This window comes from Azospirillum sp. INR13 (assembly GCF_015390205.1).
Taxonomy (GTDB): Bacteria; Pseudomonadota; Alphaproteobacteria; order Azospirillales; family Azospirillaceae; genus Azospirillum.
The window spans coordinates 54,314-111,984 of sequence record NZ_VUOI01000049.1 but is presented as its reverse complement, the minus strand read 5'-3'; the positions used below and the strand labels follow the sequence as shown (position 1 = coordinate 111,984).

General features: G+C 62.8%; 48 protein-coding genes and 4 pseudogenes (2 of these 52 running past the window's edge). 29 read left to right on the top strand and 23 right to left on the bottom strand.

The window, feature by feature from the left end; all coding sequences use genetic code 11:
* A protein-coding gene (locus tag F1643_RS21300) for an IS66 family transposase (protein ID WP_194910808.1) crosses the window boundary here: on the top strand, nt 1-1,305 show its 3' portion. Its footprint begins 318 nt before the window's first position; 1,305 of the gene's 1,623 nt are visible here — the last part of the coding sequence; the start codon falls outside the window, past its left edge; it ends in the stop codon at nt 1,303-1,305.
* 9 nt (nt 1,306-1,314) lie between these two features.
* On the opposite strand, the gene F1643_RS21295 is transcribed toward F1643_RS21300, so the two are convergent.
* From F1643_RS21295 to mobH, 3 genes are read right to left on the bottom strand one after another with little or no spacing between them, the layout of a single operon-like run.
* Nucleotides 1,315-1,806 carry a hypothetical protein gene (locus tag F1643_RS21295; protein WP_194915292.1) on the bottom strand — a complete coding sequence of 164 codons (492 nt, stop codon included), beginning with the start codon at nt 1,804-1,806 and terminating at the stop codon, nt 1,315-1,317.
* Between the two features lie 8 nt (nt 1,807-1,814).
* On the bottom strand, nt 1,815-3,593 hold the full coding sequence (gene traD / locus F1643_RS21290; protein ID WP_149226327.1) for a conjugative transfer system coupling protein TraD: 1,779 nt from the start codon (nt 3,591-3,593) through the stop codon (nt 1,815-1,817).
* Between the two features lie 10 nt (nt 3,594-3,603).
* Nucleotides 3,604-6,462 (bottom strand): MobH family relaxase, encoded by a 2,859-nt coding sequence (mobH, locus tag F1643_RS21285; RefSeq protein WP_194915291.1) that lies wholly within the window; start codon nt 6,460-6,462, stop codon nt 3,604-3,606.
* Between the two features lie 229 nt (nt 6,463-6,691).
* On the opposite strand from mobH, the gene F1643_RS21280 reads away from it, so the two are divergent.
* On the top strand, nt 6,692-7,243 hold the full coding sequence (locus tag F1643_RS21280) for a hypothetical protein (RefSeq protein WP_194915290.1): 552 nt from the start codon (nt 6,692-6,694) through the stop codon (nt 7,241-7,243).
* 92 nt (nt 7,244-7,335) lie between these two features.
* Here F1643_RS21280 and F1643_RS21275 read toward each other — a convergent pair whose 3' ends face one another.
* Nucleotides 7,336-8,712, bottom strand: coding sequence for a replication initiation protein (locus F1643_RS21275; protein WP_194915289.1), 1,377 nt, complete (start codon nt 8,710-8,712; stop codon nt 7,336-7,338).
* Between the two features lie 1,692 nt (nt 8,713-10,404).
* On the opposite strand from F1643_RS21275, the gene F1643_RS25190 reads away from it, so the two are divergent.
* A complete protein-coding gene (locus F1643_RS25190) occupies nt 10,405-10,956 on the top strand; it encodes a helix-turn-helix domain-containing protein (RefSeq protein WP_194915288.1) in 552 nt (183 codons plus the stop codon).
* A gap of 970 nt (nt 10,957-11,926) precedes the next feature.
* Here F1643_RS25190 and F1643_RS21265 read toward each other — a convergent pair.
* On the bottom strand, nt 11,927-12,595 hold the full coding sequence (locus F1643_RS21265; protein WP_370540742.1) for a hypothetical protein: 669 nt from the start codon (nt 12,593-12,595) through the stop codon (nt 11,927-11,929).
* 121 nt (nt 12,596-12,716) lie between these two features.
* Here F1643_RS21265 and F1643_RS21260 point away from each other — a divergent pair.
* The 10 genes and pseudogenes from F1643_RS21260 (at nt 12,717) to F1643_RS21215 (ending at nt 20,892) form a co-directional block, all read left to right on the top strand.
* Nucleotides 12,717-13,799: pseudogene (locus tag F1643_RS21260) on the top strand (IS5 family transposase).
* Nucleotides 13,796-14,122, top strand: a complete 327-nt coding sequence (locus tag F1643_RS21255) for a hypothetical protein (protein WP_194915286.1) — start codon at nt 13,796-13,798, stop codon at nt 14,120-14,122. Before F1643_RS21260 ends, F1643_RS21255 begins: the two are co-directional and overlap by 4 nt.
* A gap of 18 nt (nt 14,123-14,140) precedes the next feature.
* Nucleotides 14,141-14,575 carry a hypothetical protein gene (locus F1643_RS21250; protein ID WP_194915284.1) on the top strand — a complete coding sequence of 145 codons (435 nt, stop codon included), beginning with the start codon at nt 14,141-14,143 and terminating at the stop codon, nt 14,573-14,575.
* A 330-nt stretch (nt 14,576-14,905) separates the two neighbouring features.
* Nucleotides 14,906-15,741, top strand: a pseudogene (locus F1643_RS21245) (IS5 family transposase).
* 117 nt (nt 15,742-15,858) lie between these two features.
* A complete protein-coding gene (locus tag F1643_RS21240) occupies nt 15,859-17,001 on the top strand; it encodes a hypothetical protein (RefSeq protein ID WP_194915283.1) in 1,143 nt (380 codons plus the stop codon).
* 173 nt (nt 17,002-17,174) lie between these two features.
* Entirely contained in the window at nt 17,175-17,777 is a 603-nt protein-coding gene (locus F1643_RS21235; protein WP_194915282.1) for a DUF411 domain-containing protein, read from the top strand.
* A gap of 402 nt (nt 17,778-18,179) precedes the next feature.
* Nucleotides 18,180-19,256 (top strand): IS5 family transposase, encoded by a 1,077-nt coding sequence (locus tag F1643_RS21230; protein WP_194913242.1) that lies wholly within the window; start codon nt 18,180-18,182, stop codon nt 19,254-19,256.
* Nucleotides 19,257-19,277: 21 nt separating this feature from the next.
* Complete coding sequence (locus F1643_RS21225; protein ID WP_194915280.1) at nt 19,278-19,520, top strand: hypothetical protein; 243 nt, start codon at nt 19,278-19,280, stop codon at nt 19,518-19,520.
* A 41-nt stretch (nt 19,521-19,561) separates the two neighbouring features.
* Entirely contained in the window at nt 19,562-20,200 is a 639-nt protein-coding gene (locus tag F1643_RS21220) for an HNH endonuclease family protein (protein WP_194915279.1), read from the top strand.
* 233 nt (nt 20,201-20,433) lie between these two features.
* Entirely contained in the window at nt 20,434-20,892 is a 459-nt protein-coding gene (locus tag F1643_RS21215) for a hypothetical protein (protein WP_194915278.1), read from the top strand.
* Between the two features lie 678 nt (nt 20,893-21,570).
* Here F1643_RS21215 and F1643_RS21210 read toward each other — a convergent pair.
* The 3 genes from F1643_RS21210 to F1643_RS21200 all read right to left on the bottom strand — a co-directional run bounded on the left by F1643_RS21210 (nt 21,571) and on the right by F1643_RS21200 (nt 24,544).
* A protein-coding gene (locus F1643_RS21210) for an IS3 family transposase (RefSeq protein ID WP_098735552.1) occupies nt 21,571-22,745 on the bottom strand; the annotation gives its coding sequence in 2 pieces (ribosomal slippage) (nt 21,571-22,457 and nt 22,457-22,745; 1,176 coding nt in all).
* Between the two features lie 80 nt (nt 22,746-22,825).
* On the bottom strand, nt 22,826-23,302 hold the full coding sequence (locus F1643_RS21205) for a helix-turn-helix domain-containing protein (protein ID WP_194915277.1): 477 nt from the start codon (nt 23,300-23,302) through the stop codon (nt 22,826-22,828).
* 171 nt (nt 23,303-23,473) lie between these two features.
* Nucleotides 23,474-24,544 (bottom strand): IS630 family transposase, encoded by a 1,071-nt coding sequence (locus F1643_RS21200; protein ID WP_194915276.1) that lies wholly within the window; start codon nt 24,542-24,544, stop codon nt 23,474-23,476.
* A 591-nt stretch (nt 24,545-25,135) separates the two neighbouring features.
* Here F1643_RS21200 and F1643_RS21195 point away from each other — a divergent pair.
* The gene (locus tag F1643_RS21195) at nt 25,136-25,381 is read left to right on the top strand and encodes a DUF4167 domain-containing protein (RefSeq protein ID WP_194915275.1); all 246 of its coding nucleotides are present in this window, start codon (nt 25,136-25,138) and stop codon (nt 25,379-25,381) included.
* 392 nt (nt 25,382-25,773) lie between these two features.
* On the opposite strand, the gene F1643_RS21190 is transcribed toward F1643_RS21195, so the two are convergent.
* The 10 genes from F1643_RS21190 to F1643_RS25185 form a co-directional block, all read right to left on the bottom strand.
* Entirely contained in the window at nt 25,774-26,361 is a 588-nt protein-coding gene (locus tag F1643_RS21190; RefSeq protein WP_194915274.1) for a DUF1643 domain-containing protein, read from the bottom strand.
* An 85-nt stretch (nt 26,362-26,446) separates the two neighbouring features.
* Nucleotides 26,447-27,745, bottom strand: a complete 1,299-nt coding sequence (locus F1643_RS21185; protein ID WP_194915273.1) for a helicase HerA domain-containing protein — start codon at nt 27,743-27,745, stop codon at nt 26,447-26,449.
* Nucleotides 27,746-28,186: 441 nt separating this feature from the next.
* Nucleotides 28,187-29,071, bottom strand: coding sequence for a ParB/RepB/Spo0J family partition protein (locus tag F1643_RS21180; protein ID WP_194915272.1), 885 nt, complete (start codon nt 29,069-29,071; stop codon nt 28,187-28,189).
* Nucleotides 29,064-30,146: an AAA family ATPase gene (locus F1643_RS21175; protein ID WP_194915271.1), complete on the bottom strand. Its 1,083-nt coding sequence runs from the start codon at nt 30,144-30,146 to the stop codon at nt 29,064-29,066. The genes F1643_RS21180 and F1643_RS21175 overlap by 8 nt, the downstream gene beginning before the upstream one ends.
* Before the next feature lie 738 nt (nt 30,147-30,884).
* On the bottom strand, nt 30,885-31,562 hold the full coding sequence (locus F1643_RS21170) for a hypothetical protein (protein ID WP_194915269.1): 678 nt from the start codon (nt 31,560-31,562) through the stop codon (nt 30,885-30,887).
* A gap of 4 nt (nt 31,563-31,566) precedes the next feature.
* Nucleotides 31,567-32,741, bottom strand: a protein-coding gene (locus tag F1643_RS21165) for an IS3 family transposase (RefSeq protein ID WP_194915268.1) whose coding sequence is annotated in 2 segments (ribosomal slippage) — nt 31,567-32,453 and nt 32,453-32,741 — 1,176 coding nt in all. Because the reading frame shifts where the segments join, the coding sequence is not laid out codon by codon here.
* A gap of 750 nt (nt 32,742-33,491) precedes the next feature.
* Entirely contained in the window at nt 33,492-33,920 is a 429-nt protein-coding gene (locus F1643_RS21160) for a hypothetical protein (protein WP_194915267.1), read from the bottom strand.
* The gene (locus F1643_RS21155; protein ID WP_194915266.1) at nt 33,898-35,145 is read right to left on the bottom strand and encodes an IS4 family transposase; all 1,248 of its coding nucleotides are present in this window, start codon (nt 35,143-35,145) and stop codon (nt 33,898-33,900) included. Before F1643_RS21155 ends, F1643_RS21160 begins: the two co-directional genes overlap by 23 nt.
* 241 nt (nt 35,146-35,386) lie before the next feature.
* Nucleotides 35,387-35,644 carry a ribbon-helix-helix domain-containing protein gene (locus F1643_RS21150; RefSeq protein ID WP_194915265.1) on the bottom strand — a complete coding sequence of 86 codons (258 nt, stop codon included), beginning with the start codon at nt 35,642-35,644 and terminating at the stop codon, nt 35,387-35,389.
* A 54-nt stretch (nt 35,645-35,698) separates the two neighbouring features.
* Complete coding sequence (locus F1643_RS25185) at nt 35,699-36,274, bottom strand: FlhC family transcriptional regulator (protein WP_194915264.1); 576 nt, start codon at nt 36,272-36,274, stop codon at nt 35,699-35,701.
* Between the two features lie 1,318 nt (nt 36,275-37,592).
* On the opposite strand from F1643_RS25185, the gene F1643_RS21140 reads away from it, so the two are divergent.
* The 3 genes from F1643_RS21140 to istB all read left to right on the top strand — a co-directional run bounded on the left by F1643_RS21140 (nt 37,593) and on the right by istB (nt 40,543).
* Nucleotides 37,593-38,228, top strand: a complete 636-nt coding sequence (locus F1643_RS21140) for a transposase (RefSeq protein ID WP_206692607.1) — start codon at nt 37,593-37,595, stop codon at nt 38,226-38,228.
* Between the two features lie 76 nt (nt 38,229-38,304).
* Entirely contained in the window at nt 38,305-39,825 is a 1,521-nt protein-coding gene (istA, locus tag F1643_RS21135) for an IS21 family transposase (protein WP_194915263.1), read from the top strand.
* Nucleotides 39,812-40,543: an IS21-like element helper ATPase IstB gene (istB, locus tag F1643_RS21130; RefSeq protein WP_194915262.1), complete on the top strand. Its 732-nt coding sequence runs from the start codon at nt 39,812-39,814 to the stop codon at nt 40,541-40,543. The genes istA (F1643_RS21135) and istB overlap by 14 nt, the downstream gene beginning before the upstream one ends.
* A 200-nt stretch (nt 40,544-40,743) precedes the next feature.
* Here the strand turns inward: istB and istA (F1643_RS21125) are convergent.
* Nucleotides 40,744-42,257 (bottom strand): annotated as a pseudogene (gene istA / locus F1643_RS21125) (IS21 family transposase).
* Between istA (F1643_RS21125) and F1643_RS21120 the strand changes: the two are divergent.
* The 3 genes from F1643_RS21120 (at nt 42,235) to F1643_RS21110 (ending at nt 43,727) form a co-directional block, all read left to right on the top strand.
* Nucleotides 42,235-42,570, top strand: a complete 336-nt coding sequence (locus tag F1643_RS21120; protein ID WP_194915261.1) for a hypothetical protein — start codon at nt 42,235-42,237, stop codon at nt 42,568-42,570. The pseudogene istA (F1643_RS21125) and the gene F1643_RS21120 overlap by 23 nt on opposite strands.
* A gap of 119 nt (nt 42,571-42,689) precedes the next feature.
* Nucleotides 42,690-42,893, top strand: a complete 204-nt coding sequence (locus F1643_RS21115; RefSeq protein ID WP_194915260.1) for a hypothetical protein — start codon at nt 42,690-42,692, stop codon at nt 42,891-42,893.
* A gap of 12 nt (nt 42,894-42,905) precedes the next feature.
* Nucleotides 42,906-43,727 (top strand): IS5 family transposase, encoded by an 822-nt coding sequence (locus tag F1643_RS21110; RefSeq protein WP_194915258.1) that lies wholly within the window; start codon nt 42,906-42,908, stop codon nt 43,725-43,727.
* A 242-nt stretch (nt 43,728-43,969) separates the two neighbouring features.
* On the opposite strand, the pseudogene F1643_RS21105 reads toward F1643_RS21110, so the two are convergent.
* The 3 genes and pseudogenes from F1643_RS21105 to F1643_RS21095 form a co-directional block, all read right to left on the bottom strand.
* Nucleotides 43,970-44,901 (bottom strand): annotated as a pseudogene (locus F1643_RS21105) (electron transfer flavoprotein subunit alpha/FixB family protein).
* 21 nt (nt 44,902-44,922) lie between these two features.
* A complete protein-coding gene (locus F1643_RS21100) occupies nt 44,923-45,162 on the bottom strand; it encodes a hypothetical protein (protein ID WP_194915257.1) in 240 nt (79 codons plus the stop codon).
* Between the two features lie 34 nt (nt 45,163-45,196).
* Nucleotides 45,197-45,946, bottom strand: coding sequence for an electron transfer flavoprotein subunit beta/FixA family protein (locus tag F1643_RS21095; protein ID WP_194915256.1), 750 nt, complete (start codon nt 45,944-45,946; stop codon nt 45,197-45,199).
* Between the two features lie 359 nt (nt 45,947-46,305).
* Between F1643_RS21095 and F1643_RS21090 the strand changes: the two genes are divergently transcribed.
* The 7 genes from F1643_RS21090 (at nt 46,306) to F1643_RS21055 (ending at nt 55,451) form a co-directional block, all read left to right on the top strand.
* Entirely contained in the window at nt 46,306-47,574 is a 1,269-nt protein-coding gene (locus F1643_RS21090) for an NAD(P)/FAD-dependent oxidoreductase (protein ID WP_255543131.1), read from the top strand.
* Nucleotides 47,575-47,642: 68 nt separating this feature from the next.
* Nucleotides 47,643-48,788 carry an ABC transporter substrate-binding protein gene (locus tag F1643_RS21085; protein ID WP_194915255.1) on the top strand — a complete coding sequence of 382 codons (1,146 nt, stop codon included), beginning with the start codon at nt 47,643-47,645 and terminating at the stop codon, nt 48,786-48,788.
* Nucleotides 48,789-48,882: 94 nt separating this feature from the next.
* The gene (locus F1643_RS21080; RefSeq protein ID WP_194915254.1) at nt 48,883-49,758 is read left to right on the top strand and encodes a branched-chain amino acid ABC transporter permease; all 876 of its coding nucleotides are present in this window, start codon (nt 48,883-48,885) and stop codon (nt 49,756-49,758) included.
* Between the two features lie 41 nt (nt 49,759-49,799).
* Entirely contained in the window at nt 49,800-50,726 is a 927-nt protein-coding gene (locus tag F1643_RS21075; protein WP_194915253.1) for a branched-chain amino acid ABC transporter permease, read from the top strand.
* The gene (locus F1643_RS25180) at nt 50,705-52,843 is read left to right on the top strand and encodes an ATP-binding cassette domain-containing protein (RefSeq protein WP_206692606.1); all 2,139 of its coding nucleotides are present in this window, start codon (nt 50,705-50,707) and stop codon (nt 52,841-52,843) included. Before F1643_RS21075 ends, F1643_RS25180 begins: the two co-directional genes overlap by 22 nt.
* 48 nt (nt 52,844-52,891) lie before the next feature.
* Complete coding sequence (locus tag F1643_RS21060) at nt 52,892-53,776, top strand: aldolase/citrate lyase family protein (protein WP_206692605.1); 885 nt, start codon at nt 52,892-52,894, stop codon at nt 53,774-53,776.
* A 106-nt stretch (nt 53,777-53,882) separates the two neighbouring features.
* Complete coding sequence (locus F1643_RS21055; protein ID WP_194915251.1) at nt 53,883-55,451, top strand: long-chain fatty acid--CoA ligase; 1,569 nt, start codon at nt 53,883-53,885, stop codon at nt 55,449-55,451.
* Nucleotides 55,452-55,540: 89 nt separating this feature from the next.
* On the opposite strand, the gene F1643_RS21050 is transcribed toward F1643_RS21055, so the two are convergent.
* A complete protein-coding gene (locus F1643_RS21050; RefSeq protein WP_194915249.1) occupies nt 55,541-55,861 on the bottom strand; it encodes a 2Fe-2S iron-sulfur cluster-binding protein in 321 nt (106 codons plus the stop codon).
* A 173-nt stretch (nt 55,862-56,034) separates the two neighbouring features.
* On the opposite strand from F1643_RS21050, the gene F1643_RS21045 reads away from it, so the two are divergent.
* Nucleotides 56,035-57,321: an aromatic ring-hydroxylating dioxygenase subunit alpha gene (locus F1643_RS21045; RefSeq protein ID WP_194915248.1), complete on the top strand. Its 1,287-nt coding sequence runs from the start codon at nt 56,035-56,037 to the stop codon at nt 57,319-57,321.
* A gap of 2 nt (nt 57,322-57,323) precedes the next feature.
* On the top strand, nt 57,324-57,671 hold the 5' portion of the coding sequence (locus F1643_RS21040) for an aromatic-ring-hydroxylating dioxygenase subunit beta (protein WP_194915247.1). Its footprint extends 141 nt past the window's final position; the window shows 348 of its 489 coding nt (coding positions 1-348); its start codon is at nt 57,324-57,326; its stop codon lies off the right edge, out of view.

Sequence of the window (57,671 nt, the reverse complement as noted above, 5' to 3'; positions counted from 1 at the left end):
GCGGCCTTCACCCGCAAACGGCCATCACGCCAGCCCTTTCCCGACCACCTGCCGCGCGAGCGCGTCGTTGTGCCGGCACCGGCGAACTGCCCGTGCTGCGGCTCGGACAAGCTGTGCAAGCTGGGCGAGACGATCACCGAGACGCTGGAGATGATCCCGCGCCGGTGGAAGGTGATCCAGACGGTGCGCGAGCGGTTCTCCTGCCGGGCCTGCGAGACGATCAGCCAGCCGCCGGCGCCGTTCCACACCACCCCGCGGGGCTGGGCCGGCCCCAACCTGCTGGCCACCCTCCTGTTCGAGAAGTTCGGCCAGCATCAGCCGTTGAACCGGCAGGCCGAGCGCTACGCGCGGGAAGGCGTGCCGCTCAGCCTGTCCACCCTGGCCGACCAGGTGGGCACCGCCGCCGCGGTGCTGAGGCCGCTGCACGACCTGATCGCGGCGCATGTGATGGCGGCCGGGCGGCTGCATGGCGACGATACGCCGGTGCCCGTGCTGGCCAAGGGCAAGACCGACACCGGGCGGCTGTGGGTGTATGTGCGCGATGACCGGCCGTTTGCCGGCCAAGCCCCACCGGCGGCGCTGTTCCACTACTCGCGCGACCGCAAGGGCGAACACCCCGAACGGCATCTGGCCGGCTTTACGGGCTGGCTGCAGGCCGATGCGTTCGCCGGCTACAACCGGCTGTACGAACCCGACCGCCGGCCGGGGCCGATCAGGGCCGCGCTGTGCTGGGCGCATGCCCGGCGCGGCTTCTTCAAGCTGGCCGACATCGCTGCGAACACGAAACGCGGCAAGGATGCCCCGCCGATCTCGCCGCTGGCGCTGGAGGCCGTGACGCGCATCGACGCCATCTTTGATCTCGAGCGCGCCTTGAACGGCAAGCCGGCGGCCGAGCGGCTGGCGGCACGCCAGGAACACGGCGTCACCCTGGTAGCCGCGCTGGAGAACTGGTTGCGGACGGAGCGCGCCCGGCTCTCCCGCCATGCCCCCGTAGCCAAGGCGATGGACTACATGCTGACCCGCTGGGACGCCTTCACCCGGTTTCTCGGCGATGGCCGGCTGTGCCTGACAAACAACGCTGCCGAACGCGGCCTGCGCGGGATCGCCCTCGGGAGGAAAGCGTGGCTGTTCTGCGGCTCCGATCGCGGCGGCCAGCGGGCGGCGATCATGTACGGCCTGATCACCACGGCCAAGCTCAACGACATCGATCCCCAGGCGTGGCTCGCCGACGTGCTGGCACGCATCAACGACATCCCTCAAACCCGCCTGCACGAACTGCTGCCCTGGAACTGGAAGCCGGACTGACCGCGGCGCTCACCGGATGCTTACGGTGCGGTCGCCGGAGCGTAGGGTGTAGCGCGCCACGTCCCGGTGGGCTGCGCCTAGCCAGAGCAGCATCGGAGCCCCCCGACCAGGAGCCCACGTCCGGTCGCCGCTGTCCGTCACAGTAATCCCGGCGAGCACCCGCCCAACTTCTGAAAATGCGGCGTCGGTGAAGGCGAGGAGGCGCAGGTCATCACGCTGAAGCATGGCCGCGTCGTAGGCATCATAGGCCCTGTCCAGAGCACGGTGCAGCAACGGAAGTGGCGCGCCGCCCCGCTTGAGCGGGGGCGCCGTAAAGGCGTCCGTGATGTACTCGGCCATCCGCCGCTGTATCTCCGCGCTGCAAGGCCAATCCATCTCGAGCCGCCGAATGACGGCCATGATGCGCTTGCGGTCAGCGCGGAAGGTCCGAAGCATCTCGCATGGATCATCGGATGACGGGCATGTCAGCCCGATCGTCATGGCGCTTTCCATGGCAATCATCGCGCCAGCTACTCCTTGAGAATCGGCAGGCGGCCCTTGAGCAGGCGTCCGCCTGAGACTTTGGCGACGAACTCCAAGTTCGGGAGCTGACCCAGCAGGGCCGGGGTGAACAACTCCGCTTCCTCCTCCATAAGGCGTTCGCCGGCGTTGCCGCCAAACTGCATGGTCTCGTGACCGCCGGTGCCGATCGAGGACCCTTGCGTGGTCATGACGTATTTCACCCGGACGGTTGGCAGACCGTCGGTGATGTAGGTCTGCGTTTCGTTGTCGGTCACGCGCAGGGAGATCAAGTTGTTGACATTGCCGAGCACCTGGCGGGCCTTGGGTTCGGAGCCCAGCCGTGTCACGAAATCAGCGAAGGTCTGCGTGGCGATAAGCAGCCGGAGTTCGGCGCCGCGGCCTTTGTTCAAGATCTGGATGAGCGGGTCGTTGACCACCTCGGCCGCTTCATCGACGAAGATGTTCACCGGCGTGTTGTTGACACCATAGTTGTAGCGGTCGCCGGCGACACTAGCGAGGTCGGCGAGCAAGATCGACCCGATTGCCGAGCCCACCATCGCGTCGGTCAAGCTGTCCAAGCCGATGTAGCAGACTTGTCCCAGATTGATGACGCTCGCCATATCCACAATCGGTCGCTCATCAAAGTCATTGTTGCGGTTTGGCGAAAGCAAACCGCCCATGTGCCCGGATGTAAGCTGCCCAAGAAGAGGCAAAAGAGAGGCAATCATTTTCCCGAAATGGGTCCTGTCGTGTTCGAACATACTGAGCAGACCTTCTAGGTCTGTATTCGGCGCTCGGTGGTGTACCTTCTCGCGATAATACCGGATCAAAGCCAGCGCTTTGCCGTCCTTTCCCTTTGCGTTGCTCAGAAATGGCTTTGCCTCATCTTCCCACATCTCGATCTGCTTCTCGCACCAGATCGAAACAGATCTGATGACCAGATCGTCCAGCCCACCTTCCAGATGGGACCGTATATTGACCAGGTTCGGCTGGCGCCCGGTAAGCACCAACCCCTGGACGACATTGTTGAGCGCCATTTGAGCATAGGACTTGAAGGGGTCCGCCGGCCCCTCGCCGGGCAGCAGGTTGGCGATGCGGCTCGCCAGTTCTGTAGCGCGCGAGAAGTTCTTCATCGGGTCGATGCGGGCGCTCTTTTCTGGAAAGCCCGGATGGAACCAGACGAATTTCTCCGGCTTTCCCAACGCCGCGCAGGCCCGCTGCGCGTTCTCGCGCAGTTCCCGATCGCCCTTTGGGTCGATGATGATGACCGATTCACCGCGCAAAATGGCTTGTGTGACGAGCAAGTCGAACAGCCGGGTCTTGCCCGAGCCTGTCGTTCCAACGACCAGCAGGTGTCCCTTCGTATCGTTGATCGGAAGCTGCAGGTCTTCCTCGGACATGGAGACGCCGTGGATCCACGGGGCCCCCATCTGCTCGACCTTCGGCAAGATCTTCGATTTGTCGCGCTTCAGGATCTCGTAGCACAACTGCGTGTGCGGCTGATCCCATTCGAACCCGTTTCCCAGCCAGATGGCTCCGGGCTTCATGTGCGCCTGCAGTTCCTTGATCGACGCGAACTTGAGGCGCTTTCCAGCAAGACGGGCCTTCCTTTGGTGATGGCGCCACGCCTGGTAAGCACGGTGCACGCCCATGCCCCCGCCGAGTGCCGCCATCCAGGCAAAGGGCGAGAGTGGAAGACCAGAAGCAGCGCCAATGGTCAGGCACAGGGATGCACTCGCACCCCATCCCGCAGCTGCGGCCAATTCGAAGTTTGGGCGCCACGGCATTTCATAGGTCTCAACCACCGCTCGGCTCCTGAGTTGTAATCATGTAGTCATTGTCGGTGCGCTGCACTCCCGCGAGGCTTTCGAAAGCGGGTCGGAAATTGCCAACTCCGATCTGCCGCTTTTTAGCAGCGGCCTCAAGCACATGCGCCGGCACTATTCGCCAATCACCGTGATCTGTTATCAAATCAGGGCACGGGCTTGACCGGCACCACGCAAGGAACTCCTTTGCTATTAGCGTGCGCTTGTCTTCGATACTCTGCGTGTACCCTTTTTTTTGTTCTGCCTTGTGAAAGAGCGGCGGCTTATCTTGGCTTCGCTCGACGACGGGTTTGCTGCCGGCTTCTATGTCCGGCGATCCGCGCGTCGTCTGCATTGGACGCGGAGCGTTCTGTTCGTCCTTGCTGCCGTGCAGCGACGATAGAGCCGCCGATTCAGGCTGTGGCTCAATCACAGAACGGCTTCCATCGCCGGCAACGGCCTCCACCAGTGCAGCAGTGTCTTTTCGGGTCCCCGCGCCTACGAAACCGCCGCGGTTGTTGTTTGCCGGTCCCCCCGTCGTCTGCATCGGACGCGGAGCGCTCTTATCCACGCTGCTGCCTTGCTGTGAGGGTTGAGTCGCCGGTGCAGGCTGTTGCTCAATCTCAGGACGGCTCCCATCGCCGGCGACCGCTTCCACCAGTGCAGCAATGTCCTTCCGGATCACGACGCCTTTGATGCCGGCGATCACTCTGATCGATGTCACGGCGTCCGGATGGTCTTTGACGATCCATCCCGCGTCCCTGAGCAGGCTCGCCAGTTCGACAGGTTGGGCATCAGGCTCGCCATCCGTTAGCTCAAATCGCAGGTAAGGGACAAACCCCTCCGGCATCTTCGCCATCAGGTGCTCGTCGACCTGCGCGAGGCTTTCGCCCCAATTCGCGCGTCCGCCGGCGATATCCTCGGCCATCGCGACCAGGAGCCGACCAGCTTTGCCCTTGCCGAACAGTTCGCTTCGCGCTGTGGGCGCGACGGCCGCGGTTTTGGAACTCGTCGCGGGGGGCTTAGCAGGTGGAGGAGGCTCGGCATTGCTTACGGCATCCGCTGCACCGGATCTCGGTTTAAGTGAGGCTTCTTCATCCCCGGTCGTGTGCCAGAAACCATCGTCCTGAGGTGACCTGCGAGTACCGGGCTGGAGTGGTGCCTTGCCGGTTGTCACTTTGGGCGTGCTTTTGGGGGGCGCACCTACCACTGGCTTGCTGACCGTCACGCCAGGGACGTTAGCCTTCCCGCCTGGTGCCTGCACAATGGGTTTGCTCACCGTGCTGTTCGACGCCACAGGTCCTTGGACCGGTTGGATCACGGAAGCCGTGGGCACCGCTGCCTGGGCGGCTGAAGCGGCTGGCGCGGCCAGCGCGTTGTGGACGGCCCCACAGTCGGCACAGGTCCATGCCGCACCGGCTGAAACGGGGTTAGGGTGCACAACACCGCATGAGCCGCAGTGGACGCCAGCAGCCGGCGGGGCCTTGGGTGCAGCCGGCGAAACCTGACCTTGCGTCTGCACGGCCGCGGCTGGCAACGCCGCCGCAGGCGAGCTTGTGGACGATCCTGTCGAACCCGACGGTTGCGGAGGTGCTGGCGCCGGGTCAATCTGCGCGCCAACGTAGGGTGGAGGCTCGGAGAATAGCAGCGAGGGCGCTTGGAGGCGCAGCATCAGCAGCCTCACCGGGTTGCCGTTGTTGGTCAGCGCGTCCGGACAAACCGGCCAGTACCGGTACACCTGGTTTCCAAGCTTCTTGGACACCGCCAGATCACGCTCGACCATTACGTCTGCAAGCGTATCAGGATTTCTCGGAATTCCCTGGATGCGGTCGGTTTGCAGCAGCTCGATGATGTCTTCGACCGCCTTCTTCCAGACCACGAACACGCCGTCCGTCACGCCATCGGAAACCACCCAGACCCGCGCCCCCGGTTCGTTGATCTTCCAAGTGCCGTCGGCTAGAAGGCGCCGCATGGCATCGAGCACAAATTGCTCGACGGGAACGCCGAACCCCGGATCGCGGATCTTCCCATGGCCGGTGGCGACGAGGTCGCGCTCAACACTGGCGGAGTCCGCCTTGGTGACAAGATCGACGAGGAGGTGCTTGAGCTTTTCCGACCCCGATAGATAAAGGTTCAGAGTCTGGTTTATGTCAGAGCCCCCTTCGTTAAGCCAGTGAACCACATGCTTGGGAATCAGACTTTGGGCGATGGAGCCCCCCAGGATGCGGTGTTCATTACCCCGGTTGCGCTTCCAACGCAGGAAGTAGCGTTCAACGCCATGCTTATTGGCCCACTCGCTGATCGTCTCCGAGTAAGGGCTCCACATGAGCGAGCCATCGGCATTGACCACCTCGACATCCGTGACCGGCTTGCCGACGTCATGGAGGAGGCCGGCAAAGAAGATCGCAGCCTGCCAGCGGATTTCCACGCGCTTGCGTTCGAGGGGGGTGCCCTCCGGCATGAAAATGTGTGCGCCGCTGGAGCGGCCTGCGGAGAACGCCACCTCAAGCCCATGCCGGAACGCACCACCAGCCCCTTTGTGATGATGGTGCTCCGAGGATGGCAGAAGGTGAATATACGAGGCGAAGCGCTCGATTACCGGCAGGATGATCCGGTTGTAGTCCTCATCCGGAAATGAAAACGTCTGCCGGATCTTGATGAGCATTTCCGGCTGCCGGCGCATGAGGCGCTCGGTGCTGTAGACTGGGAGCCCCTTCTCGTAGGGAGGATAGCGCGGCACTTCCTCGTCGACGTCAATTTCCGGCTTCGACGCGAGCGGCGCATTGGCGTAGTAGCCGGGGAAGGCCCAGCGACGCGCTTTGTCAGAGAGGTCTGAAATTAACTTCTTCATGGGGATCTCTGTACCAAAGTCGATCTTGGTTTCTCGCCACCGAAAGACGCTGAAAATCGTCGCCTTTCGGCGGCGCGCGCAGATGCCGATCCCCGCTACTCTCCGGGGCGCTCCCAAGGCGATTCAATACTGAGAGGTTCCTTTGCGCCTAACCATCTACGCATCCGTCCTGCTTGCAGGGACAGTGCTCGCAGGTTGTGCGGAAACGACCGCCCAGGCCCCGTTGGTGATGGCGACCGCGCATCAGGTGGCCGAAACCACGCCCCCCCGTTACGAGGCTCGCGTCGGATGGGTCGGCGCACGCCGGGGGGGCGCGGCGGTCAGGGGTGAGGGTTACGAGCACGTCATTGCGATGGACGCGGCCTACACGGTGGCTCCGCTCGGGGCCAACTTGAGCAGTGGCACAGGCGCCGCTGGGTCCGACCTGGACATCAAGAGTGTCCTGGCTCGGTTGAACGCGGTCGACACCGAGGCGAGTGGCGCCAAGACCGCAATCCAGCGTGAACAACTGCCGGCGCCTTCGTCCAAGCCGATTAAGCTCTCAGCGGGCCGCTCAGGCATGGTGCCGCCGGCCAGCCGGTCGATCGACACGCATCGCTCCGCATGGACGAAGTTCTGCTCCGGTCAACGCCTGACCGCGGATGAGTGGACCGTGATCCACAACACAGCCGGGCCGCCCATGAACACTCTGGAAGAGAAGCGCCACAATGGATGCGCGGCGCTGCGCAACGACTTCCTGCCGGCGGCGGAGCGTTCGGCCTCGACGAAGGGCAAAGGCTAAATAGGCGCGCCGCCTACTGGGGAGAGCCACCTGGCCGGCCTCCCCGGTGCCCGATCAGGTTAGGGGAGTTCAGCCTGCGAAACGGTGTCAGCTCAAACCGGATTCGCTTTCATAAACTCGTCCTTGATGAGTGGAACCCAGAGGTGGAAGTCCACACAGTCCAGCGACACAGCCGGCATCGCCGTGCGTGGGTACTTGTCCGCATACTTGCTTCTGGCAAGGGCCAGCCAAAGCTGGCGTTGCCTAGCAACCATCCCGCCCAACGCGAACATGACACGATACACCGGTTGGTCCAGGTCCCGGCTGAACGCTGTTGACCATACAGAGGCGTCGCCCTCCCGGGCCTCCAATACGAGATCTCCGAACAGGCTGTTCAGCCATCGTTCGAACACCCTTGGCGGTCGTTCCGCCTTTATTCGATGCCTGACGCACCAGGTGGCCCACAGGTCGATCAGGTCATCAATCGGTGCTCCAGGGAACTCCTCCCGATATCGGCTCCGCACCCGAATCCCTAGCTTCCCAGCAAATGCCGAAGGGGGAGGCATGCTCGTTTCAGTGGCCCCCGGCAGATCAAACACAAGCTGGCCTGTAGGCTCCTCCAAGAGCGGACCGGTTTCAGCTGGCGGCAATGCGGAAGCCGGGCCTTCGAAAATGAAGCGGATGTGCGTGCGCTTCTTGGTTCGCTCCTGCAAAACCAACTCGTACCGGATGTTGAACGCAGCGTGTTGGTTGATTTCATCCACGGCAACCTTCAACACCCGACGTTCGAAGGCGGCCCATTTGTCGTAGCTCTCGGCGGCAGCATTCAATACCTGCCTTAGATCTCCAGCAGGAACGGTCCAAGACAGGGTCTCGCGGTCAGTGTTGGCGCACAGAAGCTGATAGAGACGGTGGCTGTAACCCGACGTCAGTTTCGCAAGCACCTTGAGCTGAACAAGGAACCGCTCCCCCTTCATCGACAGGAGCTTTTCGACCTCAGGGCTGAAGCGCCAGTAGATGACACCATGGCTCTCCGGAACCTCCGAGAGCGTGATCAAGCTGATGTTCCTGTGCCGAAGGGTGTTATCTCCCGGAGCGAAATACCCGATGGTGATGACCGAGCTTTGCAAGTTCTTCGCTGCGGCCAGAATTCGGCTGTTGCTCTTGTGGCTCTCCCATCCCATCGCCCGCTTAACGTCGGTAGCCAACGCCGAATAGACGCGGGTACCAGGAGCCGCTTCTCCCGTCGCAGCGTCGCTCAACACCGTATCGGAAGCGTGGGCCAACATGGCATCGAGGAGCTTTCGATCCACAACCGACAAATCCGGGTCCAGGACCTCGATCAGCTCGCGGACCTTCAGGAAGCTGGGATCGCCGTGCATCCAGTTGGACACAGCGAGAGGACTCCGCCTCGGGCCGTTGACCGCTGGTGCCGCCTGCTGGACGCGTAGTTCAGCCGAAGTGTCCTCGGCATCCGCGGCCGGCGTCACACGCTTGGTTCCCCTCTCCATAGGCCTTCATGTCTCGATTGTGCCGGTTGGACCATAGTGACGCGACGGAGGCTATGATGGCAACGGGCTTACAGGGGCTAACAAAGTCGAGGTGACGCAGCGGGGGGCATAATGGCGGCACAAGCGCTGCCTTCATAGCCTCCAACACGTCACCGTGACACAGCGGATGCTATAATGGCCGCCCACACGGTGCGAGGGCGGCAAGGGCCTTGCGGCTCCAGTGAAACATGCTCCGGAACGCCATCATGGCCTCCGTTGCGTCACGGTGACGCGTTGGAGGCTTTCCCGGTAGAATGGCCGACGCCAACACAGCCCCAAGCATGTCACGGTGACGCAATGGAGGCCATAATGGCGCGCAGCCACGATCACCAGTCCAGCGGTGACGAGATAGAGGCTATGCTGGCCATGCTGAACGCAGACAGACGCGCCACGATAGCCCCCAGCACGTCACAGTGACGTAATGGGGGTCATGATGGCGGACGTGAGTCGCGCCAACATAGCCTCCGCTTTGTCACAGTGACGTGTTGGAGGCTATGAAGGTATATCCAGCAATGGCGCCACGCCATTATAGACCCGACCACGTCATGGTGACGTGTTGGAGGCCATGATGGCTTAGTGACTGATCACCGGTCCTTACTGCCATCCCTCAGGTTGGCGCTTCGATCTGCCTGACCCCAGCAAACCTCCTCAGTGTAGACCACGTTCCATTGGAACGTCGCTCGGCTTTCTAAAGCTGAATTTCGTCGCCGAGACGATACACACGACACACGCTAAGCGATACGGGGTAAAAACACCGAAAATCGACGTCTTTCTCGGGTGTCGCGGCGCTTGCAAAACGGTGCCTAATATGTTGCGGGCTGGGTTCTCCAGCCGCCGTGATGGGGGTTTTTAGGAAGAGTTGGCCTTGCCGAACCGGCGCGCAGTGTCTGGCTACTGCTCCGCCCGAAGGCGGCAACGGCCCCAGAAGGAGCCGCGAAGTCCAGGATTGGTCCGCTGCGCCGCTATGGCCTCCAATCAGTCATTCACATCGCGATCTGCCGCACGGCGGCCGAACGTGCCGCCATTATGGCCCCCACTTCGTCACCCCGGCGTCGCGTGAGGCAGGATTGTCCGGCGCGCCGCCATCATAGCCTCTTATGCGTCACCACGATGCGGATCTGAGGCTAGCGCCCGCTCCCCGCCCACAATCGGGGCTCCGGAAGCGAGCGGGTGGCTCCTGGCCCTGGGTGACGTAGCATGGGGTATAATGGCGGGATTACTCGCTCCCACTCGGACAGCAGCCGCGATTCCGTGTGAGTCGCTGGGGGTGACGCGGTGTGGAGCATACTGGTGGGCCAGATTCCCGCCATCACGCTCCACGCGGCGTCACGGTGACGGACCGTGGAGCATCATGGCGAGCCGCACTCAGCCGTTATGCCCCCTTCAACGTCACGGTGACGGATTGGAGGCCATAATGGCGGATCCGTCTCACGTCGATCTGTGTGAATCGTAGCATTGCCGTTTAGTCCGAAAGGAAGAAGTCGCCATGAACGTCAAAGTGTAATGCCGGGCTCCCTTGCGGGGCCTTTCGTATCAGACAGAACTCGAAGTTCGGCGATGCCATCCACCCAAGTTTAGAGACTTTGGGAACGATGGTCTATTGCCGCACTTTTATAAAATTGGAGCAACTGCATGGAACACGCTTCCAAGCAGAGGGTGGGGCTTGTGCCCGCACGTTACCTCGACCATCCTGATGTTGGGGTTCTTGAGCTTGGTGTCCTGACGGTCCTGTCCATCCATGCGGACCGCACCGGACTGTCCTGGCCGTCGCAGACGACGATCGCAACCAAGCTCAAGATCAACCGATCGACGGCGAACAGCGTGCTGGCGAAACTCGTTAGCTTGGGCTGGTTGCAAAGGGCCAGCATCCCAATCCGAAGGTCCGGGTCTGCACCTACCAGCTCGCGGGGCACGAGGCCCTGCTGGACGGCTTTTTGGGCAGCCTGCACCATGCTGTCGACGAGGTGCCAACCACTGTTGCCGACGGCGACACAGAACACCCCGAACATCTCCATCAAGAATCTCTCTCTCTTGGGCGCGCGAGCGCGCCGGAGGGAGGTACCGGGGTTGACCGCGACGGCACTGGGAACCCGGCCGGTGCAACGCCTCCGTCTCCAATCGACGACGGCTGGGCGCCATCGCAAGACGACCTGTCGTTTGCCTCCACAACCCGTCCCGATCTGACCTCGGACGACGTGGCAATCGTCGCCCGGAAGTTCGTCGGCCACTACCGTGGCCAGCCCCTGCCCGACCCCTCGTCCATCTTCCGCTGCTGGATCAGGAAGGAAATCAAGCGCCATGACCGTTCCGCCAATCAAGCTCCCTTCCGCGCCGCGTCCGTCCACGACACCGGCCGGCCAGCGGCGAGGCGAGGTAGTGCCATTCCAGCGGCTGCCGGCCAAGCCCGCTTTGACGCCTGGGCTAGAGCGGCTCTTGCGCGCCGAGCAGGTTTCACTCACGTCAGCTGAACCGGCAAATCCGAAGGACGCAGCCCAGCACCGGATCGAATTTCTCGGGACCGCTGAGAAGGCTTGGCGAGCCAGCCCGGTTCCGGCGGCCGAGCGCGCAGCCGCTGAAGAAGCTATGGCGGCGTTCGACGAATACCTGCGTCCTCAGGATTGGGAGACCAATGCCCGCGCCATGCGCGCCGTTGCCGTGCTGCTTTCCTACTATCGGCAGCCTGACCGGGCTCTGGAGATGGAGGAAGATATCGCCGGGCAGTGGGGCGAGGACATTGAGGAGTATCCCCTGTGGGCCGTGGAGGAAGCGTGCCGCATATGGCGTCGCACCCCTGATAATCGACGCGCGCCCTACCCTGGCGAGATCCGTGCGATGTGCGAACGGCTGGTCGTACAGGCCCGTCAGCAGCGCGACCGGCTGCGTCGCTGTCTGGAGATGCCGTCGCTGATTGCCGCACCAAGGCGTTTGACGACTGCAGAGCGCGCCGCTCTGGATGAGCGCCGGCGGGCCGAGCGCGCCGCAGAGATCGCTCGATTTGACGAGATGAAGGCCCGGCTGGTGGCCGAAGGCAAGTGGCCGGGCAGTGTCGCGACCCCAGCTTCGACACCAGCCCCATCGTCCGACTGCGACACGGAAACAGAGGCTGGTAGTACGCAGCCGGACACCACGGGCAGCTTCCAGCGTCTGTCCGCAGCTATTTCGGCTCCGGTTCGCTCTGCCATTCCCACCGCGGCCGAACCCGCTCCTGCAGGGACCATTCCCGGCCGTCCGACAACGACCAGCAACGCTGACGCGCGGGGTCCAGCAGAGCCTGGCTCAATCGGTGGAGGGATTGCGGCGCGTCGCACGCCGGACAGTAGCCCTGGAGCTCGGGCTTTGCCTCCGCGTGCCTTGGCGGCCGTAGCACTGACAGGTCTGGAACGGTCCGCAGCAGCATCGGCACGGCCCGCCGATAGGCAGCATAGATTTCCGGCACCTTTGCCAAGTCCTTTGCCAGGAGCCATCCCTTGGGGGCAAACATACCAAATGGCGCGTTCACAAAGCTCACCAGCAGCATCTGGTTCTGAAAGCACTTCCAGCAGTTTGATGGGGAGGCAACCGCTGACAGCGATAGGGTGTGCGCGGCGGGCTCGTGCAGATGCACCCGACGGCTCAGCAACAACGTCACGAAGTCGCTGATGGGGGTCTGCCGGCCATCGCCCGGATCAATCCATGGCGCCAGGACGCCGTCGCGCAGCGGAACCAGGTGGAATAGCGGCAGATCACGATGGGGCTCGTAGTCGGGCAGGCTGAAGCCGATCAACCACGCGCCACGCACGCCGTCGGCCGCGTAGGCTGCTTGCCGGCGCTGGATCTCGTCCAAGGCACAGCGAGACATCTGGATCTCGATAGCGACCCCCCACCCTCGTGTCGGGTGTCGTACCAGGACATCAGCCCGCCAGCGGCCATCAGGTCCGCGTGCTTCCGTCGTCACGGTCACGGGTATGCGCGGACGGCAGTCGCATCAGGGCGGGATGTTCAGCTACGTGTCTCTGGAGGAGCGGGTTCCGGCCAAGCATCCGTTGCGGGCGATCCGGGCAGTGGTTGATGAGGTGCTGGCCGGCATGGATACGGCGTTGGCCGGACTTTACGCCAGCACCGGGCGGCCGTCGATCCCGCCCGAACAGGTGCTCAAGGCGCTGCTGCTGCAAGCCTTCTACTCGATCCGCTCGGAGCGTCAGCTCGCCGAGCAGATCGACTTCAACCTGCTGTTCCGCTAGTTCGTCGGCCTGGGCGTGGACGATCCGGTCTGGCACCCGACGGTGTTCACCAAGAACCGCGACCGCTTGCTCGCCGGCGACGTGGCCGGCACTTTCCTCGGTGCCGTGGTGGCGCACGCCAAGGTCAAAGGCTTGCTGTCGGACGAGCACTTCTCGGTGGACGGGACGTTGATCGAAGCCTGGGCCAGCGTGAAGAGTTTCCGGCCGAAGGACGGGAGCAACGAGCCGCCGGGGCCCGGACGCAACGGCGAACGGAACTTCCACGGCGAGCGGCGCAGCAACGACACGCACACCAGTCTGACCGATCCTGAAGCCAAGCTGTTCCGCAAGGGGCGCGGCAAGGAGGCCAAGCTCAGCTTCATGGGGCACGTGCTGATGGAGAACCGCAACGGCCTGGTGGTTGGAGCGACGCTCACGCAGGCCAGCGGCACCGCCGAGCGGAGCGCCGCGCTCGACCTGATCGGCGCCATGGACGGCCGGCACCGTATCACGGTGGGCGCCGACAAGGGCTACGATACGGCGGATTTCGTCGCCGACCTACGGTCACTGAAGGCGACGCCGCACGTGGCGCAGAACATCTCCGGGCGGCGTTCGCGCATCGACGCGCGCACCACCCGGCATTCCGGCTACGAGGTGAGCCAACGCTGCCGCAAGCGCATCGAGGAGGTGTTCGGCTGGATCAAGACGGTGGCCGGTCATCGCAAGAGCCGCTTCCGCGGTACCGCCCGGGTGGGCTGGGCCTTTACCTTCGCCACGGCAGCCTACAACCTGATCCGGCTGCCCAAGCTGCTGGCTACGGCGCCATGACGGCGGCGCGACGCTGCAAGGTGCTCGGCAAGTGGCGCCTCATCGAAGCCGACCAGTGGGACCGTGCATATCTCGATCTGGTCGAGCCGGCCTACATCCGCTTCGACGTCGACGGCCGCGGCGAGATGGTGTTCGGCGCCCTTCAAGCCGGCCTGGAGTGCGAGAACGGCGTCAGCACCATCTTCTTCGATTTCGAGGGCAGCGACGAGATGACCCCCATCCGCGGCACCGGCACGGCCGAATTGGCCGAGGATGGGAGCCTTGAGGTTGAAATCAGCATCCACCACGGCGATGAGATCCAGCTTAAGGCTCACCACTGGTAGTTTTTCAGCAGCCTGCTAATGGAGCAGGTGTCCGACTACGGTGCCGTGCAGCGGATCGGGCTTCAGGACATTTCGAACATGCTTGGGTTGCCGGGGAAAGCTGGGTTCGGCCATGGATCGGAAGTCGCCGACATGATGGCGCGTGGAGAGGTCGAAAAGGTGCGGGCGTACTGCGAGACGGACACGCTGAACCTCTACATCGCCTACATCCGCTGGGCACTGCTCACTGGACGAACGGACCCTACGGGCCACAACGCGAGCATCGACAGCTTGGTGGACTGTCTTTCGCGTGAGAGAAGCGCGCGGCCACATCTTGGTGAATTTCTGGACCGCTGGCAGGCCTCGAAGCGACCGTATCCGATGCATGTCCCGGTGCCACGCCAGACCTTCGTCGACCGGCCTCACCTCGAAAGCAGCGACGTTCTCACCGCCACGCCCACTGAAGCGATCTGATTAGCGCGTGCTTGTGATGTCCGAACGCGACGCGTTCGTCATCTGGGTCGTATATCGGGAGTGCGGCGAAAGGACCAGTCTGGTCAAGCTTCGGCAGCATTTCCTGCCATTGTCAGGGGTGAAGAGGCACTGCGGGCGGTGTGCCTGAGTGCATCGGGCATACCATCACCGATGCAAAGCTGGAGTCAAAGTACTGCTTGGACTTTGAAGCAGAGGCGACAGCGATCGGAGTTAAAAGAGAAAATCGTGCCGGTTAAGAGCCCGTCCGAGAAGAAGTTGAATCGGATGAATCAGTTGTGATTCAAAGGAGCCTCCAAGACGGAGGTGAGGATGTGGAGGCCGGAGAAGCGGGAGCGCCATAATCGTAGCATGCTGCGTTACCCGAGCGACCTGAGCGATGAGGAATGGCGGATCGTCGAGCCGCTGATCCCGCCGGCACGACGCGGTGGCCGGCACCGCAGCGTCGACGTCCGGGCGGTGCTGAACGGTGTGCTGTACGTCTTGGAGACGGGTTGCCAGTGGCGCCACCTTCCCAAGGACCTGCCGCCGCGCAGCACGGTACACGGCTATCTGCACCTGTGGGCCTGGGATGGCACGCTGGAGCGCATCCATCATGACCTCTACCAACAGGTCCGCGAACGGGAAGGCCGCGAGGCCAGCCCGACCGCCGCCGTCGTGGACAGCCAGAGCGTCCGCACGGCGGAAAAAGGGGGCCTGCGGCGGACCCGGTCGGCTATGACGCGGGCAAGAAGATCAAAGGCGTCAAGTACCACATCCTCGTCGATACGCTAGGCCTGCTCCTGAACGTCGCCGTCCACCCTGCCGACATCCAGGACCGCGACGGCACAGCCCTGGTCCTCGACAAGGCAACCCGCGCGCTGTTCCCCTTCATCCAGGTGATCTTCGCCGATGGCGGCTACCAAGGAGAGGTCGCGGCCACCAAGGTGAAGGAGGCCGGTAACTGGCAGTTGGAGATCGTCAAACGCTCCGATCAGGCCAAAGGCTTTGTCGTGCTCCCAAAGCGATGGCTGGTTGAGCGAACGCTGTCATGGCTCACCCGCTGCCGACGCCTCGTCCGACATTACGAGCAGTACCTCCGCACCTCCGTTGCTTTCATACGCATCGCTATGATCCGCCTGATGCTCCGGAGGCTTGCTCGGAAATAATCTTTCAGGACAGACTCTAAGCCAAATACCGGAGAGAGGGTGGGCGGTTCTTCCTTTGCGATATGCGCCCTGTACGATATTCTATGTGCGTTCCCCCAATGCACTGAGTTACCAATCATGGTCGAGATGATCTTGGGCCTGCCTCACCTTCGCAAAGGACCGCTCCTGTCCCGCGCTCGCGAACTCGGCGTTCCGGTTCTGGTCAGCGCCAATGCATTCGCAGTGTACCGAAAGGACAAATTAGGCATTCCGTACTTTGACGGCTTTGACGGAAGCAGCTTTGCCAATGCAAGCGGAATGAACCTTCAGCTTGACAGTGGGGGCTTTTCGGCCATGCGCCAATACTCGGGTTGGCCTTGGGGGCCGCAGGAATACATCACCTTCGCCAGCTCCCTGCCGGTAGTGCGGTTCTATAGCATGGACTACTGCGTCGAGCCGGAGGTGGCCGCCTCAGTCACCGAGGTTCATGACCGGATCTCCCGCACAGTGCGCCTCAACGTGCTCTGCCGGAACTTGGCCATCGAGGCGGGCTCCATCGCCCGCTTTGCTCCTGTGGTGCAGGGCTGGCTTGCCTCGGACTACGGGCGCTGCATTGAGCGCATGCCGTGGCTCTCGGAGCACTCCGTCGTCGGAATTGGCTCCTTTTGCCGACGGCAACCGCACGGCCCGAATGGCGTTCTCCAAATCCTCTCGCATCTGGATCGTTGGCTACCGGCCAACTGTCGCGTGCACCTCTTCGGATTGCACGGAGAGGCCATGGAGCTGTGCCGTGAGCACCCGAGGGTCATCTCGGTCGATAGCCAAGCCTGGGGTAAGACGGCCCGGTGGGAAGCCTTCCATATCCGGCGCGGCACTCATGGAGGGCGCCGGGCCGAGAAGGCTCAGATCGCTCTTCCGTTGCCCGGCCTGGAGCCGGAATCGCCCGTCGGGAACCCAGATTTCAAGAAGACGGACGCCTACTGCGCCAACGTCATGGCCGCCTGGATGAACCGTCAGACCCAGCGCCTAAAGAAAGGCGGGTTCGTGTTTCAGGAAGCCCTTCCGATCCCCCCTCCAGTCGCCGCGGCGCCAAAGACCCCTTTCGAGGTCTGCATTGAGCGGGCGAAGGAGGAAATTCGCCAGCTCATCGAGGACGGTGAAATGGAGCACGATCAGATCACTGAGAACCTGATCCTCGCGTGGGCAGCCGACCTCTTGGAGGATGCGGACGCTCCCGACCAGCACCTGGATGCGACCTGTGCTCTTCCCTTGGCTGCCTGACCGTGCCCCATGAGAGCCGGGGCATCGACCCCGTGTGAGCATTTCGCCGGCAACGTCCATGTCCGACGACCCTGCCGAAAGGCGATGAAAAGCAACGTCTATGGAAGGCGAGGGAGACACCTTCACCGGTCTAATCTTCCCGCAACGGAAACGAGCCATTCAACAGGTGCACCATGATCCATGTCGAACGCCGCAGCTTCCTTCGTGGAGCCCTCGCCCTCGCCGCCGCCAGCATCGTCGTTCCGGCCGCCATACAGCCGCTCGCCGCCGCCGGCGTTCCTGAGCTGCGGGTATATCGGGATGCCTCCTGTGGATGCTGCGGCGCCTGGGTGAAGCGGATGGAGGCCGAGGGGTTCCACCCGAGCGTCATCATGGTCGACGATCTCGCGCGCAAGAAGGCTGAACTTAGTCTGCCTGATTCCCTCTGGTCGTGCCATTCGGCGACGATTGACGGTTATGTGATTGAGGGGCACGTTCCGCCCAGTTCCGTGAAACGCTTGCTCACGGAGCGACCCAGCGCCCGAGGAATTGCCGTACCCAATATGCCAATGGGTGCGCCGGGTATCCACCAGGCGCAGACCTTTGCCGACACGCTGATGCGGGTTCCTTACATCGACGAGATGCTGGCCGGAATCGACAGCCCGTCTGGCGATCTGCACCGCTGGCTAATCTCCCTGAAGGATGCGGTGATCCGGTTGTCGCTCAACGGCGCGTCCGTTCTCGATCCAACCACCAATCGGCCGGCGCAGCACTTCGAGAACCGTCACTGCACGTAACGTCCTCTGGAGACACCTCATGCCGCCCGCCAACGACAACAAGCCGAACACCCGGACCAAGATGCTCTTCGGCGTTCTGCTCGGGTTCTGGCTGGGGGTTATCGTCTCGTACGTTCCACGCCTCGTTTGACCGCCCCGATGAAGGAAGCCATCACACCATGTGCACGCTGTCCAGAGACGCCCAAGTCGTCGCTTACCGCCTGTTTGGAATGGGCGCCGTGACGACCGTAACCTTCGAGCCCCCGCACTTTATCAGCTCACGTGCCCTAGCGGCTTTCGATGAGCTGGCCAGAGCCGGGATGATACAGCCGTTCGACCCTAACAGGATGCGGAAAAAGGCTGTGCTGCGGCGGGCTCTCGTGATTCTCTCTGCTGGCACAGGGTGCGGTCGGAGAGGGGATGATGCGCGGATCGGACGAACGCAGCGAGGGTCTTTTCAGCTACGTGAGCTGTGAGGCGCGGGTTCCGGCCAATCACCCGCTGCGGCCGATCCGGGCCATCGTGGATGAAGCGCTGGAGGTGATGTCGCCCGCCTTCGAAGGCCTGTACTCGAAGATCGGGCGGCCGTCGATCCCGCCGGAGAAGCTGCTGCGGGCTCTGCTGCTCCAGGCCTTCTACTCGGTGCGCTCGGAACGCCAGCTGATGGAACAGCTCGATTACAACCTGCTGTTCCGCTGGTTCGTCGGCCTGTCGATGGACGCCCCGGTATGGGACGTTACGGTGTTCACCAAGAACCGTGAGCGTCTGCTGGCCGGGGATGTGGCGGCCACGTTCCTGGCCACCGTGCTGGGTCAGCCGAAGGTCAAGGCGCTGCTGTCGGACGAGCACTTCTCGGTGGACGGCACGCTGATCGAAGCCTGGGCCAGCGTGAAGAGCTTTCGGCCCAAGGACGGCAGCGGCGAGCCGCCGGGGCCGGGGCGCAACGGCGACCGCGACTTTCATGGCGAGAAGCGGTCCAACGAGACCCATGCCTCGACCAGCGATCCCGAGGCGCGGTTGTACCGCAAGGGCAACGGGCAGCCGGCGAAGCTGGCCTTCATGGGCCATGCGTTGATGGAGAACCGTCACGCCCTGGTGGTGAATGTCCGGCTCACCGCGGCCACCGGTCTGGCTGAACGCGAAGCGGCGGTGTCCATGATTGAGGCCATCCCCGGCCGCCACCGCATCACAGTCGGCGCCGACAAGGCTTACGACACCAAGGATTTCGTGGCGAACATGCGCAGCTTGGGCGCCGCTGCGCATGTTGCGCAGAACACGAGCAACCGCCGCTCGGCGATCGACGGCCGGACCACCCGCCACCCCGGCTACGCCGTCAGCCTGAGAGTCCGCAAACGGATCGAGGAGGTGTTCGGCTGGATCAAGGGAGCCGGCTTGCGCAAGACGCGTCATCGCGGCACGGCCCGCGTCGGTTGGATGTTCACCCTGACCGCTACCGCCTACAACCTGATCCGATTGCCCAAGCTGCTGGCGGCGGCATAATCACGCCCGGAATCCGCCTGAATGGCGGTTCCGGGAGCCGCAGAGCGCGAAAAGGCGCTCTATTCTGATGAAAACGGGCGTCAGAACTCCCATTCTCAAGCCGCAGCGGGGGAAAAAGGCCCGAATATGTTCGTTTTTCCGCGCCCTGCTAAGAAGCTGCCGGAGGGCAGCAAAGGTTGGCAGGCGACCCCCCGGATCGGGCGGCCGTGGAGCGAAATCCCGGAGCCTACCGAAGCCGAGCTTTTCCCAATCCTCTCCGCGTGATTACCGCCCCGCCTTTTGTCCCGTCGACACGGACACGCACGATGCCCCGCTTCGCTATCCTCATCGCCGCCGCAATGGTGGCCGCCGCTGCCCAACCGGTAGCGGCCCAGCAACTGCCGCCGGCGGCCGCCGAAATGCGCAAGGGCTATGACCGCAAGGCTTGGGGCGATTGGGAGCCTGTAGAAGGGTGCCTGACGACGCGGCACGCAGTGCTGGCTGCCACGTCGCTGGTTCGGCCGCGGCTCCGAAACTGTAAGGTGGTTGCCGAGCTCTGGCGCGATGCCTGGACTGGTGTGGAAATTACCGATCCCAAGAACACGGACATCGATCACGTCGTCCCTGTTCAGGAAGCGCACGACTCCGGGGGGTATCAGTGGGAGACCGCGGTCCGACACCGGTTCTTCAACGACATGGAGAACCTGGTGGTCACCGGCCGCGATGTAAACCAGCGAAAGGGTGCCTATGGCCCCGAGGCATGGCTCCCTGATGGTGAAACCGAACGCTGCTTCTTCGTTCGGCGCTGGATCTACATCAAGCACAAGTGGCAGCTCAGCGCCGATGAGCGGGAACTCCAGGTCCTGCAGACCGTGCTCCATACGTGCCCGGTCGAACAGCCGGTTACCCGGGGGGGGAGCGTAAACCCGACCGCTCCTATCACAGGGTCAGAACTCTATCGCTGACTCCAGGACATCCGGCCCGAGCCAGCGGTTTAAATCAGCCGCCCAGATGGCTCCGACTGGCTACAGACGTCCACACCGCCTGATTGGTGGGCGTCGGGAAAGGACTTGAAATGACCAACCTAACGCCTCCCGCCCGCACCCGTGCTGGGACTCAACGCTTGTCCGTGGTAACGATCGGAAAAATGACCTCGACTTCGGACGCGACGATGCCCAGAGCAGTTAATGCGGCAATCATGACCAGCGACGCCTTCGTCTGTTGGCTGCACACGATGCAGTGGACCCACGCGAAGGCCGCTCAAGAGCTGGGTCTCAGCATGAGCCGCATCGACGAGATGCTACGCGGCGCGAAGCGAGGCACGAACACGCCCACGACCATCCCCGCCTATATGTCTTTGGCTTGCGCAGCGCTTGCGGAGGGACTGCCGCCGTTCGCGTGGGACGAGGAGAAAGGCCTGATGCCGCCGGAGGATTTCGAGCGGTGGCGCGCTGAAATGGGCAGAGAGTTGGACCTGGGCAAGCCAGTTCCCTTCCGGCAGATCGCAGGTATGCTCCGCCTGAGCAGCGTCGAAACGCCGGCTTATTGGGCGCGTGGCGTGCGCAGGGACGGGAAGCCTGCGCCGATCTATCGTGACCGCGCCCTGGCCCTTAATGCGCTGCTTCATGGCCTCATGCCCTGGACCGCAGAACGGTAAAGCCGAGGAGGGAAACAATAGAGCAGCGAGCGGAAGGTAGATAGGTCCCTGGCAAAGGAATGCCCGCCGCGGCGGACCGGGCGGGCAGTGCTTGATCAGAGAGGAAACGCGTGTCTTTCCGAAACAGGATAGACACTAAACGGTTCCGCGTGGTGGAGGAGTTGCCCAAAGAAAGTGTCGAGGCTGGCCGGAAGTCTGGGGAAGCCAACCCACAGGCTCCCCCAGAATTCGGTTCCGCCTCAGCCGTCGAGCAGCCACTGCACGCGCTGCGTCGATGGATGGACATCATCGATTTGCCGACTGGGCGCAATTTGAGGAAAATGCTCGCTCTCGCCCCGTTGCGCTACTAGGAAAAAGCCCAATCGATAGGAGCATGAGGTTTACCGCCGCGTCGCTGACAAGGGTCTCCTCGTGCGCCCCAGCCACTATCGTCCGCTATGCCTGTTCTTCAGCAGCATCTCCCCGTCATCCGCCATTTCAATGCCGGCCTCCGCGAGAGCGAAGCAGATGTAAGCCTGACACATAACCCTTATACTCTTCCCTCCGGCGTCGAGCCTATGGATCGTCCCGACGTGGACGCAGGCGCGGATCGCCAGTTCCTCTTGGCTCCATCCAAGAAGTGACCTTGCTCACCGGAACTGTTGGGAATGACCTTCCCCCGGCAGAAAGGACACCGGGTTAAGCGGCTCGAAGCTCGGCCTGGTCCGGGGTGATGTAGCCGAGAGCCGAGTGCAGTCGCTGGCGATTGTAATAGCCTTCGATGTAGGCGAACAGATCTCTGCGAGCGGCGTCGCGCGTTGCATAGCGGGCGCCATGGACGAGTTCCGCTTTCAAACTGCCGAAGAAACTTTCCATCGGGGCGTTATCCCAGCAGTTGCCTTTGCGGCTCATTGACTGCACGATGCCATTGCTTTTCAAAGCTTTTCGGTAATCCCCAGCGGCGTATTGACTACCACGATCCGAGTGGTGCAGGAGGCCGGGCTGGGGCCGTTGCCGCTGGACCGCCATGGTCAGGGCCGCCAGCGGCAGTTCGGTGCGCATGTGGTCGCGCATTGCCCAGCCCACGGCCTTGCGGCTGAACAGATCCAGGACGACGGCGAGATACAGCCAGCCCTCGTCCGTCGGGATGTATGTGATGTCGGTGAGCCAAGTCTGGTTCGGCTTCGCCGGGGCAAAGTCGCGATTGAGCCGATTGGGCGCCACCGGCAAACCGTGCCGGCTGTCGGTGGTGCAGACGCGATAAGCCTTGGCGCGTTGCGCCCGCAGGCCGTGGCGGCGCATGAGGCGTTCGACACGCCCGCGACTGGCGGTGTGCCCATTCGCCCGCAGGGCGGCATGAATGCGAGGAACTCCGTAGCGTTGACGATGCGCGTCGTGAAGGCGCCGGATGTCATCGAGCAACTGCCGGTTCGCTGCTTTGCGTGGGCTCTCCGGTCGCGTGCGCCAAGCATAATAGCCCGATGGCGACACGCCGATGGCATCGCAGAGCACCCGAACCGGGTATTCGTCGCAGCAGTCTGCAATGATTCGGAACCTCATCTCGGTGCTTCCGAGAAGATGGCTACAGTTTTTTTTAATATATCCCGTTCCATCTGGACGCGGGCGAGTTCGCGTTTTAGACGGGCGATTTCCGATGCTTGATCAGCGCCTGTGATCAGGGGGGCCGCCGCTTGCTGGACGGGGGGCATCGACGGCCCCCCTGACCCGGTTAGGCGGCGCTGCCATTTCCGTAACACCGAGGGCTGCACTCCCAATTCACGGGCGATCTGCGCAAGGGAGCGGCCGCTGCTGGCCAACAGCGCCACCGCCTCTTGCTTGAACTCGTCCGTAAAGATGCGCCGTGTCGTCGTCATTCTTGACCTCTCCGCTCCATCTGGAGCTTAGCAGAGGTGTCCACTGATTCGGAGGAGGGTCACTACTTGTAGCAGCGAGGTCAGCTAGGATCGGAAGAGTTTGAAACCGCCAGAGCCTTGGCGAGGTCGAACAGGCTCTTGCGCACGGTCAGGTCGTTGATCGAGTAGTAGGCGCGCACTAGCTCCAGGGTCTCGCGCTTGGCCATCGGATCCGGCTCGTAGTTGCTGCTCGATTGCACGCCTAAAACGTCACCGCCGTCCTCGTTGTCGAGTGGGGCCGACACAACTTCAGGCGGCATGTCGTCGAAAAAGAAGGACAGGGGCACATCAAGCACACGCGTGAGTTGGAACAGGCGTGACGCGCTGATGCGGTTGGCGCCGCGCTCGTATTTTTGCACCTGCTGAAAGGTAAGGCCGACAGCCTCCCCCAACTTTTGCTGGCTCATGCCAAGAAGAGTCCGACGTAACCGGATGCGAGACCCAACATGCACGTCGATCGGGTTGGGGCCCTGCTTCTTGCGGCCGCGAGTCAGTTTCGGCTTGGTGGCATTGGTCATCGTAAGTGAGCTCCTTGTGCAGCGGCTGCGGTGGACGTTTGGATTAGTGACAGTGGGCCATTGAAGGCAGGCCGAGATCAGCGGATCGGCGCCGGACGGTGCATCGCCTGAAATGATCCCCCACTCGACCGGAAGCGCTACTTATTGGCCGGAGTAAGCTAGTGCAGTGACTCATTCAGAAGGTGCAGGCAAACGGCTGAGTTTGTCGAAGATGTCCTCTGCTGGCTTGGTCCAGACGAAGGGCTTGGCCGCCTTGTTGTGCGCGCGGATGTAACGGGCGATGGCGTCCTGGAGATCGGCCACGGACTTGAATACGCCGCGTCGGATGCTCCGGCGGGTGATGATAGAGAAGAAGCCCTCGACGGCGTTGATCCAGGAGGCCGAGGTGGGGGTGAAATGGAAGACCCAGCGCGGGTGATCGGCCAGCCATTCCAGCACCTTGGGATGCTTGTGGGTGGCATAGTTGTCGACGATGGCGTGGATCACCTTGCCGACCGGCACGACGCGCTCGACGGCGTTGAGGAACTTGATGAACTCCTTGTGGGTGTGCTTGGGCAGGCAGCGGCCGACCACGGTGCCGTCCAGGGTGTTCAGCGCGGCGAACAGCGTGGTGGTTCCGTTGCGCTTGTAATCGTGCGTCATCGTCCCGCACTTGCCGGGCTTCAGCGGTAAACCCGGCTGGGTGCGGTCGAGCGCCTGGATCTGGCTCTTCTCGTCGATGGACAGCACCACCGCGTGACAGGGTGGGTCCATATAGAGGCCGACGATGTCCTCCACTTTGGCGGCGAACGCCGGATCGCTGGAGCGCTTGAAGGTGCGCAGCCGATGCGGCTGGAGCCGGTTGGCTTCCCAGATGCGCTGCACGGCGCGCAGGCTGATGCCGACGGCCTTGGCCACCGCCCGGCCGGTCCAGTGTGTCACGGCACCGGGTGGTTCCGAACACGTCAGCGCCAGCACCTTGGCCACGGTCGTGGTCGGCAGAGGCGCTCGGCCGGGCTTGCGCGTCTTGTCGCGCAACAGCCCGTCGACGCCTTGTTCGGCATAGCGCACCTGCCACCGCCAAACTGCCGGGCGGCTGACGTCGGCCCGACGGGCCACCTCCAGCACGGGCAGCCGTTCGCCCGAAAGCAGAACGATGTTCGCCCGCTGCGCATGTTTCTGCGGGCGATTGCGGTCGGCGAGGATCGCGGCCAAACGCGCACGATCCTCCGCTCCAATGATGACGCTGACGGTCTGGGCCATGCCGACAGAATCGCACGTTGCCAGCCCGATGTGAATCCTATGTCTGTGTCACTGCACTAGTCGTTTCTGCGCCCTCGAAGCTGCCTGGAGACCAGGCCCGACGACCCTGCCGAACCCACGGAGGTGACCAGCGGGGCTTAGCTTCACGGTGCAGTGCATGGTCATTGCTTCGGGCGGAGTGAGGGCGCCAATGGCGTCACTCCACTGGTCTTCCAAGTCAAATTAAGAGATATCTGCTAACGGGTCAATAAGAGATATCTCTTAAGCGCACTGAGAGAGATCGCTTTAGAAGTGGCCCGAAGCACACCCGAAAAAGTATGTCGGGGATATGTATCCCGGGTTCGCCGAAGGCACTTTTTGCCGCATCGCCCCGGTACTCACCTCCGAAGATGATCAGGCAGGCTTTGTCCGGGATGCAGTAGAGAAGAAGTTGGTGAACCGCGAGTTCATAGCGGGTGAGGCGAGGAAGGCCGTCAAATACCTTCCGGATGACTCCTTCGGCAGTTCATTGTCTCGGTCAGCAGAAGCGGTAGTATGCTGGCGGCATCTTGAAAGCGCTCAAGTGCACCTGACCAGGAAGTCGCAAACGGAATGTCCACCTCAAACCCCACTGGAAAGCACTTTTCGAGGCCGGCGTTCGGCAAGACACGCTCACAGATCAGTCCCTCTCAGGGCGGCGCGCGGCCGGCGACCCGCGTGAATGGAACTGCGCAGCAGAAGCAAGCTCAATGGCTAGCCCGTGCAGCTGACGCGGAGCGCAGTGGCGATGCGGTCGAAGCAGAGCTGTGTCGTCAATACGCCGAGCACTTCTTTCGGGTATCACGAGGACAGGATTGAGTGAGTCTGCGGATGAAATGAAGGGGCCTAAGGGCGCGCGCTACAGCATGGGCGTACAGCGCAAAACACAGCAGATGGCCGCCGCCAGGTGGGGGCATCACACCGTCCAATCGCGACGATGTCGATCAAGCAAGGTGGGTTAAGGAGCTTCACCGGCGTACTTCGAGCCTACTGGGCGGCCTACCCGCTTCCGCTTGGCGCTCGCGGAAAGCGGCAAGCTGTGCATTAGTCATCGAGGACGTTGCGTCCTGGCTCTTAGCAGGCATGAAAGGGCTCAAATCTCCAGCGTGTTTCTATCGGGCAGCGACGATTGCGACCGAAGAAGGACTACGAGAAGGCTGCCGGCGACATTGCCAACGCCTCGGTACCGCGGGGAAGCGCCGGCGCGTTGATCACCTAGCGGCAGCTATCGCGCCGACTGGACCCAGGCTCATCCACGGGCGTGGCTGAACATCGTCTGGCATGCGGTGTTTTCCACGGGCAAGCGGGTGGATTGGCGCTCCATTCATGGTCGTACCAAGACAGTGAAGCGGCGGAAGCCCTTTTCCTGCCCTGCTGGTGATGAACAGGCGTGCACGGTCCAAAAACTCCCCGCTGTTTCCCCACGCTGCTATCACCAGCCCGACACCCAAGGATATCGCTTCTAGCCAGTGATCATTGTCCGACCCGATTGGGTCGGCCGCCGCGCGCATGACGTCGGGATGTGGTGACCGGAACGCGAACAGGTTCGTCATGCAGAACGCACCAAAGCCCCATGCCCTGCCCCACTTCTGGACCCGCGTCACCGTCGGATCGAGCACATCTTCATTCGCGGTGGACGGATTAAGGCCGATCACCTGCATGAACGGCTTGGAGCTGTCCCAGACGCACCAGAGCGTGTAGCGGTGGCTGCTGTCGTACCGGTCACTCCCCGACCATGCGCAGGGCCAGCCTGGATACCGGAACGTGTCCGCCATGGCAAAGTTGAACAACGAGGTCATTCGATCACCTGCAGCATGGTCGGTGGCGCAAAGGCGTGCCGGCATTTTAGGTTCGTCATGGTCGCGCCCGCAAGGGACGCCAATTTTAGACCAGCGTCATGTCCAGCCATCGGGTGCCACTATCTCCCTTGTTCTTGATAGCGATGATGGAGCTTTTGTGCGTCTGAATGCCCTCTAAGCGTCGGGGTTCAACCTTGAGCTTCTTGGCGGCGCGATCCAGGAAGATTGGGTCGACACCGAGGACGAACTTCGTACCCATCTGCGCGAGGATCTCGTCGGGAAAATCTGTCAGGTTCTGCGATGAGAGGATCAGACCGAGTCCGAACTTGCGTGCCTCGCGAGCCCAGACGCTGATGATATGATCAGCCTCAGGGGACACAAATTTGTGGCTTTCGTCGAGTAAGACGAACATGACGGTTTCTGGCTTCTGACCGTCGCCACGGGCCGCAGCAAAGATGTCGTCCAGGATGAAGTCGACGGCCATCCGCTGGCCGTCCGAGGACAGCGCTGACAGATCGTAGCGCCAGATCGCCGCGGCTGGATCGAACATGTAGGTGTCGGCTCGAAACAGCCCGGAGCGTTCAAGATTGCAAATCCGCTCGTAACAGCTTTGGAGCACCTCCTTGTTCCCGTAGCGGAACAGCGCGCTGACCTCCTGGCCATCGTACATGCCTTCTAAGAAGCGCTCGAACAGCTCACGGCATTTGTCTTTGAGCTTGTCGACGTCCACGCTGGTTTCCTCGCCACGGATCTCCTTCTTGATCGCACGATCCATGGAGCGCAGCTTTCGGCTCAGATCGTCGAGCGCGGCAACGGTTTCTGAACTGGTGCCCAGAAAGACCTGGGTCATCTTGCGTTCCATGAACCACTTGAGGGTTTTCACGGTGGGGTGCCGCTTGGGCATCTCGGGATTGCGCCGGTCGTCATATCGAAGGTTCCACGTTTCGGGCCGGTCAGCGTGGAACCCAAGGTAGCCATAGAGGTCGAGCAGGACGTTGTGGAGGGTGTGCTCCTGCTTGGAGCCGAGCGGCCGGCTTGTCCGGCTGATCGTCTTGAGGAAGGTCTCGATGGCTCTGGTAACCCCGCCGTAGTCCGGGTCCTCACGGACGGTTAGTGGGTTAAGTCCTAGATCGGACGTCGAGCTGAACCGGAAGGAGTCTTCACCCGACACACCCATGTCCCCATGGGGATCGAGGACCACGAACCTGATCCGGGGATTGACGAGGGACATGCCGGCCATCAGCCGGCGGAGGCGGGTGGTTTTTCCCGATCCTGACGGGCCAATCACCGTAAAATGGGAGTTCATGACCTTCTCGGAGTCCCAGAACACTGGAACCTCTTCCGGGCCTTCAACCGGCTTATAGGTGCCGAATTTGATCCGCACTACGCCCTCTCCCGCTTCGTCCGTTCGCTGTACGGGGCGGATAATAGAGGCATCGTGTAGCGTCGCGCGGCTCCAAAAGACGCTGAAATCCTACGTCTTTCTAAGGACGGCCCGGCGTAAACTGTTCGCCTATGATTGTGCGTGGCCTGGGGCAGGGGGGGCTGGGGGTGAGCTGTGCGCCCCGTACCTCAGACCCTACCCGACGTCGGGTAAAAGATAGAGGGGCGGATGCACCGCCCCTGCCCACCAGCTTTTTACCCGACGTCGGGTAAAAGACAGAGGGGCGGATGCACCGCCCCTGCCCACCAGCTTTTTACCCGACGTCGGGTAAAAGACAGAGGGGCGGATGCACGGCCCCTGTCCACCAGCTTTTTACCCGACGTCGGGTAAAGGGTCGACTCTACGAGCTATGGAGAACTCTCGCTCCTCTAACTTATGCTTTCAATCCCCGATGATCCGGGTGATCACGTCTCGCAAGCGCCGAAGATCGTCCATGTCATCGGAAGAGAGATCCTCGGGTCGAATTTCGTGCTTGGACAGGCTGGTCGCCATGGTGCGCCACTGCTTTCGGGCTCTCTCAATCGGCGCAGCCCTCGGCGCTACCGCGGCTTCTGGAGCAGGGTTGTCGTCGACCTGGAAAGCAGCCTTTGCTTTGCGAAGCTCCGCAACGCTCGCGCCGTTCTTGATCATGTCCCAAAGGCGCATCGTCACGGCCTCGTCGTCGATGCCCAGAAGCTCCGACAAGGCCGACTTCGAAACCTCCTTTTGAATGGCCTCGTACTCGACCAGGACGGTCTCGGGGAGCTTCACGATGTTCAGCAGGCGGGTAACCTCAGACTGGCTTTTACCGATGAAGCGCGCGAGGTCCTCCTGGGTCAGCTTCTCTCCCTTAGCCAATGCGCGCTCTTGCAGTCGCACGAGACCGCGACCGCTCTCGACGGGCGTGAGGTCGACACGTTGAAGGTTCTCGACAAGCGCGGTAACCTCCACATCCTCCCGGTCCGACACGATGATCGCGAGGATGTTATCTCGCCCGAGCAGTTGGTGAGCTCGGAACCGGCGTTCGCCGGCCACCAGCATGTAGCCGCCTTCAGCACGACGGCGGATCAAAATTGGCTGCTTCAGACCATGCGCGTCGATGCTGGCTGCTAGGCCAGCGAGCTCGGCTTCATCGAAGGTCTTCCGCGGCTGGTTCGGATTTGGGTGTATGTCCGCCAGCGGGACCTTGTTGATTTCCGGAAAATCCGGATTGGTAACGCGGTCAAGATCGATTGATGCCGCTGCGAGACCGAATGCCGGGTTAGTGTTAGCGAACTTCTTAGCCATTCGTCGTCTCCAGGGCAGGGGCCTTAGCGAGCAGGGCTTGTGCAATGGAGCGGTAAGTCTCGATACCATCGGCTTTCGGCACGATGGCGAACAGGGGCTTACCGGTCTGAACCGCCTTGGCGAAGTCTTTGCGCTTCGGGATCGGGTCCCACACTTTGATGTGCGCACCGAACGCAGCCTGCAGATCGCCCAGGGTCTGCACGTCGATGGTCGAGCGGCGCTCGAAAATAGCTGGCAGGATCCCGAGAATTTCAACTTTCGGATTGCCGCGCCGTTTCACGTCTTGGATGGTCTTGATGAGGTGAGGGACACCGAGCACTGCCATTGGTTCGCAAATAGTCGGGATCAGGACCTGATCGGCGGCAATTAGAGCGCTTTCTGTGAGTCCGCCCAGATGCGGTGGGCAGTCGATGATGATCACGTCGTAGGACGGCTTCAAAGGGGAAAGGCGTTCGCCGAGTACCTTATCGCCCTGCGTCTGGCCGAACTTCAGCTGGCCCTCGGCCTGTGCCAAGGTGATCGAGCAGCCGATAAGGTCGAAGGCGCCATCGCAAACCTTCACCGGGAAGTGCGCCGGATCAGCGCCCTCGTTGAGCAAGAAGTGGGTGAGGGAGCGCTGTTCGGCTTCCAACTGCATCGGATTCACCGCGAGGCTCTGGGTCGAGCTCGCTTGAGGATCGGCGTCAATCAGCAGAACGCGCTTTCCCATTTCAGCCAACAGGAAGGCGAGGTTGCAGGAACTGGTCGATTTGGTTACGCCGCCCTTCTGGTTGGCGAGCGCTAGAACTACGCAAGCGTTGTGGTGAGCCGGCGGACTGGACGGCACGCCAAAAAGCTTGTCAGTGCTGGCCAGGAGGGCTTCGCGCAATCCGGGCACGAGCTTACCTTCAGCCACATCCGAGTTCGCCTCGACAAACTTGGCGACGGCGGCCGGGATCTTCTCGCCCCCTGACTCCCAACGGCTGATGCGGGCGCGGTCATAGCTTCGCCCGATACCGGCGTTCAGCCAATCCGCAAATTCGGCTTGAGATGCACCGCGTTGCTCGCGTATCGCCTTCAGCGTCAATCCTTCCATCACGCGGCCTCACTCTTCTCATGGGGTGGTGGTTTGGTTGGAGCATCGCAGTTGGCGGTGTGTGCGTCAACATCGTGCCGTCTGTGTGTCACGCGTGAAGGCGGAGTGCGACAAAACGGTCACGATCACGTTTACCCCTGGAGGATTAGTTTTACCCGACGTCGGGTAAACAGAAAGGGCAGGGGGGCAGCGCCCAGGCGCTTCCACGGGAGCTACAACACGCATGGAGCACCGAGCGCTGCCACTACAGGTGCTCTGGCGGGTCACTCGAAGCGTTGGTAGGTTTGCGCTGCGCGTTCGCATTCTGCAAAAGTGCTCTGGTGGTTCACAGGAATGCAGATCAGTGCGGGTGGGGGGAGGCACAGTGCGAAACCGGAGCCTACCTTAGGGGCTAAGGAAGAAGGGGAAGGGCAGGGCGTGACATGGTCGACGCACGGCGTTGGTGAGGTGCTTGTGGTCCTCGCGAACAAGCTGGTGTTGCCTCCCGCCCGGCGCGGCGGGCCCGATCAGCGCCATAGGACAAGAACGTGCAGATTTCCTGCCACCGCATCCATCGCCAGGTGGAAACCACGACGTTTACCGATCCCAGCCGCACATTCGCTAAGCCGCGCCGCTGCGACCTCACGTGGAGCCTATTTTTGAAAGCCAGGAGAGAGCCCGCGGCGCACCTGCTCTTGATCACGCCCCCAGCGAGTGAGGCAGTTGTCAGCTTTAGCCGCACTCCGTGAGACTAGACGATCAGAACGGCTTTACTGGAGCAGACGATACGATCCGCCATGCCGGATCAGCGGCTATCAGGTGAGATGAGATCGCACTGATATGGAGTTGCCCATAGAGCACCAGGATGCTGCAGTCGCGTGCGTCCTCGATCGCGCGAGCGACGCGCTGTTCACGCAGGGTCGTGATTGCCGGTGGGAGCACCGCGTGTGCATATCGACCTGATGTTGTGGTGGCGAGCAGGATCTGGAAGGCAGCGCGCACGCGGTCCTGAACCCACCCGGGCAGACCGTCAAACGTTTCCCGCACTTCCGTCAAGTTGAATGGCGCGTCAGGCTGGAGGTCGTGGGCGGACGGTGGGATAGGGGGGAGTTCCGCGAGCAGCTCCGATAGCGTCATATCCACGTTGCGTACATCGGGTCCAGGCCGACCGATGATGACCTCGTTGTCCTGGAGCACCAAGCCTTCGGCAAGCGCTGGAGCAAGCATCTCATAAGGATGCGCCTCACTGTCCGCGAGGAGGTTTGGCGCACCTCCCAATGTGTTCAGGACATCGGAGAAGGCATCGTTGCCGCGGCCGAGGTCGTCGCGGACCCCTTCGTAGAACACGAGCCACCCTTCGGCCCGACGGCGAGCGACCAATTCGCCCACGTCGCGGTAGAACTCCGGCGAGTGACCTTCCCCCGGCAGAAAGGACACCGGGTTAAGCGGCTCGAAGCTCGGCCTGGTCCGGGGTGATGTAGCCGAGAGCCGAGTGCAGTCGCTGGCGATTGTAATAGCCTTCGATGTAGGCGAACAGATCTCTGCGAGCGGCGTCGCGCGTTGCATAGCGGGCGCCATGGACGAGTTCCGCTTTCAAACTGCCGAAGAAACTTTCCATCGGGGCGTTATCCCAGCAGTTGCCTTTGCGGCTCATTGACTGCACGATGCCATTGCTTTTCAAAGCTTTTCGGTAATCCCCAGCGGCGTATTGACTACCACGATCCGAGTGGTGCAGGAGGCCGGGCTGGGGCCGTTGCCGCTGGACCGCCATGGTCAGGGCCGCCAGCGGCAGTTCGGTGCGCATGTGGTCGCGCATTGCCCAGCCCACGGCCTTGCGGCTGAACAGATCCAGGACGACGGCGAGATACAGCCAGCCCTCGTCCGTCGGGATGTATGTGATGTCGGTGAGCCAAGTCTGGTTCGGCTTCGCCGGGGCAAAGTCGCGATTGAGCCGATTGGGCGCCACCGGCAAACCGTGCCGGCTGTCGGTGGTGCAGACGCGATAAGCCTTGGCGCGTTGCGCCCGCAGGCCGTGGCGGCGCATGAGGCGTTCGACACGCCTGCGACTGGCGGTGTGCCCATTCGCCCGCAGGGCGGCATGAATGCGAGGAACTCCGTAGCGTTGACGATGCGCGTCGTGAAGGCGCCGGATGTCATCGAGCAACTGCCGGTTCGCTGCTTTGCGTGGGCTCTCCGGTCGCGTGCGCCAAGCATAATAGCCCGATGGCGACACGCCGATGGCATCGCAGAGCACCCGAACCGGGTATTCGTCGCAGCAGTCTGCAATGATTCGGAACCTCATCTCGGTGCTTCCGAGAAGATGGCTACAGTTTTTTTTAATATATCCCGTTCCATCTGGACGCGGGCGAGTTCGCGTTTTAGACGGGCGATTTCCGATGCTTGATCAGCGCCTGTGATCAGGGGGGCCGCCGCTTGCTGGACGGGGGGCATCGACGGCCCCCCTGACCCGGTTAGGCGGCGCTGCCATTTCCGTAACACCGAGGGCTGCACTCCCAATTCACGGGCGATCTGCGCAAGGGAGCGGCCGCTGCTGGCCAACAGCGCCACCGCCTCTTGCTTGAACTCGTCCGTAAAGATGCGCCGTGTCGTCGTCATTCTTGACCTCTCCGCTCCATCTGGAGCTTAGCAGAGGTGTCCACTGATTCGGAGGAGGGTCACAAGGCATATCGGATGGTCAGGCGGGGCGGGCGGAAATCGTGATCGGAGATAGTCTGCATGATTCCTCACTCGCCAGCCGCGTTGCGCTCGAACAAATGCCAATAGGTGCCCATGACGAGCGCCACCCAAGCTATTATAACGGTCGGGGACCACATAAAGGCCACCTCAAGAACGCTGAATAGGGGCGTGTCGATGTAACCGGCGAAAGATGCGAATTCGCTAAGGTTAACCTTTAGAAATTCGTGATAGATGTCACGATTCATATGGTAATAAATCGCGCTGACTGGGTGGTAGATAACTATCAGAGCCGCGGCCAGTGTACCCTTATTCCGTAGCGCCCAAGAGATCATCTTGTGTCCTCCAGTTTCGGCGCAGCATCCTAGCAGCCACATTTGGTCACCGCGCCGGAGAAAGACGACGCCTTTCGACGCCTTTCAGGCATGATAGCGCCCACGTCGGAGGTGATTCGGCCACTAACAAGGGCGGTGATCGCTGGATTGCGGGCAATCGGTGACAAGTCGGGCGAAAACCCCGTACTCTCGGCCGCGGCGGGCGTGCACTCCGTTGACCCGTGGCGAGACTGCTTCAAAACCAGAATTAAACGCGAATTCAGCGGCTTAACCTCCCGCCCCCCTGCACCAGCTTCAGCTGTGGTGAATTATCTGGGTTAGGAACAATACCGTGTCGTTAATGGGTGCCTTGAACCTTGCAGTAGTTTGGCCGGACGCTGAGTCGTTGGCAGTCCACCCAACGATTGAAGGTGTTTGGATTGAGGGCGTGGCGGCGGCAGTAGTCGGCTCGCGATAGGCCGCTGGCGCGCCACGCCTTGACATGTTGGCGGTCTGGTGTCGCGGCACGGCGATTCGCCGTGGTGGTTGGCAGTTCGGCCGCGGACACTGGTTCAGGCGTTTTGGGAAGGGGAGCCGACGGCTGCAGGTCAGTGGGCGGTAGAATGCGGATGTGGTCCTCGTAACTCCAGCGGCGATGGTCCGTGGTGGCGGCCCGGCTGCGGGTGGGAAAGTTGCTCATCTTGCGTTTCACCACGCGCGGATTGTGGCGCCCGCGGCTCCGTTCCGCGGGCACCGCGCGGATCTCAGCCAGGATCATCACCAGCATCCGCTGCCGTCGCCGAGGGGGAAAACGCCGCATGCAGCGGCAGATGGCGGCGCACCACACGCACCGTGTGCAGGAAGGAGAGTGTGTCCGGATCGCGGGCGTCGGCGGCCCCGAAGGCTTGGCTGGCCTGCACCATCAGGTGGCGCAACGCGAAATGGGCAAGCAGCAGCCCATAGACCTCCTGCTCGACCAGATCAGCCCGGCGCGAACGCAGCATCAGCCGCCGTCCGGGCAACGTCACCTTGATCTCGGCGAAGAGGACTTCCACCTCCCAGCGCTCATGGTACAGCGCCGCCAACTCGCCGGCGGGTGCGGTGGCGGGGTTAAGCAATGTGGTGATCAGCCGGTACACGGGCTCAGCCTCCGGCACGCTGTCGAGTTGGTAGTCGATGACCCGGACGAGCACGCCTCCTTCCTGGCGGCGGCGATGGGCGGGCGAGGCGTACAGGCGGCTCAAGTAGGAGCCGTCCGGCAGCGCCGTCTCGCATGCGAACACCTGATTGGCCCGCAGTCGCCACAGCAACTCGGCTTTTGTGGCGCAGGCCGCCTGCCACAACTCGAAGCCGACGAAGCCGCGGTCGGCCAAGCACAACATACCCGGCTGGAGCCGATCGAGCAGGCGCCCGGCCAGCGTCGTCTCCGCCACGGCGTAGGCGTCGAATGCGGCGGCGAAGATCGCATGGGTGCCGGTTTCCGCCAATGCCAACAGGCGCAGCTGGGGATAGGCGCTCATGCCCCGCGACGCCGCCGGCCGACCAAAGCGCGTGTCGATCTCGGCCGTGTCTGGCAGTTCGAGGGTGGTGCCATCCAGGCTGACCAAGCGGTGACCGCGATAAAAGGCCCCGGGCAGGCCCGGCGTGGCGAGCGGCCGTGCGACGCGCCGGTACAACTCGGCCAGCGGCGCCACGCCAAGGCGACGGCGCGCCTTGGTAATGGAGGACTTGGTGGCGAGTGCGAGGACATCGCCGCCCCGGCACAGCCAACGCACGCCCTCCAGCAGACAGCGCAGCACCTCGCCGTAGGAAGCCTGCCCGTACAGCGCCAAGGCCATGATGTAGTAGACGACCAGCCGCGCCGGGAGGGAGCGGTGACGAACGCTTGCCCGTTCAGTCTCAGCCAGGACCGTATCGATCAGCGACGCCGGCACCGTGGTTGTCAGTACCCCGAGCGTCACATGATCGCTGAGCCGCACCCCTCGCGGCAACGCCGCCACTGTCCGCGCCATGACACCGCCCTCCGCAGACCATGATCTGCGACCTTCAACAGACGGGCAGGCTTAACGACACGGTGTTGGGGTTAGGAACGGCCCGACAAGGCCAAGCACTGGAGCGGCCGGACGATGGCGCCGGCCGGAGGGGTGAGCAGCAACATCGTGCTCCGTGTCCGGCACGTTGACGGCCTTAAGCCGCATTGGTAGTGCACCTTCATGCTGGCGCGCAAACCGCGTCAGGTTCTGGCGCAGGGGTTCAGTTTGCTCGCAGCAGAACCGCACCGGATTCTTGAGCTTCGGCGACCGACCGATAATAGGAGATCGCGAATATGCGCAGCGCCGAAGGCAGGCTTTCAGCCCCACGGCGGCAGTTGAGCCGCTCGACAAGAGTGTCCAAGTCGGTGTACTGGCGGGCTGCGAGGTCCTGAAGCCCGTCCCAGAACTCTTCCTCGAGCTCGACGGTCGTCGGCGTCTCGCACAGGGTGAACACGATGGCGATCTTATTCGTTTTCATAACGGCCTGCGGCCATCCTTTGTGGAACGTAGTGGTGCTGGTGGGCGCCACAGACTAGCCGGTCCGGACTGCGCTATCCACGCCGGTGCTATCACGCCAGGGATGGTCATGTACGGCGGCACGGCCCTTTGCCAGGGACGCTCCGCAGTAAGGGCACGACGTTGAAGCTGCCATTTCGTCGTGGACCAGGTGGTCGCGCCCACACTCGCAAGCCTTGAACGAAATGGTCCGAGAACGTAGCTCCCGACCAAGTACCCAAGCGGCAGCGATGGTCGCCGCCGCAGCTGTGTTCGGGGCCTGCGATGCGAGGTGCAAATCGTGGGAAACGATCAACGCATTCACGTCGACGCGGCGATAGGCATTGCTACCCGCCATTCGGGCATAGTGGCCCAGGAAGATTGACGCCTGACGCGCTGAGCCGGTCGTTCCGAGGAGATCAGCGATCTGCGGGAGAACGGACGGCGGGGGTGGCGCGTTGTGAAACTGCCGGTAAAGCTCCCGGACAGCGTCACTTGGGAGACCGGTGTGGAGGCGAATGACGGGAAGGGGAAACCACCGCAGGATCATGCGCGCAGCCAGATCGGATTCCGAGTGCCCGGCGGCAGGGCGTGGCAGTGAGGCGGCCGACATTCAGAGACGCTCCTGTAATGTATCGATTGGGTTTCTCATCTGTTTTGCGCAGCTCTAAACTTCATCAACTCGTAAGGACAAGTGAGGCCAACTACAGCGCACATTTCTAAGATGATTGTCACCTTCCTGGAGGCTGATTGTCTGGCGTCATAAAGCGATTGTCGATAACCGTGACGCTGTTACACACATAATTGCTAAAAACTTAACAAAAAGTTTACTTAGAAATTGAGGAGTATTTTAGAAAAAAGTGCAGTTGTTGGGCGGTCGTTGTCTAAGATGACTTCAGAGTGAAGTTGGCACCTTGGGCCGTATAGGATTTCGTTGGCAAGCGAGGCGTGGAGACAGATAGCGTGCCGCTTTCTACTGGATTTTTCACCGCTCCACCGGCGACGGATCGACGAGTCAACCGCTTCGATGTGGCTCTTCCAACTGAAAGCGTTCTTGCTGCCGAACGCCCTCTCATCAGGCGGTGGTTGCTGCCGATCCTAATGATCGTCGTTATCCATCAGTGGGTCGTGTGGGTGGGGTCCACCTCATCGCCGTCGAACGTTAAGTGTGGAAGCGCGCCGTCACCCGGGCGGACGTTGTGGCCAGCCGGCCAGGGGACTGGTGAGATCGATGGCCGAAAGATCGGGGAGGGAGTGTCGTCGGGCCGACGGGAGCGGCGCTCGCCTCAGCGGCTCCGGCGAGGCCGGCGCGCCGGCATAGGGGTTCGTCGTGCAAACCTGTCGTTTTCTCCTGAAAACTCTCTCGCTGCCTGAGCAAGGTCCTATTACGGATCAAGGACTTCCATGCAGACCTTGCGGCCGAGAGCATTCTTGCACCGGAAAGCTCTCGCAGAAGGGCGTCTGGGGTATGGGACGGCGATCCGACGATCCACCTGATGACCCGCGCTCATCCGAGGCCGATCGGTTGGCCACACAGCCTGATTGTATTCTGGATCGCATCTAATCTGAAGAGCGAGGCACGTGCCGCCGCCGTCAATCATCGTGCCGCCTGTCTCAATCGGATGTCTCAGACCGTCCGCTGCGGAGCTGTCGGATTGGCGAAGTGGAGTCGGCGTCCTTGCTGGTTATGACGCGAGTCATGACGTGCGCTTGCAGGCGCTCGGGCTTGTCCGGAGGTCGTGTCCCGAGGCGTGGTGTAGGAGCCGGGGCGCTCATCTTGTCTCCGGCAGATCTGGCCGGTACAGTCACGCGGCCGTAGCGGGCAACGTGAGGGCGAGATCATCGCGCAAGGGGGCGATGGTTTCCAGATGCTATGGGACGGCGTGACGTTGCGGCACGCTGAGGCATTTGGAACCGATGGAGACGCTCCCATGCAGCAGCCCGAGATCGGCCGCTCGACGGCCACCTTCGTTCCCGAAGAAACCCTGGTTGCGGTCATTGAGATGAGCCTGTCCACGTGGCTCGTTGCCGGGCTTGTACCCGGTGTCGACCGGCGTCCTTTGAAAAAGCTCAGCCCCGATGAGAACGACCTTCTGCTTCTCCTGGATGGCTGGCGCTGCGAGGCAATGGCCGCTGGCCGAACGATCACGCGTGTCGTGGTCGCGTACGAGTCCGGGCGGGATGGGTTCTGGCTGGCACGCTGGCTGCGGGCCCGAGGCATCGAAGCCCATGTCATCCACGCCAGCAGCGTGGCGGTGTCGCGCGAGCGTCGCCGCGCGAAGACCGATCGGCTCGATACGGCGCTGCTCACGCGCGTCCTGCTGGGCTGGCTGCGTGGCGAACCCGGACATTGCTCTATGGTGGCCGTGCCGGGGATTGAGGAGGAAGACGCGAAGCGTCCGACACGCGAGCGTGAGAACCTGATAGCCGAGCGCACTCGGATCGTAAACCGGATGAAGGCGACTTTCGCCCGTCTCGGCATTCGCAACGTCAACCCGGCACTGCGCAAGACGGCCGAACGACTGGATGTGCATCGGCCTGCAACACTGGGCCAGTTTCAGGGGTGATCGGCGTCCAATAACCAGCCACCCCTGATCTGGCAGACTACCACCCTGGGTTTGGACGACAGGGTGGCGGACAGGGATGTTGACGGTGGAGACGATCTCACGGATACGACGCGAGCACGCGAAGGGGAAAAGCATCCGGGCCATTGCCCGGTCGCTGAAGGTGTCGCGGGAGACGGTGACGAAATACCTGCGCTCGGGCGAGACGGCGCCGCGCTACGAGCGCCAGCACCAGCCGCTTCCGAAGTTGTCCGGGTTCCAGGAGGAGCTGGAACGGCTGATCACGGAGAACGAGCGGCGGCCAGCCCGCGACCGGCTCGACTACCTGGGGCTCTTCGGACGGCTGAAGGATGCCGGCTTCCAGGGCGGCTACGACACGGTGCGGCGCTACATCAAGCGCTTCAAGCAGCGCCAGCCGCCGAGTGGGCCGGTGAACGCCTACGTTCCGCTCACCTTTGCCCCGGCCGAGGCGTACCAGTTCGACTGGGCGGAAGAGTGGATCATCCTGGACGGCGTGACGACCAAGGTGCAGGTGGCCCATGCCCGCCTGTGCCACAGCCGCATGCCGTTTGTGGCGGTCTACCCGCGCCAGACCCAGGAGATGGTGTTCGACGCCCACGCCCGTGCCGCGGCCTTCTACGGCGGCCTGTGCGAGCGCGGCATCTACGACAACATGAAGACGGCGGTGGACGCCGTATTTGTCGGCAAAGAGCGCCGCTTCAACCGCCGCTTCGCCCAGATGTGCTCGCATTACCTGGTCGAGCCGGTGGCCTGCACCCCGGCTTCGGGCTGGGAAAAGGGCCAGGTCGAGAACCAGGTCGGCACCTTGCGCCAGCGGCTGTTCACGCCGCGGCTGCGGGCCAAGACGCTGGAAGAGGTGAACGAACGCCTGCACGACGAGGTGATCGTCTGGGCCCAACAGACGCCGCATCCAGAGGATAGGAGCCGGACGGTGTGGGAGGTGTTCCAGGCGGAGCGGCCGGCGCTGATCACCGTGAGCGATCCTTTCGACGGCTTCCACGAGGCCACGCTCAGCGTCTCGAAAACCTGCCTGATCCACTTTGACCGCAACCGCTACAGCGTGGCCGCGATCGCCGCCGGCAAGCCGGTGCAGGTCCGCGCCTACGCGACACGGATCGTGGTGTGGTTCAACGGCGCGATCGTCGCCGAGCACCCACGAGCTTTCGGGCACGGCCACACGCGGTACAATCCGCTGCACTACCTGCCGGTTCTCGTCCGCAAGCCGGGGGCGCTGCGCAACGGGGCGCCGTTCCGGGACTGGGATTTGCCGCCAGCCCTGGCGACGGTGCGGACCCGCCTGGGCCGCGGCGACGACGCTGACCGGCAGTTCGTTGGCGTGCTCGCCGCCATCCTCACCGATGGCCTGGAGGCGGTGGAGGTCGCCTGCCGCGAGGCACTGGCGAGCGGTACGCACAGCCGGGACGTGATCCTGAACATCCTCGCCCGGCGCCACGACGTCACACCGGCACCGGCCATGGCGGTGCCGACGGCGTTGACGCTGTCCATTGAGCCGGCCGCCGACTGCGGGCGCTACGACCGCCTGCGCGCGGTGCGGGAGGGCTGCCATGGAACGGCATGAGCTGATGGCGATGATGGCCGAGCTCAGCCTGGCCGGCATGCGTGCCGCCTACGACGAGGTAATGAGCGATGGACTGAAGCGGCAGCGCACCGTCCAGCAGATCCTGGGCGACCTGCTGGCGGCGGAGCGGGCGGAGAAGCAGGCGCGCTCGATCCGCTACCAACTCGGCGCCGCCAAGCTGCCTCTGGCCAAGACGCTGGCCGAGTTCGACTTCACCGCCAGTCCCCTCAACGAGGGGCTGGTGCGCGACCTGCACGATGGCGGCTTTCTGGAAACCCAGCGCAACGCCGTGTTCATCGGGGGAACCGGGACCGGCAAGACGCACATGTGCATCACCATCACGGCCAACTGCGTGCGCCGCGGCGCCCGTGCCCGGTTCTTCAACGTCATCGACCTGGTGAACCGGTTGGAGGCCGAAGCCCGGACCGGGCAGGCGGGCAAGCTCGCTGACCAGTTGACCCGCGTTGATCTCGTGGTGCTGGACGAACTCGGCTACCTGCCGTTCTCCCAGAGTGGCGGCCAACTGCTGTTCCACGCGCTCAGCCAGTTGTACTCGCGGACCTCGGTGTTGATCACCACCAACTTGAGCTTCGCTGAATGGCCGACGGTGTTCGCTGGCGACGCCAAGATGACCACCGCTTTGCTCGACCGGCTGACGCATCACTGCGACATCCTGGAAACCGGCAACGAGAGCTGGCGGTTCAAGAACCGCTCCTGATCCAAAGCCTTTCCCCTATCCGTTGCCCAGGGGGGCCCACAGGCCCCTCCCACGCGCGCCGCTGCGTCAGCCATAAGGGCACTCCGCGGCGCGCGCGGGACCCTCCCGTGGACTCCCTGGACAACAGGTTCTGCAACCGCAAGCGTGGCTGGAAATTGCAAGCCGATGCCGGCTGGAATTTGGAAGCCGATTGACATCCGTCAGTGATAGTAGGAAGGGCCGCGCAGATTGGCGTGCTCGCCGGCACCGGCCGGATCCGCCGCCGTGGCGGGGGGCGCCGCCAACCAGCGCTGGACGTAGCGGTAGGATCCGACGTTGGCCTCCAGGGCCGCCTGGCAGGCTTGCTCCAGCCGGTCGGTGCCATGGGTGGCGGCCAGACGGATCAGGCCGATCCCAGCCCGCACCGCCTGTTCGGGATGATCGGCGCCGGCCAGGATGCGCGCGAACAGCAGCGCGGCGGCCGGGCCGATGGCGGCCAAGTCGGCCTGGATGGCGTCGGGGGTGAAGCGGGTGACGGCCCGGTGGTTGGCGGGGCGATGGGCGTCCAGCGTCACGGTGGCGCCATCCTGCCGCCGGACATGGCAGGCCATCCGCTTGCCGCGCAGAAAGACGCTGATCACGCAGGCGGTGCTGTGCACGTCGACCGTCTTGCCGATCAGCGTGTGGGAACCGAGTAGACGCCGCCGTCGAGGGCGAGATGATAGTCGGGCGGCACCTTGTGGCGAGCCCAGGTGCCGGGCACGAAGCGTTCCGGCGGCAAGGGGCGCAGGGTCGGCTTCTCCTCGGTGGCGAACAGGCCGGCGCGCGTGTCCTGTGGCCTGCGGCTCAAGGGAGCGGCGTTGAGGGCGGCCAGCTTGTCGCGCAAGGCCGCGTTGGCGGCGTCTAACGTGGCGAAGAGCGTATCGCGCAACGGAGCCAGCACCCGCCGCTCGACCTGCTGCACACCGTTCTCGGCGCTGGGCTTATCGCGTGGGCGCCTCACCCGGGCCGGCAGAACGGCGGTGCGGTAATGCCGGGCGAGATCGTGATAAGCCGGGTTGATCGCCGGATCGTAGAAGGAGGCGTGGCTGACGCCGACCTTGAGATTATCCGGCACCAGCTTGCCCGGCACGCCGCCCAGATGTTCGAACAGCCGGACGTGGGAGGCCAGCCACTCCTCCGCCTGCTGGGTCCAGGTCGCCTCGGCATAGACGTAGCCCGAATACGGCAGACAGGCGACAAACACCTGGGCCTGCCGCGCCTCGGCGCCGAGCCCGACGCTCAGCGTCATCCCGGCGTAATCAACCTCGATCGCCGCCCCCGGCCGATGCTCCCGGCGCAGACGCGGCTCGGCATGGGCACCCTGCCATGCCCGGAAATGCTGAACGAATTGGGTGTAACGATAGCCGCCGGGATGGACCTCCAGGTATTCCTCCCACAGCAGCCGCAGCGTTACGCCACGGCGGCTGAGTTCACGGCTGATGTGTCGCCAGTCGGGCACCGGGCGCGCCGACGTGACCGGAGGCGGGAACAGCCGCTCCTCCAACTCGACGTCCGTCCACCCCAGCACATCCGCGTACCGCAGCCCGGAGGCCCGTAGCCGATCCAGGTAATCGCGCACGGTGCTGCGCGGAAGCCGGCAGGCATCGGCAATCTGCCGTTGGCTGGCGCCGAACTCATCCCGCAGACGAAGGACTTCTCTGATCCGCCGCATGTCCGACCTCGCTCGGGGCATCCCGATCCTCCTTGGCCTGTGCCGTGGAAAGATCATGGGGATGCCAAAGGCTGGTTCGGACCCCGACACCACCACCCCTACGGGTGGGCGAATTCACCGAAACGGCTGGGCGCTTTCACCGTTCTGCCCGGGCGCTTTCCGCCGTTCCTACTGGGTGCTTTCCGCCGAAATATGCAACGACTGCAGATTCCGACTGAAAGCGGCCACGGTTTCCGACGCGAAAGCGGCCAGTGTTCCGATCGCAAGCCGGCCGGCATTCCGATTTGATGGCGGCCACCATTCCGACATGAAGCCGGCCACCCTTCCGCTGTGAAGGCGGCCGGCGCCATCGTCGGCATGATGATGGCGTCTTCCCTGCGAGGAGAGCTTCCATCAAGCACCGCCTCCTGATCCAACCGACAGGAGGAGCGGATGCCAGCCTTGAGGCTTTCCATGCGGCAGATCCGTGAATTGTTTCGCCTGAAGTTCGGCAGCCTGCTGCCGACTAGCGATCGCCAGATCGCAGCCCAGCTCGGTGTCGCGCGCAGCACCGTGGCGGAGTACCTGGAGCGCGCCCATGCCGCTGGCCTGTCCTGGCCACTGCCCCCCGACCTCAGTGTCCGTTTGAAAACGGTTGGCGCCGAGAGCGTGTTGTGATTCAAGCTTCGTATGTGGACCGAAGCGACGCGCGGCCGGATGGCCAGGATCGAGAAGAAGACGAAACGGTATGTGACGGACCTGACCGACGAGGAATGGTCCCTGATAGAACCGTTGATGCCGAAGAAGGCGCGTACCGGCCGCCCGCGGGATGTGAACCTTCGGGAGGTCTTGAACGCGTTGCGCTACCTGGCGCGAACGGGCTGTGGTTGGCGGATGTTGCCGAAGGATTTCCCGCCCTGGCAGACGGTGTACTGGTGGTTTCGGCTGCTCGTCCGACGGCTGCTGTTCCAGACGATCCACGACGTGGCGTTGATGATCGACCGTGAACGGGCCGGCCGTGAGGCCAGTCCGAGCGCCGGCGTGGTGGACAGCCAGACGGTGAAGGCGCCCACCGCCCGCGAGCGGGGCTACGATGCCGGCAAGAAGATCAGCGGGCGCAAGCGGCACATCGCGGTGGATACCGACCGCCGCCTGCTGATGGTCAACCTGACCACCGCCGACATCTCGGATTCCGCCGGTGCGCAGCAGATCCTGGACGTGCTGCGCAAGCGCTGGCCGTGGATGAAGCATCTGTTCGCCGACGGCGCCTATGACCGGACCAAGCTGATGGACAAGGCCGCCTTCCTCGACTTCACCGTCGAAGTGGTGCGCCGTACCGACAGCGATCCCGGCTTCAAGGTCGTTCCGCGGCGGTGGGTGGTCGAACGGACCTTCGGCTGGATGACCCGTTGGAGACGCTTGGTCCGCGATTACGAAGCTCGGATCGACGTCTCCAAAGGCATGATACAACTCGCTATGGCAAGCCTGCTACTCCGGCGAGTCTGTCACTGAACCGGTTGTCAAACGGACTCTCAAGTCGCGCTCTTGTCACCACCCTGCAACGCGCCTACCTTCGGCCGAATTAAACGTTGATGAATGATCTTGTTATTAGTTATAGGAAATTGCTTCCTGAGTTCTGATCTTTTCTAACGATAGAATGTAGATCATATAGGAAAAGGAGCTTGTCGATATACGCCAAGCTCTAAGTGCTACGCTCGACGAAGGGAGATCTCGGAGCGTGGGGATGCAAGAGACTAGAGCGCCAATGTCATCTCCGGCACCGCTTTGAACAGGTCGGCGACGAGGCTGTAATCGGCGACCTGGAAGATGGGAGCTTCCTCATCCTTGTTGATGGCGACGATCACCTTGCTGTCCTTCATGCCGGCGAGGTGCTGGATCGCACCGGAAATGCCGACGGCGATGTACAGCTCGGGTGCCACGATTTTGCCGGTTTGTCCGACTTGGTAGTCGTTGGGAGCGAAGCCCGCGTCCACCGCCGCGCGCGATGCGCCTACCGCCCCGCCCAGCTTGTCAGCCAGGGTTTCGAGCAGCTTGAAGTTCTCGTTCGACTGCATGCCGCGCCCGCCGGACACGACGACACGCGCGGCTGTCAACTCCGGCCGCTCCGACTTGGTCAGTTCCTGGCCGACGAAAGTGGACGTGCCGTTCGACATGCAGTTGCCCAGCCTCTCCACCGGCGCCGAGCCGCCCTCGGTCGCCGCTGTCTCGAAGGCGGTGGTGCGCACCGTGATCACCTTGATGGCGTCCGAGGATTGCACCGTCGCGATGGCGTTGCCGGCGTAAATCGGGCGAGTGAAGGTGTCTGCACTCTCCACTGACAAGATGTCGGAGATCTGCTGCACGTCGAGCAGCGCTGCAGCGCGCGGCAGCACGTTCTTGCCGACCGAAGTGGCCGGGGCGAGGACGTGGCTGTAACCGTTTTGGGCCGTCTCGGCGATCAGTGGTGCCATTGCTTCGGGTAGCTGGTGCTCCAGTTCCGGGCTGTCGGCCAGCAGCACCTTGGTGACGCCAGCGATCCTGGACACCGTGTCGGCTACCGACTGGGCACCCTTGCCGGCGACCAGCACATGCACGTCGGAACGGAACTTGGATGCGGCGGCCACGGCGTTCAGCGTGGCGGACTTCAAGCGGCATTGTCATGCTCCGCAAGGACGAGAATAGTCATGCTGAAAACCTCAATGGCATTTCAACTGGCAAGGCCCAGGCTGCTGAGCGTGGCTTCCTGCTCGAGAATGGGACGGAACGATGAGGACATGATGGCGGAGACGATCTCCTCAGGGCTAAGCTCCCACTCGTCCTGCGCGTTCATGAAGCGAATGAGCAGGGCAACGGCGTGCGGGCGCAGGTGATCCGGCAAATCCGCCAGATCGCCAGCAATCGCATCCCACCCATTGAGCGTCGAAATACCGAGCGCATTGCTCTGCATGGGCCCCCTCCTTCCATGGTCGGTCGAGCCGACGTCAGATCACGCACGTTTCGTTCTTGAGTCTGTCGACGAGGATTGCCACGTCGGCCACCTTGATGCCGGCCTTGCGCTTCGGCGGCTCCGCCACCTTCAGCGTCTTCAGCCGCGGCGCTACCTCTACACCCAGGCTGTCCGGCGTAACGGTGTCGAGCGTCTTTTTCTTCGCCTTCATGATGTTCGGCAGCGAAGCGTAGCGTGGCTCGTTCAGGCGCAGGTCGGTGGTGACCACGGCGGGTAGCGTCAGCTCCACCGTCTCCAGGCCGCCATCGATCTCGCGGGTGACGGTCACAACGCTGGCGCTGGGGGTGAGCTTGGAGGCAAACGTGCCCTGCGGCCAGCCGAGCAAGGCGGCCAACATTTGGCCGGTCTGGTTGCAATCATCGTCGATGGCCTGCTTTCCGAGCAGGATCAATCGCGGCTGCTCTTTCTCGACCAGGGCTTTCAGCACCTTGGCGACGGCCAGCGGTTGGGTTTCGGCTTCGGTCTGCACGAGGATGGCGCGGTCGGCTCCCATGGCCAGTGCGGTACGCAGCGTCTCTTGCGCCGCCACCGGGCCGATGGAGACGGCGATGATCTCGGTGGCCTCGCCGCCTTCCTTCAGGCGAACCGCCTCTTCGACGGCGATCTCGTCGAAGGGGTTCATCGAGAACTTGACGTTGGCAGTCTCGACACCCGAGCCATCCGCCTTGACGCGGATCTTCACGTTGTAGTCGACCACCCGCTTTACGGGTACCATTACCTTCATAGTGTTTGCTCCAATTGGAAACGGCACAGCCGCTGATGCAATCGGGCCCGGAGGGCGGCCAGTGTCGATGTCGTCCTGTACGCTGTCCTTCATCAGCAGAGGAACTGAGCGCTGTTCGCACGAAGCATCGCAATGGACAGAATATAGACCGACGCGTCGGTCTATATCAAGTGGCTTTCATGGCTTCGAAGCGAAACCGGTGTGCTGGCATCGCGTGCTCCCGGCCGATCTACCGCACCGAACGGCGGATTGTTCGATCGCTCAAAAATCTCCCTCTTGCGTGAAAGCTGGAATCCGTCTAGTTATAAACCGACGCGTCGGTCTATAACTAGACGCCACGAAATCCGGTGTGGAGAGAAATGATGTCGGTTGGCGGACCGCTTGTGATCGTCGGCTCCGGTTGTGCCGGTGTGGAATTGGCCTTTGCCGTGCGCCAGGGTGGCTGGACGTCGCCGATCGTAATGGTGGGTGACGAGAAGGAGCTTCCATATGATCGGCCACCTCTGTCGAAGGCCTACATGGAGGAAGGCGCCGCGGCCGACTCCCTGGTCTTGCGGCCGCTCAGTTCCTACAAGGAGGCTGGTGTCACCCTGAGGCTTGGGGTGAGGGTGCTCCATATCGACCGCGCCGGTCACACGCTCAGCTTGAGCGACGGCACGTCGTTGCATTACGGCAAGCTGGCACTCTGCACCGGCGGCCGGCCGCGTCTGCCGGCCTTCCGTGGGATGCCGGAAGGGGCGGTCCCTGCCAATCTGCATGTGCTGCGCACGCGCGACGACGCCGACGGCATTCGCGCCGCCTTGACGCCCGGCGTTCGCCTGGTGGTTATCGGCGGTGGCTATGTCGGGCTGGAAATCGCAGCTGCCGCCCGCAAGCGTGGGGCCAAGGTCACGGTCTTGGAATCGCAGCCACGCGTGCTGGCCCGAGTGACCGGCGCTGTCATGTCCGATTTCTATGAACGCGTTCATCGTCGGGAAGGAGTGGCAATCCACACCGGCGTCACGGTCGAGGGGATCCGCTGCGACGAATCCGGGCTGGTTACCGCCGTGTTATGTGGGGCTGCTGGGGAGTTCCCTGCCGATGTCCTGGTGGTTGGTATCGGGATGGAGGCAAACACAGCGCTAGCCGAGCAGGCCGGCCTCACCGTCGATGGCGGCATCCTGGTCGATGAGCTGTCGCGGACCTCCGATCCCGATATTCTTGCGGCCGGTGACTGCACGGTTCAGGACAGCGTTGCTTATGGTCGGCGCATTCGGCTGGAATCGGTTCCGAACGCCATAGAACAGGCCCGCGCGGCTGCCTCGCTGCTGTGCGGCAAGCCGAAGCCCAATCGCTCCACGCCGTGGTTCTGGTCGAACCAGTATGACCTGAAGCTACAGATGGTTGGGCTGTCGCATGATCATGACGGTTGCGTGGTGCGGCAGGCGCCGGGCGACGATGGTCCCATCGCCTTTTATCTGCGCCAGGGCCGGCTGATCGCGGCCGATGCGGTGAACCGGCCAGCTGATTTTATGATGGCCAAGCGGATGGTGGCGGCTCAACTGAAGGTTGATGCCGAGCGCTTGGCCGATCCCGCTGTGCCTCTGAAGGACCTGTTGGTGGCGTCCGATCTCAGGAAGAGTGCCTGACGACGGGCGCCCCGGATCGACCAGGAAAACAAAGAGCTTTGGGAAACATACAAATGATGGAGGAAACGATGTCTGTGCGTACGGGTCTGCGCACCACGCTCCAGCGCTTGCTTGGAGCGGCGGTTGCTTCGGTCATCGGCCTGTCGGTGCAAGCTGCCGAACCTTTCAAAATCGGCGCCTATCTTTCGGAAACCGGCCCGGCCGCCAATCTTGGCGCAGGGGAGATGAAGGCGCTGAAACTGTTCAGCGAACTGCTGAACAAGGAAGGTGGCATTGCCGGCCGCCCGATCGAGCTGTTCGCCTATGACGATGAATCCGATCCGGCCAAGGCCAACACCATCGTCAAGCGCCTGATCAGCAACGACAAGGTCTCGGCCATCATCGGCGGCACCACGACCGGCGCCACGCTGTCGAGCGTGCCGTTGGTCGAGCGTGCGAAGATCCCGATGCTGTCCTGCGCCGGCGGTGGTGCCATCGTCGAGCCGCTGCGTCCCACCGTTTTCAAGATGAACCCGACCGACGCCGTGGCGGTTGAGCGCATCCTGACCTACATCGCCGCCCAAGGCCTGACCAAGTTGGCGATCATTGCCGGCAATGACGCTTTTGGCCAGTCGGCCACCGCCGCCGCCCGCAAGCTCAGCGGGCCGCTGAAGCTGACCATCGTCGCCGAGGAGTTCTTCAACCCGAAGGACACCGACATGACAACCCAGCTGACCAAGCTGCGCCAGTCCGGCGCCGAGGCCATCCTCAACGCCGGCTTCGGCGATGCCGCCGCCATCGTTGCCAAGAATCTGAAACAGCTCGACATCAAGCTGCCGCACTTCGGCACCCACGCCATTGCCACCGAAGGCTTCCTCAAGCTGGCCGGCCCGTCGGCCGAGGGAATGGCGATCCCCAGCGGCGCCATCCTGGTGTGGGAGCAACTGCCGGCCAGCCACCCGCAGCGCCCGGTGCTGGAGCGCTTCGTCACTGCCTACAACGGTAAGTATGGCGAGGCCCCGTCCTATTTTGCCGGCAACGCCTACGATGCGCTGATGCTGATCAAACAGGCGGCCGAGGCCGGCGGCAGTGATCTGCGCACCAACATCGAGACCGCTGCGCTGGTCGGTGCTACCGGCACCTTCCGCATGTCGGCCAGCGATCACGTCGGCCTTGGCATAGACTCCATCGTCGTCGCGCGGGCGAAGGGCGGAAAGTGGGAACTGGTAGAGTAATACCACCACCCTCCAAGATATGATCGCGCTGCACACGGGTGTGTAATCCACGCGGGACGACGCTGCGTGACCTGGCCGCTGAAAGGCACGTTGGATGGACCTAGCCATTCTCCAATTCCTATCATCAGGAATAACCGAAGGCGCACGCTATGCGCTTGCGGCTCTTGGTTTCACGATCATTTTCAACGCAAGCGGCGTGATCAATTTCGCTCAGGGCGAGTCGATCATGCTCGGAGGATTGATTTCGGCCATCCTCGTGCAGGCCGGTTGGTCACTGCCGGTGGCCATCCTCGCTGCCGTGCTGTGCGCCACGCTCGCCAGCATCCTTTTGCAGAAGATCAGTCTCAGGGTTCTGCAACGGTCGGGGATCTTGACCGTGATCGTGCTCACCGTCGCCTTCGGCATGGTGGTCCGCGGCACGGTCCGGGCCGCCGCCGGTACGAGCACCATGACGCTGCCGCATTTCAGTTCGGCTCAGCCGCTTTCGCTCATGGGAGCGACGATCCTGCCGCAGACCTTGTGGGTGATCGTCACGGCGCTCCTGGTGCTGGCCATCCTCGGTTGGTTCTTTGAGTGCAGCCGCATGGGGCGCGCCTTTATGGCGACCGCGTCGAACGCCATCACCGCCCAATTGATGGGCATCAACACAAAGATGGTGCTGCTGCTGGCCTTCACAATTTCCGGTATAGTGGGCGCCGTTGCGGGCGCGGTCACTGCACCCATCACCTATACCTCCTTCGACGCGGGCGTGATGGTCGGGTTGAAGGCGGTCATCGGGGCCATCCTCGGCGGCATGGGCAGCATTCCTGGTGCTGTCGTCGGTGGCTTCCTGCTCGGCATCGCCGAGGCGTTGACCGCTGGCTATGTCTCCTCGGCCTACAAAGATGCCGTGTCCTTCCTGATGGTGGTTCTGGTCTTCCTGGTGCGGCCGAACGGTCTGTTCGGACGCCCTGCGGTGGAGCGTGTTTGATCATGAGCGATGCGGTGAATCAACTTTCCGGACGAACGAGCATGGCCTCGGCGCTGCCGCCGCTGGCGCTTGCCATAGTCGCGATCGGTTTTCCGATCGTCCTGACCAACCCCTTCTTCATAGCGCTGGCCAATCAGGTCTTCCTCAATGCGGCGGTCGCCGTGTCGCTGTCGGTGCTGCTTGGCACCACCGGCCAGCTCAGCCTCGGACACGCCGCCTTTGTTGCGCTCGGCGCCTATGGCTCGGCGCTTCTTGCGCAGCATGGCGTGGCGGTGCCGGCTTCCATTCTGATCGCCACCATCCTCGTCGGCCTGCTTGGCTGGGGCCTCGCCAGGCTGTTCCTGCGGCTGGCCGGCTACTATCTGGCGATCGCCACCCTGGGGGTTGGGCTGGTGGTCGCCGTGGTTCTGCGGAACGAAAAGGAAATCACCGGCGGCATCGACGGGTTGACGGTGGAGCCGCTGGCGTTGTGGGGCGCCGACATCTACAGCGAGGTGGTTTGGTACTACATCCTGCTGGCGGCTCTGACCCTGATCATTGCGGCCACCCTCACCCTTCTGAAGTCGCCGGCTGGTCGCGCTCTGCGTGCGCTGCACGACGCCGAGACGGCGGCCATCGCCCTTGGCGTCGACACCCTTCGGCTGAAGGTCCAGGTCTTCGTCTATTCGGCGGCTCTGGCGGCCCTGATGGGCGCGCTCTACGCGCACTATGTGGGCTTCATCTCGCCCAATGCCGCATCGTTTCACCGATCGGTGGAATTCGTCATGATGGTCGTGATCGGCGGCATCGGCTCGATCGCAGGTGCCGTGCTGGGCGCGCTGATCATTACCCTGCTGCCGGTTACGCTGGCTGATTTCGAACAGTTCGAGACCCTGGTCGCCGGCAGCATCCTCCTGGCAACGCTGATCTTCCTGCCGGAAGGACTGGTCCGCCCGGTGAAGCGGATTTGGCGTCGGAGGGTGTCATGAGCACTGTCTCTCCGGTGTCGGCCCAATTCTCCGACACGCCCTTCGTGGCGTTGCACGCGGTGTGCAAATCCTTTGGTGGTCCTAACGTTCTGGACGATATCAGCTTTGTGCTGAAGCACCGTCAGGTGCATTCGATCATCGGTCCAAACGGGGCCGGCAAAACCACCTTGATGAACATCATCAGCGGACTCTACCGTCCGACGAGCGGCCGGGTGCTGCTGGACGGTGCCGACATCGCCGGCCGTAAGCCGTCCGATCTGCCTTCCATGGGACTGTCGCGCACCTTTCAGAATCTCAAGATTTCCGGCTCCATGACGGTGCTGGAGAACGTCATGCTGGGCCGCCACCGGCTGCTGAAGAACGGCTTCGTTCGCGGTCTGTTTGGTGGTCCGGATGCCCGCCGGGCCGAGATGGGGGCGCGGCGGGTTGCCAGCGACCTGCTGGACTTTGTCGGGCTCAACTCCGACGGTGAGCGTATGCCGGGCGAACTTTCCTATGGTGCGCTGAAGCGGGTGGAGATCGCCCGGGCGCTGGCCTCGGAACCAAGCCTGCTGCTGCTCGACGAGCCGGCGGCCGGCCTCAATCCGCAGGAGACGGGCGAAATCAAGGCGCTGATCCAGGCGCTGGCCGGGCGCGGCATCACCGTCATTCTCGTCGAGCATGACATGAAGCTGGTCATGGAGGTGTCGGATAACGTCGTCGTCATCAATTACGGTCGCAAGATCGCGGAAGGTCCGCCTGAGCAGGTCGCCCGCAACCCCCGACGTCATTACCGCCTACCTTGGAACGCGGGGGCATTGACCATGCAAGATGTCGTCGACATCATCCAATCGGAACATCGCAGCATGCACCAGATCAGCGCCGTGCTGGAACTGGTCTGCAGGGACGCAGGCGATGATCCGGACGCCCTGAACCTGACGCTGGTCGACGCCGGTCTGGCCTACTTCGCCGGCTTCAGCCGCGAGGTTCATCACCCAAAGGAGGAGGGTTTCGTCTTCGCCCCCTTGCGCGGCCTGAGTGTGGAGACCGACCGGGCGCTCGACCAGTTGACCACCCAGCATGTGGAGGAGGCACACCAGCTGGAGAAACTGCGGCAGCGTGTGCACGAGGCTCGCGACCGCACCGACCGCGCCCGTGTCCGCGACGACCTGCTGGAGTTCCTGAGCTGCCTTGGCAAACACATCCAGTTGGAGGAAACGGCGATCCTGCCGTTGGTTCGCAGCCAGTTGCCGGACGAGAGCCGGAAAGCTGCCTACGATGCCTTCCTCGCTCACAGCGATCCGCTCAGCGCTGACGCCGACCGCGCCTTCACCGAACTGCGCCACATCGTCGCCAGCATGGCGCCGGCCCCATTCGGGCTCGGTGCCCGGGAGGCGGCCCTCAACACGGCCGTGAGCGAAGGGACGGTGCTGCCGTTGCTCGCGCTGGAGGGGATCGACGCCTTCTACGGCAGCAGACAGAGCCTGCACGGCATCACGGTGGAAGCCGCCTCCGGACGGTTGGTCTCCATCGTCGGCAGCAACGGGGCTGGCAAGACGACCCTTCTGAAGACGATCTCCGGTATCCATCCGACGCGTAAGGGACGCATCCTCTTCGAGGGGTCAGACATCGCCCGGCTGCCGGCGTGGCGCCGCGTGGCGCTCGGCATCGCCCATTGCCCGGAAGGCCGGCAGGTTTTCGGCACGTTTACGGTCGAGCAGAATTTGCAGATCGGCGGCTTCACCCAGCCGACGGCCGGCGTCGCCGAGGCCGTGGAGCAGATGTATGCGCTGTTCCCGGTCCTCAAAGAGAAGCGACGTCAATCCGCTGCCACGCTATCCGGTGGCCAGCAGCAGATGCTGGCCATCGCCCGGTCGCTGATGAGCCGGCCGAAGCTGCTGCTGCTCGACGAGCCGTCCATGGGGCTGGCACCGCTGATCGTCGAGGAGGTGTTTGCCATCATCTCCCGCCTGAGGCGACAGGGCCTGACCATCCTGCTGGTCGAGCAGAACGCTGCCGAGGCGTTGCCGCTGTCGGATCAGGGATATGTGTTGGAAACCGGCCGCATCGTCCTGCAAGGCCCCGGCCAAGAGCTGGCCGGCAACGAGCAGGTGCGACAGGCCTATTTGGGGCTGTGACGGCTCGTGTTTCGGGCAGCGGGTGGATTTTTGCAGTGGAGGAATGCCATGATGATCGGTCCGGACAAGCGGAGTTGGGGGCGGCACAGCTGGCTGTTCACGCCGGCGACCAAGCCGGACCGGTTTGATCGGGCCGCCGCCGCCGGGGCCGATGCCCTGATCATCGATCTGGAAGATGCGGTAGCTCCGGCCGACAAGGCACCGGCTCGCGAGGGGGCGTTGGCTTGGCTGGCTCGCCCAGCGCCCGCAAGGGGGCCATTGCGCACCCTCAGGATCAACAGTCCGGCCAGCCGTCACGGGTTGGAGGACCTGCTGGAGCTTCTCCGGTCGTCGGCGCTGCCCGATTTGTTGGTGATCCCCAAAGTCGAATCAGCCGATGTCGTCGTGTTGGTGGACCGTCTGCTGGCCGACGCCGGCAAGGCGACCCCGCTGGTGGCGCTGATCGAGAGCGCGCGCGGTGTTGCCAACGCCGCCCCCATCGCCCAATCCAGCCCGAATCTGGAAGCGCTGCTCTTTGGCGCCGCCGATTACGCCGCCGATCTTGGCGCCGAACTGGACTGGACTTCGTTGCTGTTCGCCCGTTCCAGCGTCGTCAACGCGGCGGCGCTGACAGGTCTGACCACCATTGACTCACCGTTCTTCGCCATCGACGAGGAGGAGGGGCTGCGGCGCGAGGCCACCGCCGCCGCGCGCCTTGGCTTTATGGCCAAGGCTGCCATTCATCCGCGGCAGGTTTCCCTTATCAATGATTTGTTTCGTCCGTCTGTGGAACAGCTTGCGCAAGTCACGAAGATTTTGGCGGAAAATGATAAGGGAGTAGGTGTGGTGGATGGAAGGATGATCGACGAGGCGGTGGCCCGCAAAGCGCGCCGACTGCTTGAAGCTTCCCGGTTCCAGGCGTCTCAAGACAAACGGGTGCCGGAAGATCGCTGACTGATCTTTGCGTGGCGGAGCTGAGTGTCCTGTTTGCCATTTAATATTCCGACAAGACGGACTATTAAATGGACTGGAAAATTAACAAATCCTAATGGGAGAAGTCATGCGCCTTCAACTTACACATGCTCTGCATCGACAGCTGCAGCAGAGGCCGGCGGAAATCGCCTCCGTCTATGGTGATCACCGCTTCACGTGGAGTGAGCTGGTCGATCGCTCCGCCCGTCTGGCCGGGGCTCTGCAGGCGCTCGGCATGAAGCCCGGCGACCGGGTCGGCATGCTGGCGGTGAATTCCCACATCTACATCGAATACATGGCCGGTGTGTGGTGGGGCGGCGGGGCGCTCAACCCGGTCAATATCCGTTGGAGCCCGGCCGAGGTCGCCTTCTCCCTGGATGATTGCGACACCCGCATCCTGCTGATCGATGACCGGTTTGCTGGTTGTGGTGACGAGCTGCGTACACTTTCAAAGTCACTGCAGGTGCTCATTTACATTGGTACTGGTGAGACGCCTGCCGGCATGCTGAACTATGACGAGCTGTTGCGGACCACCCAGCCGGTTTCCGATTACGGATCAGGCGGCAACGATCTGGCAGGAATCTTCTACACCGGCGGCACCACCGGCTTTCCCAAGGGCGTCATGCTGTCTCACGAAGGGTTGCTCAGCAACGCCATCGGCTGCTTGATGGAGTTCAATTACACCGAGGATGAAATTATCCTGGCGGCTGCACCGATCTTCCACCAAGCCGGCATGTGCATCATCATCCGCGCTTTCGTGCGTGGCCGCCGCACGGTGGTGCTGGACGGTTTCGATTCAGTGCAGATGTTGGAGACCATTGAGCGCGAGCGGGTAACCTTTACCCTGCTGGTGCCGACGATGATCCAGCGCATGCTGGATTGTCCCGATTTTGCCAAGCGCGACATCAGCAGCCTGCGCCGCATCATCTACGGAACCTCGCCGATCGGAGAGGCATTGCTGGCCCAGGCGCTGAACGCGTTGCCAGGTGTGGAGTTGGTGCAGGGGTATGGCATGACCGAGACCGGCGGTCCTTACACCATCCTGCCGCCACACTGTCATCGGCTGTCCGACAACCCACGCGACAAGCAGCTGCTGCGTTCCGCCGGTCGCCCGGTCTGGGGCATGGAAATGCGCATCGTCGATCTTGATGGCCAGGAATTGCCGCGCGGCCAAACCGGTGAGATCGTGTCACGTGGGGCCGGTGTGATGCTGGGCTATTGGAACCGGGAGGCCGAGACCAAAGCCGCCATCCGCGACGGCTGGATGCATTCCGGTGACATGGGCTACATGGACGAGGAAGGCTATGTCTACATCGTCGATCGTCTCAAGGACATGATCGTCAGCGGCGGCGAGAATGTTTACTCGGCCGAGGTCGAGAGCGCGCTTGGTACCCATCCGGCGGTCGCCATGTGCGCGGTGATTGCGGTACCCAGCGACGCCTGGGGCGAGGCGGTGCACGCGGTCGTGGTCCTGCGCGAAGGCATGAGGGCCACCGCCGAGGAACTGCGTGGGCACTGCAAGACGCTGATCGCCGGCTACAAATGCCCGGTCAGCTTCGAATTCCGCGACACCATGCCGTTGTCAGGCGCCGGCAAGTTGCTGAAGCATGTTCTGCGCGAGCCTCATTGGAAGGATCGCAACCGGCGCGTCGGCTGATCGCATGGCGTGTTGAGCCCGGTCCGACGGGTTGGGCGCTATGGCGGGAGCCGAAGACCGGGGAGGAGTATTCCCCTCCCCGGGACGCGTCAAAACTGCTCGGCCGGGAGGGTCACCGTGATGCCGTCCAGCGACTCGTTGAGGCGGATTTGGCAGGCCAACCGGCTGTTGGGCTGACGGTCCGGATTGGCGTCGAGCATCGCCGCTTCGGTTTCCAAGGGGGGAGGCAGGGCGGTGGCGAACCGCTCGTCGATGAAGCAGTGGCAGGTGCCGCAAGTGCAACCGCCGTTGCAGTCGCCATAGATGCCGGGAATCCCCTTGTCCTTGGCGGTCTGCATCAGGCTGCGTCCGGGCGTCGCGTCGACACGGTGCTCGGTGCCGTCGTGCTCGATGTAGGTCACGGAAACCATACGTTCGCTCGCAAAAAATGGGCGGATGGCGATGCGGAGAAAGGCTTGGCCGCACGACCATCGCCCCCTCCGTCTAAAAACGACTTTGACATAGTCCGACGCGTCGGTCTATTATAAAAACACAGGCTGCGGCGTGAGGAAACAGCCGCCACCGCTACAGAGGAGTTGAGTTCATGGGGAACGACGCTGCATTGAGCCGCTCGGGGCAGGGCGGATCGCTGCCCAATTGGGGTGACGTCATCCGTCCCGATCACATCCACGGGTCGCTGTACACCAATCCCGCCGTTTTCGAGGCCGAGCTGGAACGGATCTGGCGACGCACCTGGGTCTATGTCGGCCACGAGAGCGAAGTGCCGAAGCCCTTCGACTACGTGATGAAGTCGATCGGTCCGGAGCCGATCATCATGACCCGGGGGCGCGATGGTCAGGTGCATCTTGTGCACAACCGCTGCCCGCACCGCGGCAAACATGTCTGTGTGGTGGAGAAGGGCAACGCCCGTTCCTTCACCTGCCCCTACCATGGCTGGAGCTTCGACAACGACGGCCCGATTCGCGGAATGCCGTTTCCGTCTGGCTACGACGGGGTGGATCGTGACCTGCTGGGGCTTGGCAAGGTCGCCCGCGTCGCGTCCTACAAGGGGTTTGTGTTCGGGTCGTTGGCCGCCGAAGGTCCGACGCTGGAAGAGCATCTTGGGGGCGCCAAATACGCGCTTGACGCCCTCTGCAACCTGTCGCCCGAAGGTGAAGTTGAAATCACCTCCGGATTCTTGAAGCATAAGGTTCGCGCGAACTGGAAGTTCCTGGTCGAGAACGAGACCGACGGTTATCATCCGGCGTTCACGCACGCTTCGATCTTCGAAGTCGCGGGAAGCCGGATCGCGGAACTTTACGGAAGCGATTCCTTGTGCGTGGCTCGCGATTTCGGGAATGGTCATACGGAGATGGACCTGCGCCCGGAGTTCCGCAAGCGCGATGAGCCGATGAGTTGGTTTGGAACCAGCGCCGAGAAGCTTCCGGATTACGTGGCGCGAATGAACGCCGCGTACGGGGAGAAGAAGGCGCGGGAAATTATGATCGACGGGTCTCCGCATATCATGATTTTCCCTAATCTCTTTATTGCTGAAATCCAGATGTTTGTTATTCAGCCGATTTCGGTTGATCTGTCGGTGCAGCACGTCACTCCGCTTCAATTCAAAGGAGCGCCAGATCTGAATCGCCGCCTGCGCCAGCAGACGATGGGGTCTGTGGGGCCGGCCGGCTTCCTGCTTGCTGATGATGCCGTGATGTATGAGGGCACGCAGCGTGGCGTTCACTTCACCAACCCAGAGTGGCTTTATCTCGGACGCGGCCGTCACCGCGAGCGTATTGATGCCGATGGATACCGTATCGGCGAAATTACCGACGAAGTTACAACGCGTGGAATCTGGAGCCATTACCGTTCTCTGATGGAGGCTGCATAATTATGGCACAGGAAAAAGTGGGATCGCTTCTCGAGGAAGTGACGCAATTCGTCTATCGCGAAGCGCGTTTGGCGGACGAGCATCAATACGAGGCGTGGGAATCGCTGTGGACCGACGATGGCATATATTGGGTTCCTGCCGATAACGACGGCGGAGATCCGAACCTGGTGATGTCAATCATCTATGACAATCGTTCACGCATCGCCTTGCGAGTCAAACAGTTGCTTACCGGGCGACGTTACAGCCAGGAGCCGCGCTCGCGGATCCGGCGGATTGTATCGAACGTCGAAATCCTTGACCAGGATGAGCGTGGAATCCGGATCGGGGCCAATTCCATTCTTTACGAAGCC

What these genes read in the sequence shown, in the direction of transcription:
- F1643_RS21295 (WP_194915292.1), bottom strand. Translation starts at nt 1,806, where the DNA reads ATGATTGCCATGGAAAGCGCCATGACGATCGGGCTGACATGCCCGTCA.
- traD (WP_149226327.1), bottom strand. Translation starts at nt 3,593, where the DNA reads ATGCCGTGGCGCCCAAACTTCGAATTGGCCGCAGCTGCGGGATGGGGT.
- mobH (WP_194915291.1), bottom strand. Translation starts at nt 6,462, where the DNA reads ATGAAGAAGTTAATTTCAGACCTCTCTGACAAAGCGCGTCGCTGGGCC.
- F1643_RS21280 (WP_194915290.1), top strand. Translation starts at nt 6,692, where the DNA reads ATGGCGACCGCGCATCAGGTGGCCGAAACCACGCCCCCCCGTTACGAG.
- F1643_RS25190 (WP_194915288.1), top strand. Translation starts at nt 10,405, where the DNA reads ATGGAACACGCTTCCAAGCAGAGGGTGGGGCTTGTGCCCGCACGTTAC.
- F1643_RS21255 (WP_194915286.1), top strand. Translation starts at nt 13,796, where the DNA reads ATGACGGCGGCGCGACGCTGCAAGGTGCTCGGCAAGTGGCGCCTCATC.
- F1643_RS21250 (WP_194915284.1), top strand. Translation starts at nt 14,141, where the DNA reads ATGGAGCAGGTGTCCGACTACGGTGCCGTGCAGCGGATCGGGCTTCAG.
- F1643_RS21240 (WP_194915283.1), top strand. Translation starts at nt 15,859, where the DNA reads ATGGTCGAGATGATCTTGGGCCTGCCTCACCTTCGCAAAGGACCGCTC.
- F1643_RS21235 (WP_194915282.1), top strand. Translation starts at nt 17,175, where the DNA reads ATGATCCATGTCGAACGCCGCAGCTTCCTTCGTGGAGCCCTCGCCCTC.
- F1643_RS21230 (WP_194913242.1), top strand. Translation starts at nt 18,180, where the DNA reads ATGCGCGGATCGGACGAACGCAGCGAGGGTCTTTTCAGCTACGTGAGC.
- F1643_RS21225 (WP_194915280.1), top strand. Translation starts at nt 19,278, where the DNA reads ATGGCGGTTCCGGGAGCCGCAGAGCGCGAAAAGGCGCTCTATTCTGAT.
- F1643_RS21220 (WP_194915279.1), top strand. Translation starts at nt 19,562, where the DNA reads ATGCCCCGCTTCGCTATCCTCATCGCCGCCGCAATGGTGGCCGCCGCT.
- F1643_RS21215 (WP_194915278.1), top strand. Translation starts at nt 20,434, where the DNA reads ATGACCAGCGACGCCTTCGTCTGTTGGCTGCACACGATGCAGTGGACC.
- F1643_RS21205 (WP_194915277.1), bottom strand. Translation starts at nt 23,302, where the DNA reads ATGACCAATGCCACCAAGCCGAAACTGACTCGCGGCCGCAAGAAGCAG.
- F1643_RS21200 (WP_194915276.1), bottom strand. Translation starts at nt 24,544, where the DNA reads ATGGCCCAGACCGTCAGCGTCATCATTGGAGCGGAGGATCGTGCGCGT.
- F1643_RS21195 (WP_194915275.1), top strand. Translation starts at nt 25,136, where the DNA reads ATGTCCACCTCAAACCCCACTGGAAAGCACTTTTCGAGGCCGGCGTTC.
- F1643_RS21190 (WP_194915274.1), bottom strand. Translation starts at nt 26,361, where the DNA reads ATGACCTCGTTGTTCAACTTTGCCATGGCGGACACGTTCCGGTATCCA.
- F1643_RS21180 (WP_194915272.1), bottom strand. Translation starts at nt 29,071, where the DNA reads ATGGCTAAGAAGTTCGCTAACACTAACCCGGCATTCGGTCTCGCAGCG.
- F1643_RS21175 (WP_194915271.1), bottom strand. Translation starts at nt 30,146, where the DNA reads ATGGAAGGATTGACGCTGAAGGCGATACGCGAGCAACGCGGTGCATCT.
- F1643_RS21160 (WP_194915267.1), bottom strand. Translation starts at nt 33,920, where the DNA reads ATGCTGGTGATGATCCTGGCTGAGATCCGCGCGGTGCCCGCGGAACGG.
- F1643_RS21155 (WP_194915266.1), bottom strand. Translation starts at nt 35,145, where the DNA reads ATGGCGCGGACAGTGGCGGCGTTGCCGCGAGGGGTGCGGCTCAGCGAT.
- F1643_RS21150 (WP_194915265.1), bottom strand. Translation starts at nt 35,644, where the DNA reads ATGAAAACGAATAAGATCGCCATCGTGTTCACCCTGTGCGAGACGCCG.
- F1643_RS25185 (WP_194915264.1), bottom strand. Translation starts at nt 36,274, where the DNA reads ATGTCGGCCGCCTCACTGCCACGCCCTGCCGCCGGGCACTCGGAATCC.
- F1643_RS21140 (WP_206692607.1), top strand. Translation starts at nt 37,593, where the DNA reads ATGCAGCAGCCCGAGATCGGCCGCTCGACGGCCACCTTCGTTCCCGAA.
- istA (WP_194915263.1), top strand. Translation starts at nt 38,305, where the DNA reads ATGTTGACGGTGGAGACGATCTCACGGATACGACGCGAGCACGCGAAG.
- istB (WP_194915262.1), top strand. Translation starts at nt 39,812, where the DNA reads ATGGAACGGCATGAGCTGATGGCGATGATGGCCGAGCTCAGCCTGGCC.
- F1643_RS21120 (WP_194915261.1), top strand. Translation starts at nt 42,235, where the DNA reads ATGTCCGACCTCGCTCGGGGCATCCCGATCCTCCTTGGCCTGTGCCGT.
- F1643_RS21115 (WP_194915260.1), top strand. Translation starts at nt 42,690, where the DNA reads ATGCGGCAGATCCGTGAATTGTTTCGCCTGAAGTTCGGCAGCCTGCTG.
- F1643_RS21110 (WP_194915258.1), top strand. Translation starts at nt 42,906, where the DNA reads ATGTGGACCGAAGCGACGCGCGGCCGGATGGCCAGGATCGAGAAGAAG.
- F1643_RS21100 (WP_194915257.1), bottom strand. Translation starts at nt 45,162, where the DNA reads ATGCAGAGCAATGCGCTCGGTATTTCGACGCTCAATGGGTGGGATGCG.
- F1643_RS21095 (WP_194915256.1), bottom strand. Translation starts at nt 45,946, where the DNA reads ATGAAGGTAATGGTACCCGTAAAGCGGGTGGTCGACTACAACGTGAAG.
- F1643_RS21090 (WP_255543131.1), top strand. Translation starts at nt 46,306, where the DNA reads ATGATGTCGGTTGGCGGACCGCTTGTGATCGTCGGCTCCGGTTGTGCC.
- F1643_RS21085 (WP_194915255.1), top strand. Translation starts at nt 47,643, where the DNA reads ATGTCTGTGCGTACGGGTCTGCGCACCACGCTCCAGCGCTTGCTTGGA.
- F1643_RS21080 (WP_194915254.1), top strand. Translation starts at nt 48,883, where the DNA reads ATGGACCTAGCCATTCTCCAATTCCTATCATCAGGAATAACCGAAGGC.
- F1643_RS21075 (WP_194915253.1), top strand. Translation starts at nt 49,800, where the DNA reads ATGGCCTCGGCGCTGCCGCCGCTGGCGCTTGCCATAGTCGCGATCGGT.
- F1643_RS21060 (WP_206692605.1), top strand. Translation starts at nt 52,892, where the DNA reads ATGATGATCGGTCCGGACAAGCGGAGTTGGGGGCGGCACAGCTGGCTG.
- F1643_RS21055 (WP_194915251.1), top strand. Translation starts at nt 53,883, where the DNA reads ATGCGCCTTCAACTTACACATGCTCTGCATCGACAGCTGCAGCAGAGG.
- F1643_RS21050 (WP_194915249.1), bottom strand. Translation starts at nt 55,861, where the DNA reads ATGGTTTCCGTGACCTACATCGAGCACGACGGCACCGAGCACCGTGTC.
- F1643_RS21045 (WP_194915248.1), top strand. Translation starts at nt 56,035, where the DNA reads ATGGGGAACGACGCTGCATTGAGCCGCTCGGGGCAGGGCGGATCGCTG.